Origin of the sequence: Dyadobacter luticola, from assembly GCF_005860805.1 — a bacterium.
GTDB lineage: Bacteria > Bacteroidota > Bacteroidia > Cytophagales > Spirosomataceae > Dyadobacter > Dyadobacter luticola.
Map to the genome: position 1 here is coordinate 173,015 of NZ_VCEJ01000008.1, position 57,671 is coordinate 230,685.

The following is a 57,671-nucleotide window of genomic DNA, read 5'->3' on the forward strand; positions in this document are numbered from 1 at the left end:
CAAATCCCCGCAGCCAGAAGCGGATGCCGACATTGACGTAGCTGCGTTTCGCGCGGAGTGGCTGGCATTGAAGGATACCCACGACTTTTTTACGTTGCTGCGCAAATACAAGCTCTCGCGCAAGCAGGCTTTGCGGTATGCGCCGGAAGGATTTGCGTACCAGATCACGCCGTCGAGCATGAAGCCGGTTTTTGACGCAGTTTCCGAGTCGGGATTGCCGATTATGGTTTTTGTTTCAAATCCGAACTGCATCCAAATCCATACCGGGCCGATCAATAAGATTTTTGTGATGGGACCCTGGCTCAACATTATGGACCCGGAATTCAACCTGCATTTGCGTGAAGACGCGATCGACGAAGCCTGGATCGTGCGCAAGCCGACCGAAGATGGTGTAGTGACCGGCATTGAGCTGATTGACAAGGACGGAGTCATGTTCAACCAGTTTTTTGGAAAGCGTAAACCGGGCATTCCTGAGCTGCCCGAGTGGCCTGCACTGCTGGAAAAATCGGTGGTGAGGCTTTAAAAAACTAGGCTATCCGCTTTTGTGATAAGACATTAAATCAATTTCGCCATAGTAATTAAGAAAAGACCGGTCTTCATTCAGGCCGGTTTTTTTTGTGTTTTAAATTTTCATGAAGAAATTTCCTGTTTTCTAAAATTTGTAAACTTTTGTAGATCCTGATATTTGTAACCATCTTATTTACAGTAATTTAACATAAAATATTTGTAAACATTTAATATATTCTACATTAACTAAACATTAAATTGTTTACATTTGAAGGTTGTCTCTACTCAAAAAATCTTCAAATCTGTACTCACCTATGGAAAAAGTAACCGCTACACAATCCCAGAAAACCTACACCCATGATGAGGCATACCAGGCCTCGCTGGAATATTTCAGGGGTGATGATCTTGCCGCCAGAGTTTGGGTTACCAAGTATGCTTTGAAGGATTCGTACGGTGCTATTTATGAGGCCACTCCGGATGATATGCACAAAAGGATCGCGAAGGAAATCGCGCGGATCGAGCAGCATTATCCAAACCCGATGAGTGAAAACGAGATTTTTGATCTCGTGAAGGATTTCAAATATATCATTCCTCAGGGCAGCCCGATGACCGGCATCGGCAACCCTTATCAGATCGCGTCTTTGTCCAACTGTTTCGTGATCGGCAATAATGGTGAGTCTGACTCGTACGGCGGCATCATGAAGATCGACCAGGAGCAGGTGCAGCTGATGAAACGTCGCGGTGGAGTCGGCCACGATTTGTCGCATATCCGCCCGAAAGGATCGCCGGTAAAAAATTCGGCACTGACTTCGACGGGCATCGTTCCCTTTATGGAGCGGTTTTCCAATTCCACACGCGAAGTGGCGCAGGATGGTCGCCGGGGCGCATTGATGCTTTCAGTAGCGATTAAACATCCTGATTCGGAGGATTTTATCGATGCGAAAATGGAGCAGGGCAAGGTGACCGGTGCCAATGTTTCGGTAAGGATCGACGACGATTTTATGAAGGCCGTGGAAGCCGGCAGTACCTATCGCCAGCAATATCCGATCAAAAGCGCCACGCCGACCCACATTAAAGATATTGACGCCACTGCGTTGTGGAAGAAAATCGTGCATAATGCCTGGCAGTCGGCCGAGCCCGGGATTTTGTTCTGGGATACTATTATCCGCGAGTCTGTACCCGATTGCTACGCCGACCTGGGTTACCAGACGGTTTCGACCAACCCCTGCGGCGAAATACCCTTGTGTCCCTACGATTCGTGCAGGCTGCTGGCGATCAATTTATTTTCGTATGTGGATCATGCATTTACTTCGAAAGCAGCATTTAACTGGACATTGTTCAAAAAACACGTTGCCGCAGCGCAGCGCATGATGGACGATATCATCGACCTGGAACTTGAAAAAATCAATGCAATTCTCGAAAAAATCGACGCGGACCCTGAGCTCGATGAAATAAAGCTGGTAGAACGTAATCTCTGGCTGAACATTCAGGTGAAAGCCCGGGAAGGCAGGAGAACCGGTATCGGTATCACGGCCGAGGGCGATATGCTGGCGGCTTTGGGCCTGCGTTACGGCAGCGACGAAGGCAATGCTTTTGCAGAAGAAATCCATAAAAATGTAGCGCTTGAAGCCTATCGCGGCTCGGTGCATACGGCAAAAGAAAGAGGCGCTTTTACGATTTTTGATTCGGAGAGAGAGAAGAATAACCCTTTCATTATCAGGCTGAAAGAAGCCGATGCGCAGCTTTATTACGAAATGCTGGAATACGGCAGAAGAAACATTGCGCTGCTGACGATTGCGCCGACGGGTACCACCAGCTTAATGTCGCAAACCACTTCCGGTATCGAGCCGGTTTTTCTTCCTGTTTATAAAAGAAGAAGAAAAGTGAACCCGAATGATAAAGATGCCCGGGTAGATTTCGTGGATGAAGTGGGCGATTCGTGGGAGGAATATGTGGTTTTCCACCATCGTTTCAAGGAGTGGATGGAGGTAAATGGTCATGATCTGACAAAAAATTACTCGCAGAAAGAGCTGGATGATCTGGTCAAAAAGTCGCCCTACTACAAGGCTACTTCCAATGATGTGGATTATCTGAAAAAGGTGAAAATGCAGGGCGCGATCCAAAAATGGGTAGACCACTCGATCAGCGTGACCATCAATATGCCGAATGATGTGACCGAAGAATTGGTAGGCGAATGTTACCTGGAAGCCTGGAAAGCGGGTTGCAAAGGGGTAACAGTTTACCGCGACGGTTCACGCTCAGGTGTTTTGATTGCAAATTCGGAGAAAAAAGAAGAAAAAGATTCAAACGGTCACACGCCATTCCCGACCGAGCGGCCGCAGACTTTGGAAGCGGATGTGGTTCGTTTTCAGAATAAAAAAGATAAGTGGATTGCTTTCATCGGGACGATCGACGGCAGGCCCTATGAAATCTTTACCGGTTTTGCGGATGACGAAGATGGAATTTTGATCCCGAGATGGGTTAATGAAGGGTTGATCATCAAGAACCGCGAAAGTGACGGCAGCTCGCGTTACGATTTCCAGTACAAAAATACCAGGGGGTACAAAACCACTATTGAGGGGCTTTCGTACAAATTCAACCCGGAATATTGGAACTACGCGAAGCTGATTTCCAGCACATTACGTCACGGAATGCCGATTGAAAAAGTGGTAGACCTGATCAGCTCGCTGCAACTGGACGAATCGATCAACACCTGGAAAAACGGGGTAGCCCGCGCTTTGAAACGCTACATTCCGGACGGTACCGAAGCGGTGAAACAAAAATGCCAAAACTGCGGCTCTACCAATCTGCTATACCAGGAAGGCTGCCTGACCTGCAAGGATTGCGGTTCGTCGAAATGCGGTTGATTTCCTCTTAAATAAAAAATGGACTTGTCAGGTTTCTGGCAAGTCCATTTTTTATTTATTCTGCTTGGTGATCAATGTCCGTCCTCAACAATTCCCAGATAGGTGAAAGGAGTGAGTGCGCGGAGTTCTTCACGTATTTTTTCGGACACATCCAAAGTTTCGATAAAACGCGAAATCGAGTCGTGGGTGATTTTTTCGTTGGTGCGGGTCAATTCTTTTAATGCTTCGTAAGGCTTCGGATAGCTTTCGCGGCGCAAAATAGTCTGGATTGCCTCGGATACCACGGCCCAGTTTTCTTCCAGTTCTGCTTTCAGTACCTCCCCATTTAATTCCACTTTTCCCAAACCTTTCAGCACGGAATTCAAGGCGATAGCCAAATGCGCCAGCGGGACGCCAATGTTTCTCAAAACCGTCGAATCCGTCAAATCACGTTGCAGACGGGATACAGGTAACTTTGCCGCAAAATGTTCAAACAATGCAGTCGCAAGCCCCAGGTTACCTTCCGAATTTTCAAAATCGATCGGATTCACTTTATGCGGCATAGCCGAAGAACCCACTTCGCCCGCTTTGATTTTTTGTTTGAAATAACCCATCGAAATGTAAGTCCACATATCCCGGTTTAAATCTGTCAGGATCGTGTTCAGACGTTTCAGACAATCGAAAGTCGCGGCAAGATTGTCGTAATGTTCAATCTGGGTCGTGTGGCGGCTTCTTTTCAGACCTAAACCTTCCACAAAATGATTCGCAAAAGCCATCCAGTCTTGTTTCGGATACGCGGCGTGGTGTGCATTAAAGTTACCGGTCGCACCACCAAATTTGGCTGAATGCGGAATTTTATCCAGCATTTCCAGCTGACGTTCAAGCCGTTCCACAAAAACCAGAAACTCTTTTCCAACACGGGTAGGCGACGCAGGCTGACCATGCGTAAATGCCAGCATCGGCACATTGCGCCACTCAATCGACATTCTTTTCAAAACAAAAAGTACCTGACGGAAAAGTGGCTTGATCTGACGTTCCAGCGCATCTTTAAGGGAAAGCGGGATGGCTGTGTTGTTAATGTCCTGAGAAGTAAGCCCGAAGTGGATAAATTCCTGACAGGATTCGATGCCAAGTTTCTCAAACTGCTCTTTGATAAAATATTCAACCGCCTTTACATCGTGGTTGGTAACCTTTTCGATGTCCTTGATATGCAATGCATCCTGCTCGCTGAAATCCTCATAAATCTTGCGCAGGGATGGATATTTTTTCTTGTCAAATTCGGCCAGCTGAGGGACGGGAAGCTCGCAAAGTGCTATAAAGTATTCTATTTCAACGTATACTCTGTAATAAATCAGGGCGTACTCCGAAAAATAAGCCGAAAGCTCTGATACTTGTTTGTAATAACGACCATCAACGGGAGAGATGGCCGTGAGTTGATTTAATGACATGATTTTCAATACTCAAAATTGATTATCAGGCAAAGTTAGTAGAATTCAGCGTCTTAAATCGGCAAAGAGAAGACGAAATATTCTTTTTGGCATTTGTGACAGAATTTATGAAACTATTCGCATATTCGCCGCATCAACCCAATTTTTCATCTTATGCAGCCCTCCCCTTTTCTTGGAGAACTAGTCGGAACTATGGTCCTTATTTTACTTGGTAACGGTGTCGTCGCCAATGTTGTACTCAAAAAAACGAAAGGTTCGCAGGGGGGCTGGATTGTGATTACGGCGGGTTGGGGATTTGCGGTGATGATCGGAATTTTCGTAGCGAATGCATTTGGCAGCGCTGCGGCACATTTGAATCCCGCTGTAACTGTGGGCTTTGCATTTCTGCGTCGTGATTTTAGTCAGATTGCCACTTACGTCCCGGCGCAGCTGATCGGTGCATTTCTGGGTGCTGTGCTGGTTTGGCTGCAATATTTACCGCACTGGAAAGAAACCGAAGATGCAGGTTCAAAGTTGGCCTGCTTTTCCACTGATCCTGCTGTGAGAAGTACCGGGGCTAACTTTATGAGTGAATTTATTGCAACGATTTTATTGATTGTGGGCGTAGTGGCGATCGGTTATGCCGGTACTTCCGATCCTGACAAAGGCGGAATTCCTTCCGGTGTGGCGCCTTATCTGGTGGGAATGCTGGTTTGGAGCATTGGATTGTCCCTAGGCGGAACTACGGGTTATGCCATCAATCCGGTCCGCGATCTTGGCCCCCGCATTGCCCATGCCATTTTACCAATCCCCAATAAAGGCGGCTCCGACTGGGGTTATGGTTGGATACCCGTCGTGGCCCCCATTGCAGGGGCCATCGTGGGCGGAATTATTTTGCGGTCTTTCAATTTCTAAAAACTACTCGACGGTCACTTTGCCGCCACCCGAGTAACTTCTGTATTCTCCCTGATACATCGCATCAGCCGCTGCCGGGCCGACAGTAAATGTGCCTTTTGAAACAATCCTGACCTGGTAATAAAACGACCGTGGGTGACTGTTCGCAGTGGTAAAGAAATGAATGCGGTCGTCGCGAATGTCGTAATAGTCAGGAACTGCGGCGTCTTTGATCCACGGCATGTCGCGTGGTTCGGTAATTCTCGGGTTTTCTATTTCAAAACCGGAAGGCAGCAAATCGGTCACGACAATGTCCTCGATAGGTAAACCATTGGTACTCGCCAAAGTGAGTTTAACTACGATAAGATCATTCTGATGGAATTTTTCGACAGGCGTACCATTTTTAGTCAAAAACTGCCTGCGTATCGAAACACCCTGATCCTCTTCTACATAGCTGCCCGTCGCCGACATTCCTTCCGACTGCGAGAACCAATATAGGTCACCTTTGCCTTTTGTTTTGACCAATAATTTCTGATTGACAATCCCTTTCGAGAGCTTCACTTCCTTGCCATCAAACTGAGAAACATTCTTGCCGTTTGCTGAAACCGTGGCAGTTACCGTCGAGCCGGACACTTTTTTTGCCAGTTTTCCCAGGCCAAGTACTGCAAACGTGGCTTCCTGGGTATTGAGATAAGAACTGGAAGCGATGGCTTTGGAAAGTTGCCGCGATAATGTCGGGATCTGAATGTTGTCCGGATCAGCGTCGATCAAAGTGTTCAGTACCAATGCTACATTGCGCAGAGGCGATGAATAACTGTTGTCATAATAAGTCCTGACGTTTTCAATGGTGTAAGATTTCGGCAGCAGTGCCACAAAAGACCTCGCATCGCCTGTAAACTGGAATGCGGCCGCCAGCATATAGCGTGAATCCGAAGTCAGCAGATCAGGATTTTGTTTGTAATAATTCATGGACGCGCGGTTGGGCCGGCCAGTCAATGCGAGTACATATAAGGAATAAATAGCCTCTCGCCGCGCGACTGTTTTGCGAACTTGCGTTCCCGAAGACGGCTGACCTTCATAGCCCAGGCCCGAATTTGTGCTGGCGAGCACTACTTCTCTGTTGGCAGTCGTGCCAGTTTGCGCAGTCAGGTAATCGATGGCTTTGCTAAGTGTTTTTGTATTCACTTCAAAACCTGCCCTGCGCGCTTCTTCCAGGAAATGAACGGCATACGCAGTAGCCCACCAGCTTTCTTCCGTACTTCCCGGCCACATCGTCATCCCACCATTAAAAAGCTGTTGCGACTCCACTTTTCGGATCGCCTGCTGCACGTTGGTCATCGGATTGAAATCACTTTCACCGGTTTTCACCGTATAAACCGGCGCTGCCATCGCTTTAACGAGATCGGAAAAATAGATCTGCGGGAATGCTTTTGAAATGGTTTGTTCAAGACAGCCATAAGGATAACCCAGCAATGTTGAAAGCGCTTTCCCGCCACCCTGCACCAGCGGCGAGCGACTCAAAACAACCTGACTGCGGCTGGTCGCTGGAATGAATGATGAAGTAAGATCGATCAATCCCTGTTTTTCACCTGCGATCATTCCCGAGTTGCTGGTTTTCAGCAGTGGGGAAGCAGGGCGGATAGTAAGCTCAGTTTGGTTGACAAATGTTTCCCCGAAGGCATTTACTTTAACCGTAATTTTTCCTAAGCCAATCGCCTGCAAGGCTTTAACTGAAAATATCGCGCGAGATTCTTTGCCCGCTGCGATGGTCACTTTCTGCTTAGCAGCAATGCTTCCTGCCGAAAGCGGCCCGGTCAGTTCCAGTGAAACCATCGCGTCCGCAGGTTTATTTTCGGTATTGCTAATGTTAACCGGCAAAATGAGCTCGTCGCCCGGACTCAAAAACCTCGGTAAACCAGCGCTGATCACGACCGGATCGGCCACTTTGATATTTTTGGTACCCGAGCCAAATGCATTGTCTTTGTAAGCCACCGCCATAATGCGCAGGTCGCCGCTGAACTGTGGAATGTTAACGTCGAATGTTGCCTCACCGCTTCCATTCGCCGTAAGTAGGCCGCTCCAAAACGAAACAAGCTCGGTACGACCATTACTCAGCGGGTTAATCCTGCGTTCCAAATCATATCCGTCACCACCAAAACTCGAAGATCCGCTGATTTTTAATTCAGGAAATAACTGTGCGTACAAATCATGGCTGGTAACTTCCAGTGCACGTTTTTGGTAAAAATGTCCGTGAATATCCGGCGTCTTGGTGTTCTTGATTTGCAAAATGCCTTCATCTACGACGGCGAGGGTTACCTGTGCATTTGGGCTGGTTTTGATTCTGATCTGCTGCCTGGTTTTGGATCTTGATTTTTCCACTGCGGTAATCGTGACAGGCAATTTTCGATCAGGATCTTCAACCAAAATCGGCGTAAACCCATGCGCGACCGTCAGCGGAATATCGGAGGCCTCCAAAGTCCGGATCAATGTTGCGGTGATGAAAACATTTGGTAAATGTTCGTCTTTAATGTCCAGTTTGAACTCGGCAGCCTTCTTCTCGGTGGTCAGAATGTGTTGCTCCAAAACATGATTACGCTCGACCGTCACCAGCAGCCTGCCGTCGAACGGTGTTTTAAATAAGATTTTTGCCGCGTCGCCGATCTTGTATTTGTCTTTGTCGGTTTCCATCAAAACTGTCCCCTCGTTGCTCACTTCAAAAGAAGAATATTGCGTGTAGCCGTATCCGTACGCGTAAAAATGGGCAAGCGAGTAATGCGTAGCGCCAGGTCTGCGGACACGCACTTCGTATTCGCCGGAAACTGTCGGAACATATTTGAATGCACCCTTTCCGGTTGACAAATTCAGGACATTGGAATAAACCACTTTTTCTTTCCTGCGGGAAGTATACTGCAGTCGATCGTATTTCTTTTCTACAACCGTTTGATATTCAATGCGCACCACCTCAACATTAGCTGCGGAGCCGCTTTTCAAAATTCCTTTACCCGTCACACCTATCACGTCAATCGGCACCGGTGCATTTACGCCAACATACGAATCCGGCAGGCGGATACCATAAAATACCGGCTGGGTGAAGACGTCGAAACGTTGGAGACGATTGACCGGGCGGCCATTTTCATCGAAAACCGTGACATATATCTTGCCTTCCAGCACGCCAATGTCTTTTAAATCAGCGGCCAGCGGGAATTTTTCGGTGGCTTGCCCCTGCTCATTGGTAACGCCCTGGCGACTGTCGCGCTCGAAAGTTGTTTCAGCGGGGATATCAAAAGTATAATCTGAAAATGCTTTGGCGTAAAACTCTTTGCGTTTCAGCTGCATTTCCATTTCGTAAGTGCGGTTGGTCGCGGGTGGCCCGAAGAGGTTTAATGCTGTGGCAGTCAGAGAAATATTGTTGCCGGAAACATACTCGGTAGCCGCGCCGCTCAGGTCGACCTTGATGCGGTCTGGCATGAATTCTTCCACGCTAACTGCCTGAGAGGCAAGCAAAAGATCATTGGCATTATAAACTTCCAGCACATAAGTCCCGGTGAGGACCGCCGCATCCATTGTAATGTCGGTTTCGACTGCGCCTTGTGCATTAGTCGTTTTTCGCCAGGTGCGGTATTCCCGGCCATTTGGCGTCACAAGCCGCAATTTGAGCGGTATCTCCTTGGCCGATTGCCAGTTTTGTGTCCGCAAAACCGTATTAAAATGCATGGTTTCTCCCGGCCGGTAAATGTCGCGCTGACCATAAATAAATGCCTGGAAGCCAGAAGCATTATCTCGCAAACCTTCGATTTCAAAACGCGAAGTTTCAATTTTGGAATCATCAAGGACGAGGTAGTTAAAATCCGCCTCGCTGCCCGCAGTTACCATCGCGATTTTAAATCCGGGCGCTTTTTCACTTAATTTCTCCACATACCCGACGCCATCTTTATCGGTTTTCAATGTGTGGACGGACTGATTATTAGAACTGATCAAGGTCAGTTCCAGGTCCGCCAGCGGCTCATTGGTTTTGATGGAATTGGCAAAAATCCAAAGATCGTCTTTTCCCTGTTTGACAATCAGCCCAATGTCTGAAATCGAAACCAGCTTGGTAGCGCCGAGGTAAGCTTCATCTTTTGAATTGACAGAAACCAGGTAAATCCCGCGACGCTGATTGTCGTCGGGTAAAGCTACGTTCAATGCCGAAATGCCTTTGCTTTTTGGCAAATCACTGGTTTCCATTGTTTTATCGACCAGCACGTCGCTGAAATAACTTTCGGCGTCGTCACTATATTGGTAGGCGCCGGTCGGTTTCCAATCTTCCCCGACGTAGGCGTAGTCGCTCCAACGGTTATTTCTGAGGAAGCCAAGAATGTTGTTTGCATAAATTTTAGAGATGCGGACCTGCACTTTCGGGACATTCACAATCTGAACGCCGATGTTTTTAGCGCCTTTTGTAGACATGTAAATGGCCTTTTTATTCGTAAATGAAATCGCAGCAGGCATTTTACCAAAAAACAAATCGCGGGAGGTTTCTTCTTCCAGATATGGCCCCAGAATGCCTTTTAGTTTCTGATTAATTAAAAGGGCATAAGTGTCGGTCTCATTAAATTCTCCGCGAATGATAAACCCATTTTCAGTCGGCTCGGTTTGAACCTGTACTTCGGGATTGATTGTGAAACCTGTTGCAATGCTCTCCTTATTAAGTTGTTGTGTCGTAATGATCCGTGCGTAGCCTGAATTATTTTCAAAACCGGTTTCAATGTCAACTACCTCCAAATGCAGCGGAGAAGGCAGGCTGGTAGCGCGGGAAAGTGCTTCCTGACTTGCGTAGGATGTGTTCAGGACTTTGACGCCTTTATCGACGGCAATGTTGACAGGAATCGGATTGTTATCGGCTTTGCCGGTATTTGAGACTGCGATTGTGATAGAATGTTCGTCCGTAGCAGGTAGTAGCCTGTAATCGAGCGATTTATCGGATAATGTAAGTTTCAGTTTTTCGGCCACATTCTGCGGCGCCACCGGATAGTTGAAAATAAGCCGCATCCGCGCTTCCTGCTTACCGGTTTCCTGTGAAAGTGTCCACCAGTTTTCAGTATCAGTGAGTTGCAAATAAGGGGTGTGGAAAATTACCGGATCTTTGGAAACTGCATATTTCTTGTCTTTTTCAACTTTTTCGGTCAACAGGGATGTCAACTCGGCTTTGTAAGAGGTGGCAGCATTGAAGCCGGAGACCGGTGAAAAAATGAGCTCATTCGGGGCGGTCCACTTGAATTTACCTTTGACCGCAGGCTCAAAACTGACATACTGCGTAGAGTCCCAGTTGTTTAAGTCGCTGCTGGAAACAAGGTCTTTATTGAAGGTAAAAATCAGGTTTTGCGACTGGCTGATTTCTTCACTGAAATTGGTTCCGGCGACGCGGATTTCGTTGAGAGAGGAGCAGCTATTTAAAAACCAGTAAGTAAAAAGGAGGCAAAAAATGAGTGTGGACGAGATCTTTTTCATAAGAAGAGTTATAAAAAAACGGATGATTTTTTGGATAAAAAACCATCCGTCTAATTTACTTCTTCTTAATCAAATCGCTGGAAATAATAATTTCAAATGATTGAAAGGCACATTACAGCATGTTATCGGTATTTCAGAATCAAAATGCCAGCATCACCTCTTCGATCGAGCGTGCGCCTTCAAAGAAAGAAACAAGACGCACTAAAATCGCTTCCACCACGGCATCCGGGCAGGATGCGCCGCAGGTGAGCATAATGCGGACGGGCGATTTTTCGGGCAGGTAATGTTCGGTAACCAGCTCTTCTTTTAAATGCAGATCGTAATGTCTGATCAAATCTTTATCCAGTATTTTGTTCACCGATTCAATAAAATATGTCGGCATTTTTTCTTCGCAAAGCTCCACTAAATGTGAGGTATTGGAACTGTTATATCCGCCCGCAACAATCACAAGATCAGCCTTATGCGTCAGCAGAGCGTAGGTTGCGTCCTGGTTATCATTCGTCGCGTAACATAGTGTGTCCCGGGTATTGGCAAAATGTTGCTCCACTTGCTCCGGCCGAAGCTGATAATGCCGGGTCATTACATTCTTTAAAAAGTCAGCAATGCCCTGGGTGTCAGACGCAAGCATGGTAGTTTGATTTACTACGCCTATGCGCTGCAAATCTTTTTCAGGGTTAAACCCAACGGAATATTGTCCTGCAAAATCCTGGAAAAACTTCTCCGCAGGTTCGAGGCCCATGATATACCTCGCAAGCTGCTCGGCCTGCTTTATATTTTCGACTACCACCGTCGGCGCATTTTCCTTGCTGTGCGAAAATGTTGCGCGGGTTTCTTCGTGGTTGGGTTTCCCGTGGACTACAATGGTATAGTCTTTCTCTCCGATCTGCGCCGCGCGGTTCCAGACTTTTTCCACGAAAGGGCAGGTCGTATCGTAAACCAGTGAGTCGATGCCCAGCTCGGTCAGTTTTTTCTGGTTTTCTATCGTAGTGCCAAATGCCGGGACGATGACAATATCATTTGTCGTCAATTCCTCCCAGCTGATGAGCTGGCCGCCTTTTGTATCCATAATAAACCGCACGCCGCGGTCTACCAGATCCCGGTTTACGTCGGGATTATGGATCATTTCACTGAGGAGAAAAATTCGTTTATCCGGGTTTTCAGCAATCGCTTTGTAGGCAATATCAATCGCATTTTCGACCCCGTAACAAAATCCAAAATGCCGCGCGATCAGAAATTGCACCGGCCCGAAATCCAACAATGTTGGTGCAAAATCACGTTTCAGGTTATCGTTTTTACGACGGAATTCCTTGATCGGCGTAATGATGCGGCTCCGGTAAAAATCAGGAATGTTGAACGTTTTCATTTACTAAATCGGTAGATTGCAATTAACAAAATAGGATATTTTAAACCCAATATTCAAAGAATCAGCGGGCTTTTTTAAGAACAACCGGCTGTAATGCTTTGTTCGCGAGACAATTTTTTTGGAAAAATATTCATACATGGTGCAACATGTATATTCAACCGCTGTCTTTACCACAGAACGTTCAAAATCTAAACCTTCTGCTTGAAAACACAAATTTATCCCGACCGGCACGTCGAACTGGTGGAGCGTTGTAAACTCGGTGAGCGTAAAGCCCAGTACGAGTTGTACAAACATTACTCAAAAGCCATGTTCAACATTTGCATGCGGATTTTGAACCATATGGGTGAGGCGGAAGATGCTTTGCAGGAGGCTTTTGTGGATGCTTTCACGAACCTGCATCAGTTCCGGCAGCAATCGACGTTTGGTGCCTGGCTGAAACAGATCGTGGTGAACAAAGCGATCAACCACATGCGGAGCAGAAAGGTGAAGTTTGTTGAGATTGAGGAGTTTGAAGAAACACTGGAACGCAGCGACCGGAATGAAGATTCTTTCGGGCTGGATGAAAGTGATACCACCCTCGAAGTGGAGCGGGTCAGGAACACAGTGCAAAAACTACCAGACGGTTACCGTGTAGTTTTAAGTCTATACCTTTTTGAAGGGTATGATCATGAAGAAATAGGAGAGGTGCTGGGGATCAGCGAAACTACGTCGAGGACGCAGTATATGCGGGCGAAGCGGAAACTGGCAGAAATGCTGGTACGATAATGTTAGGATTAAATAATTGATTTTGAATGTTTTACTTAAACTTTTACAGATTTGAAAGAATTATTTACACTTGATAAGTTAATGAATCTATGAAAAATTCTTCTGATAAAAAGGATCGACTGGAGAGGTTTGTGAGGGATAACAGGGATGGGTTTGATGCTTTCTTGCCGCAAGATTCTTTATGGAGCCAAATTGAGAGCCAACTGCATCAAGAAATCCCGGTAGTTCCTGAAAAATCGAAAAAAAAAATTAGGCGACTAAATAGCCCTTATTTTGACTGGCGCATTGCTGCCGGTGTTTTTCTGGCACTCGGAATCGGGTTTCTGGCTTATCTCAATCAGGAATACGGCATTACCCGTGACCCGCGCGTGGCATTGAAAGTCCCCACTTATGCCCGTGAATTCAACCAGTATAATGTTGCAATTGACCAAAAAAGAGAAGAGATCATTAAACTGGCCCGGAACAACCCGGAATTGTATAAAGATTTCGCTGCTGATTTGGAAAGTCTGGAAGTGAGTTACCGCAACTTGCGCTCCAACTTGTCGGATGCTCCTAATCAGGAAGCATTGCTGGAAGCCATGGTCCAGAACCTACAATGGCAGGTTGACTTGCTCAACCAACAGTTAGAGATTTTGCAACGCATTAACAAAGTAAAAAATGACAACGATAAGGAAAACAACAATTCACCTGTTATTTAGTCTGGCGGTGATCCTGCCACAGGTGGTATCCGCTATAAATAATGACCCTGACCAAAACGGACTGATTGAAAAGCGCCGGAACATTGTAAAGGTTTTTGATGTGAGAAGCAGCGATGTGCTCACCGTCGATAACCAGTTTGGGAAAGTATCGATCAACCTTTGGAATAAGAATGAAATCAAGGTTGAGATCGTTGTGACCGCGAATGCTGCTTCCGATGATCGTGCGTCTGACTACCTCGGTGCGGTGACCATCGATGAAAAACGGATGAAAGACCAGATCAACCTGATCACGAACATTGACCGGAGCCGCTTTGGAAATAACGGCTGGAATAATAAAAAAGGAGACAAAAATTTCATCCAGATCGACTACACGGTATATATGCCGAAGCAGAATGCGCTGATAGTCAGGAATAAATTTGGAAATACAGACATTGCCGAATTTCACGCGCCGCTGACAGTTGATGCCAAATATGGAAACTTCGTGGCGACTTTGCTGGACAATGTCAGCAATACGATCGACGTAAGTTACGGAAGTGCCAAAATCGGGAAAATGGACGGTGGAAAGCTGGAATGCAAATATTCCAATCTGACGCTGGATATGGCCAAAGACGTGCTGATCAATAACAAATTCGGTGACCTGAACATCGGGGATGTAAATAACCTGGATGCTGATATCGACTATTCCGGCGCGAAAATCGGGACGATGCGCGGCTCGGGAAAAATCAAGCTGAACTATTCGGGGAACTTCAAAATCAATGAGTTGACAAATTCTGCGCAGAATGTGGACATTCAGGCGTCATATTCATCAGTTATCCTGCCAGCCGAGGCTACGCAGTTTAATGTTACCGTGAGCTATGGAAATTTTACCTATCCGACAAGTAATGTAAATTTCTCGATGCAGCCGGATAAGGATGCCAAATCCTACAAAATGAAGCAGTACCAAGGTAAAATCGGCTCAGGTTCCGGAACCAAAATCACGGTAAATTCGAAATATGGCGACGTGAAGCTGAAAGACTAAAACGCTGTCTCAGCTTTCCAGAAGCACATTATACCTGAAATCCAGCGGATCAAAAGCTTCGATCAGCTTTTGGATAAAATCCGGATCATTGATGTAAAAACTCAGCAGATTATCATACCGTTCCTGGGCGACTCCGTTCGGGAACAGTTTGTTTTTAAGCCCCAGCAGCTGATCAATTTCCGACTCGTGATTGCGCTCTTCTGCTCTTGTGAGGCGTTTTTCCAGACTTTTAAGGGAATTTAAAAGGCGGGTATGTTCCGCTTTTACAGCGCCGTACATCGTCTGGTCAATGTCGACCGCTTTGGAAAGTATCTGGTCAAATACCTGGTTAAAGGCATTTTTCTGCTCTTCCAGGCTCAGGTTATGCTCCGAATTTCTGTCAATAAAAATCCGCCGCAATGCTACTTCATCCAGGAACAAATCTTTGAAATCTATTTTTAGTTTTTGCGCTTTACGACATTGATTTGCAGTAAGATACAGCGCAAAATTCCGTGGCATCAGCATCGGGAAAGGCACTTCGAAATGATCAAAAACACCTTTCAGCTGCATCCAGTAAGGCACCTCTGACGGTCCGCCTATATACGCAAGATTTGGCAAAATCATTTCTTCGTATAGTGGCCTCAGAACCACATTCGGGCTGAAATATTCCGGGTGAGCATCTGCCAAGTCGAGGATTTCAGATTCTGAAAAAGTGATTTCTGAATTGAGGACTTTATAAGTCTCCCCGTCCCTGACAATGCGTTCCCGCAATGTTCCTTCAAGATAAAAAAGATTGATTTCCCGGGCGTTGAGAGGCGTATGGTAACCCTGAGAATGCAGTTTCGAAGATGTTTTGGTAACCAGTTTTTCTGAAACCGATTCGGTCAATTCCTGTTTGATGACAGGTAAAAAGTGGCGTTTTAGATCCGCATGATCGGCGTCGATACTAATCAGGCCATGCTGCCCGAATAATTCGTGCATGTAACATCGCACCGCATCTGCCAATGTATCATTTTCCAGATAAGCTTTTGCAAAAATCAGCGGCTTGTCTGGCAAGCGCTTCAAAATCCTTTCCAGCTCTTTCGGGTTCAGCCGGCCTACTGCGCCTGAATGTTCCCCCGTCCATTTATGGGTTTGACCAAAAAGATGAAATGACGCGATTTCATCGAAATCATGGTCTTCCGTAGCCATCCAGTAAATCGGGACGAAATTATATTCAGGATAAGCTTTTTTTAATGCTTTGGCAAGATTGATGATTGTGACAATCTTGTAGATGATGTACAGCGGGCCAGTGAAAATGTTGAGCTGGTGGCCGGTAGTTACGGTAAATGTATTTTCTTCTAAAAGAACCGAAAAATCAGGTTGGTAAGGTAGGCCGTAGTACTGTTTTGTCAGCACATCGACAAGCGTCTTCCGTTTTTCCGGATCAAAACCACTTTTTTTTATAATCGCTTCCTTCGCGTTTTCAATGGTCGGGAAAGTGCTGTAAAATTCTTCCAGCGCGGGTTTTTGATCCAGATAATCCAATAATAACGCAGGAAACTGGCCGGTTTCACGCAGATCCACAGAATGCAAAGTCATGAAAGGTGGTTTTTCAGAAGCTAATAGAGAATCCAACGCAATGTTTCAAATTTATTCAATCAACCCTTTCCTAACGTGGAAACGCGGAAGTTTGGTTTCCCAAAATTGCGCAATTTGAGCTAGAATAAAAAAGGCTAAAAAGTATAGTCATTTTTTGAAATGAGCTCCTCCGCAATCCTCCGCCGGGCATCTTTGAGATTGACCGGATCGATCTTCGTAAATCTTTTCAGCCCCATCAACATGGCTCTCAGTTCATCGCTTTCAGCAAAGCTCGTAATCGCCGAGCGACCAGCCTGCCCTACCTTTTCTACGGCGCGGTTCAGGTATATTTGTGCGATGTCTGTCTGTAATGCATTCGCCTCTGTACCAAGGAGTTCAATGCGTTTTTCAACCCTCAGTAAAACGGATTCGGCGGCGTAAATTTCAATGACCATATCAGCAATGTTCATGATAATCTCCTGCTCTTCGGAAAGCTTCATCATGAATCTTTGTACCGCCGCCCCGGCCACCATCAAGGCGGCTTTTTTCAGGTTTTTGATCACCTTTTTCTCAGCCGCAAAAAGTGCATCGTCTTCCTCCATATTGAAATCCGGAATGCTCAGGATTTCTTTTCCGACCGCAGTAGCCGGCCCCATCAGGTCCAACTGACCCTTTAATGCTCTTTTCAAAAGCATATCCACTACCAGCAGCCGGTTGATTTCATTGGTACCTTCAAAAATCCGGTTGATACGGCTGTCGCGGTAGGCGCGGTCCATCGGCGCATCGGCGGAGTAGCCCATGCCGCCGTAAATCTGCACACCTTCATCGACCACAAAATCCAGTGTTTCAGAACCGTGCACTTTCATAATCGCACATTCAATCGCCAGCTCTTCCAAAGCTTTCAGCTTGGATTCCGCATCCGACATTCCTTTTGCCTGAAATGACTCGATCAAGTCATCGATATTTTGTCCAACCCGATAAGCCGCCGATTCCGTAACAAACATATTCACCGCCATTTCGGCCAGCTTATGCTTGATCGCACCGAAATTGGCGATCGCGGTTCCGAACTGCTTGCGTTCGTTTGCGTAATTAATTGCCTGCTTCGCCACTCTTTTCGCGCCGCCCAAAGCTGCTGCGGCCAGTTTGATCCGACCAATGTTGAGAATGTTGACTGCGATCTTAAACCCGTTTCCGCGCTCCGAAAGCATATTTTCAACCGGTACCAAGCAATCATTGAAAAACAACTGGCGCGTATCCGAGCCTTTGATGCCCATTTTGTGCTCAGGCTCGTTCATCGTAATGCCGCCAAAAGTCTTCTCAATAATGAAAGCAGACAAGTTTTTATCAGCCTGCCCGTTTTCTTCCACTTTGGCAAAAACAATAAGTACATCGGCAAAACCACCATTTGTGATCCACATTTTCTGACCGTTGATGACATAATGTTTACCGTCTTCGGTCAGTTTGGCTTTGGTTTTTCCGGAGTTTGCGTCGGAGCCGGAATCTGGCTCGGTAAGGCAGTAAGCAGCTTTCCACTCGCCGGTAGCGAGCTTAGGCAGGTATTTCGATTTTTGATTTTCATTACCATAATAAAGAATAGGCAATGTGCCAATGCCGGTATGCGCCGATAATGCTACCGAGAAAGAATTACCCGCGCCAGTAGCCTCGGCCACGAGCATGGAAGTATTGAAATTCATTCCAAAACCGCCGTATTCCTCCGGTACCGCGGTGCCCAGCAAGCCCAACTCACCCGCTTTGTCCATCAAACCGGCGATCAGGTCCGGGCTTTTTGCGTGGTCGATTTCGTCGAGTCTCGGCCAGATTTCCTTGCTCAGAAAATCACGGCAGGTATCCGCGATCATGCGCTGCTCTTCATTAAACTCCTCAGGGATAAATATTTGAGATGCGGCTGTTTCCTTAATAAGGAATTCTCCACCCTTGATCGTCTTCTTATTTGCTTCTGCAACGGCCATGTCACTCGGATTTTATGGAACGGTTTGTAAAAGGTATGCGTGCATACTAACGCCAGACAAATATAAATTATCGGCGTGTATGATGCACGCATGCCATACTTAAAATGTAGCTGGGTTGGCGTCTTACTTCTTGAAAATCTTGAATTGTTTCAAAAACTCACCATTGCTTTCGACACGGACAAAGTAAATGCCAGAAGGTAACCCAAGGCCCGTCAGATCAATGTTCGCCAGATTGTCCGACGCCACGACGTAGCTGGTAGCAAGTGGTATCCGCTTGCCCGATGCCGTGAAAATTTCATAGGATAAACTATCAGCGGGCTGGGATTCAGGGAGTTTGACATTCAAAATCTCTTCGACCGGATTAGGATAAAATGCCCAGTCCTGCATATCCTTGGTAATGTTGACAGAACCTTTGTAAGAAATGCTGAACTGGATAGAATTGGTCACAATCGCAGAATCTTCTTTTGAGGCAGTGACCGTCAAGGTGTAATTACCGACATAGGGCGCGAAGCCGCTTTCATTTTCGTAAAGCGCATAAGGGAATGCTTTCGTTGTCGACCTTTTACGGTATGGACCATTCAAATCGAAGGTAACATTATCATATTCAAAGTTTCCGTAGGCATAAATGTTTAGCAGCGAGGGCAGTGAATCGTAGGCCAGAATATCGTCACCGTCCAGTTTCCGGATCACGCTTTGATCCACTTTGCTGCCGCCTTTTACAAGTTCAAAACGCAGCTCGGGAATTTGCGCAAGAATGATAAAGGGAATTTCAACGTAAGCCCCGCCATTATCATAAGCCCTGATAATCAATCGGTATTCCCCCTCTTCGGTAGGCGTGCCTGAGAAGACATTAAGAGAAAAATCAAGCCAGGAAGGCCTGTTTACAACAGAAATCGACGAAATGTACCCATCGGTATCTCCAAAAATATTATTAGGCAGAATGTAGTTGAAAGGCATATTAATCTGCGCATATTTCACCGGCAAATTACTGCTCGCAAAAGGCGGCGCATTCAGGAATTGCGGCTCCACGACGCGGATCGTGAAATAAGTTTCTACGAATGCGTTCAGGTCGTCGTAGGCTTTCAGGATAATGCGGTATTCGCCCAACTGCGTCGGTGTGCCAGTCAGAGTTCCGTTTGTGAATTTGATCCAGGCAGGGAGCTCGGTAGCTTCGATTTTGGTGATCGAGCCATCGCTGTCTTTGAATGCGCCGGTGGGGATAGCAATGCTGAAAGGCTTGTTGATCGCCACCATCTGGTTGGAAAAATTACTATCGACGGTCGGCGGTTTGTTGGCATTCTCCCGCGTATCCACCCGGACCGTGAAAAATGCTTCTGCCGAGCCGCCCTCATCGTCAATGCCTCTCACCGTAATGCGGTAATCGCCCAGCGCATTGGGCCTTCCCCGCAAATTCACTCCATCCCACTGCAACCATGATGGCAGCGAGCCCACTTCCAATTTTACGATTGTACCGTCGACGTCGGAGAATGTATCGATCGGTAGTTTGTAGGTGAAATCCCTGTTGACCGCAATGATCTGCATCGGTACCGGCCGGAAAACGTAGGGAGAATAATTGGAGGCATCTTTCCAGTAATCGGGAGAAAGTAAATCTTCCTGCAAACGCACGGCTACGGGCTTCGGGCTTGCAGGATTTGCGTACGCACGCTTGGCCCATTCATCGTAAATAACGGCCAGCGCCCCCTTTTTTTCAACGGCCGCAGAAAGCCGGTAACTGATTGTATCTGAGTAAGTAATTGTCGGTATTGGCGAATTGAGCCAAGTTGATGCCGCAGGCCTTAGAAATATTTCCGCCCGTGTCATCTGATCAATCGTCGACACAACCGCAGCTATCACATTGGCACCGTTAGAAAAACAATCATTAATGTGTTTCGCATGTGCATTGTTGTCAATATAGGAGTTGACAAAAAGCTCATTGGCAGTGATAAATGACGCCGGCGCATCACTTTTGATCAGGTCCACCGACCACCGATGATCTGTTGAGAAATCATCATTTACTTTAATTCCATCTGCTTTTGCATTCAGATCTTTGTATCCCTGCGTACCTCTCACAACCGAGGCACCATCGAAAATAGACCCGTAATCCGCCACAAACTTGATCGACGGATCGACGGATTTCACGGCGGAGATCATTTGCTCCATGTATTTTTTGAAGACCTGATGCCGGTAAATGTACCAGTCCTTACCATATCGCTGGCGGAAAGATTCGGTTGGTTCCCAGCCAGTTGCAGGCGGCCCTGCTTCTTCAAAAGTCTTGAATGTTGTGCCCCAGAGATAATTCAGGCGCTGGATTTTGGTATAATGACTTTTCAAAAATGCCCGGAAGCCTGTCGTCATCGATTTGGAATAATCATAAACAGCCGCCGTTTCCCTGCCATTTACGATCAGCCCGCTGGGATATTCGCCCTCCTGGGTGGAAGTATTGGTAACTGAGACGTAGAGCAGCTTTTTGGCAGTGGACAAATACTTATAATGTTCGATGGTTTCCTTCACAAAAGCCGCTCCTTTATCTACAATCGGCTGATTGTCAAAACCAAAAAAAGTATCGAGGTATCCGCTGATGAGGGGCAGGTTGGAGTGGCTGAACTGGCTGTCGGAAACTTCCCAGAAGCCTTTGATCCGCGAAGTATGACGGCCCAAGTGAATCCGTAGCGCCACTTTCATGCCGAGGTCCGTCGCAATTTTGATCTGTTGATCGTACTTCGCCCACTGAGGGGTTTCGGAAGGTGAATTGAAATAAACCTTATCCCAGGGAATGGTAATGTAAACGGCATTCATGCCATAATTGGCGGCAGTTCTTATGAGGTCAGGTTCGGGGCCAATGTTGTCCGGATCAGTCAGGTTGAGGAGCATCAGCGCGAGATAGCGCTGCGAATCTACTTCTGTTGTTTTCTGTTCAGGCTGCGCCGAAAGGGGTAAAAAAGAGCAAATCCAGCAACCGGCAAGAAGTAAAATCCTGGTTAAAGAATTTAAAACATTTGTAGAATTATGCATGCTAACTGTTTTTGTCAATTAATTTAATCCACTCATTATAACCATTTTCCACGTTGAATTGACTTGCAATCTCAATACTTTTCGCGCTGTCCGTCGCAATCTCACCGCTCATAACCGACCGCATGGCCCGTACCATTTGTTTCACGCTCAGATCGTCGGTAACCACACCCATTCCTTCTTTTACAAATTCGGAAACTCCGCCAGACGGAAACGAAACAATGGGTTTTCCCAGCAACGCGGCTTCAATCATCACCAGCGGAAATGGGTCCTGGCGTGAGGTGAGCAAAAACCCGTTTCCCGTGTTAAGATAATTATAATAATCCTCTTTTTGTTTGCCCGCCAGGTGAATTTTGGTCGCTGAGCGGGAGTTCATGCAGCGCTGTTCAGTATAATAAACCATCCCGTCGTCGATTTTCGCGCCGACCCAGATCAGGTGCACATTCGGGTCATTCAGCTCTTCCGCAATGTCGGGCAGCATATCAAAACCTTTTCTTTCCGACATCATGCCGGACAAAACCCACACAAATGCTTTCTCCGGAATGCCCAGTTTTTGCTTCAATTCCAGCGTTCGTGCATTATGTGTTTTGACCGGCGCCGGATTGATAAAGGAATATAAAAGGCCTACATTCTTACCACCCGCGTCAGAAATCGCGTCGGTAGTGGCTTTGGAACAACCAATCAATAAATGTGAATAATCGACAATGCTTTTAAAATCAGGGCCGCTAAGGTAGGCGTAGGTTAAAGGCATTTCATGAAAATGCGTGATCACGGGGATCGAAAATTCCTTTGCCACGACGATCGTTTCAGGGATCATGGTGGTGTTGACGTACCAAAAATCGGCTTTGAATTCCCGCGCGAGCTTGCGCAGGTATTTCAATGTGGGGTTTACCCCGATATGAAAAGATATTTTTTGTAAAATCGTGAATTTCCGCGGGGCAATGAAAACCGGAATGTCGTCGGGGAAATCGGCCAGCAGCTCACCATTTGCAAAACTGACAATACCAATGTCGAAACGCGAGCGATCGATTTTCTGTAAAATGTACAGCAGCATCATTTCTGATCCTGTTCGGGTAGCATAGGGTGTGAAAAAGAGGATTTTCTTCTTGTTGTGATTCATGAAGAGGCAGTTAGCAAATCGATGTTTTCGTGTGGTTTGATCTTGTAGAGGCCTTTTTTAAGAAATAATGTGTCCCAGAAATATTTCAGCAGCACACCGGTTTTTCTCAGATAAATTTTCTGCGTGCGCAGCTGAGATAACGGTTTATCGCCATTTTTAATGTTAAAAGAAATCCGCCAGCCAAAAACGATGGGTATCATGAAAAGATAATGTGCGATCAGCAGGAGGTATTGAAAAGCGCCGTACTGTTTTCTGACCCACAAAAAATTAGAAACCTGCATCTGCGTGCTGAACCGGTTGATCCATGAAATATTGGTGCGCCGGAAAGGATTGTCATTTTCAAGATGGATGAATGTGCAGTCTTTGAATATACAAAGCTTGCCCAGTTTCCCCAGCCGCCCCGACCATTCCACGTCTTCTCCATACATAAAAAAGTCGCTGCTGAACCCGCCTGTTTTCTCGTAACCCTCGCGCCTGACAAAAATAAAAGCCCCCACTAACCAATCATACTGATCAGGGTCGGAATATTTGGGTTCGGGATAAAAGCGTTTCACAACGTTTTCGACAGTCGGGCCGGGAGGTAAAATGAAAAACGTTCTACGGAAATCGTTAAAACTCTGGTAAAAAGGCATCGGGGAGCCGTCGGCATAATATTGGAGCGCGCCGCAGGCGATAATGTCCTGGCGCTGGTTGAGGCGGTCGAAGCAGCGTCCGATCACATTGTCAGTTACTAATGTATCCGCATTTAAAAGGAGAAAGTACTTGCCTTTTGCGATCGCCATCCCGGCATTATTGGCAATGCCAAAGCCGGCATTCCAGTCCATATCTACCCAGCGAACCTCGGGATAAGCTTCCCGGACGGTCGCGCCGCCGCCGTTTTTAGGATCATTGTCAACAATTATCACTTCGAAAGTTACCCCGGACGTAAATTGGTAAACGGAACCTAAACAATTGATAATAAGCTGCGGGGACCTGTAATTGATAATGATGATGGATACATCCATGAAAAGGCGCGTGCACGTTGAATGGGCAAAAATAAAAAATCTCGCCGGAAGAAGGGCAACTCTTCCGGCGAGACAAAGAAATAAGTGATTTTATTACCTTACGGCCTTAATTAAGCCTTTCGAAGATGCCTGCAACACCCTGGCCGCCGCCCACGCAGGCTGTGACCATGCCATATTTCTGATTTCTGCGCTGCATTTCATTGATGAGCTGTACCGAAAGTCGGGCGCCGGTAGAGCCTAATGCATGTCCCAAAGCGATGGCACCGCCATTTGGGTTCACGATTTCCGGATCAATGCCCAGCTCCTGGATCACCGCCAGCGACTGGGCTGCAAAAGCCTCATTCAGCTCAATTTGCTCAATATCTTCTAGTTTTAAACCTGCCTGTTTCAATGCCAGCGGAATAGCCGCTACCGGCCCGATCCCCATAATTCTCGGATCAACACCTGCCGTCGCGTAAGATAACATTTGCGCGGTCGGTTTCAGATTCAGCTCATTCACAAGCCTTTCCGACATGACAACCACAAACGCAGCGCCGTCGGAAGTTTGGGAAGAATTTCCGGCTGTGACGCTGCCGCCCGCCGCGAAAACCGGTTTTAGTTTGTTCAATGCTTCTACGCTGGTATCCGCCCGCGGGCCTTCATCCTGCGAAATCACCGTTTCCTTGGTTTTTTTCTTGCCGGACGCAGCGTCAAAATAGGTTTCCTTTACAGTTACGGGAACAATGCCATCTGCAAACCAGCCTTCTTTTTGCGCCCGCAAAGCTTTTTGATGAGATTGATAGGAAAACTCGTCCTGCTTTTCTCTTGATATATTAAAATCCTTCGCTACCTGTTCGGCGGTAAGTCCCATGCTGAGGTAGTAGTCCGGATTGGTATGCGCGATTTCGTAGTTCAATGCTGTTTTCCAGCCCATGGTAGGCACCAGCGACATAGATTCTGTCCCGCCGGCAATGATGCAGTCGGCCATCCCGGCATGTATTTTCGCCGAAGCCATCGCGATCGCTTCTACACCGGAGCCGCAATATCGGTTAATGGTTATCCCGGAAACATTTTTAGGCAGCGCCAGCAAAGCTACATACCGGCCCATTTGCATTCCCTGCTCAGCTTCCGGCACCGCATTTCCGACGATCACATCATCGACACGCGCAGGATCGAGTGTTGGTAATTTTTCCAGCAAATGTTTGATAACCGCCGCGCCGAGGTCGTCGGGACGTGTAAAACGAAACCCGCCCCTGGTCGCTTTTCCGACAGCAGTACGGTATCCAGCAACGATATAAGCATTCATTTTTGATGAATTTAGTCAGATGAAAATGATTGGATAAGCGCTGATAGTATGCAAACATACTATTGGTAAAAGTAGCGAATATGCCTAAAACAACAAACCGCCGGAATTTGTTTTCCGGCGGTTTGTAACTACCAATTTGCTGATGGAATAATGAATTTTTTATGAAGGAATTTTACTTTCTTCCCATGTTTTAGGGCGTTTGGCGATGTCGGGCATCACAATCCATAAGATGATATACAACAAACCTACGTGGAAAGGGATTGGGATAAAAATGGCCATCACGAGTAAAACGCGGATGATCGAAACGTCGATCTGAAAGTGATCTGCAAGTCCTGAGGCAACGCCACCAATCATTTTGTTGCTTGTGTTTCTGAATAATCTATTGTGGTTCATGGCTATATCTGTTTTTGTTTCTCTTTTGATGAATCAAAGGTACTAGGCATTGCATAGTAGTGGCAACTTTTCTTTATAAGCGGTTGAATGCCGGTAGAACGGGTTAATTTTGCTTTTGGAAAATAGAAGTAAGGAGAATCCGCAATTAGAAGCGCATTAGGATTCTGAAAGATGTTGCGCAATACTATTCGCAATGAATTACCTTTGGCTACTGAAAATTACGGCTTTGCTGACAATCTGACATTTAGAGGGCGGCAGGCGTAATATTTTTTAAAGAAATTGATCGGTTAAAAACATACATTAAAATCATGTTTAAATTATTTTCAAAGCTGTTTGGCACAAAATCAGAGCGGGATTTAAAAGAACTCGTCCCGTATGTTGATAAAGTAAATGCCGAATACGCATTGCTGGCCTCCCTATCACACGACGAACTTCGCGCCCAAAGCGAAGATTTAAAACAACTGATCGTCAGCAGACTTCAATCCATCGACGACCAGATTGCAGGTCTGAGACAGCAAGCCGCCGATGAACCCAATGTTGATAATAAAGAAGCGATCTTTAAAAGAATAGATGTACTGGAACTGGACCGGAACAAGGAGCTTGAAAAAGTTCTGCTGGAAATTCTTCCAAAAGCATTCGCGATCGTAAAAGATACCGCCCGCCGATTCAAGGATAATGATCAGATCGAAGTAACCGCCAGCTATTTTGACCGGGAAATCGCTACAAAAAAATCGCACATTTCTATCAGCGGCGATAAAGCCATTTGGAATACAACCTGGGACGTAATTGGCCAGCCGATCAAATGGAGCATGCTGCATTACGATGTGCAGCTGATAGGCGGTGTTGTTTTGCACCAGGGTAAAATTTCCGAAATGGCAACGGGTGAAGGTAAAACGCTTGTGGCAACCCTGCCTGCCTTCCTTAATGCACTCGCAGGCCGCGGCGTACACATTGTAACCGTCAACGATTACCTCGCCAAACGGGATGCCGAGTGGAATGCGCCTCTTTTTGAATTCCACGGCATGAGCGTCGATTGTATCGACCGCCACCAGCCCAACACCATCGCCAGAAGAAATGCTTACAAAGCGGATCTGACGTATGGTACCAATAATGAATTTGGTTTTGATTACCTGCGTGACAATATGTCACGGACTACTGAGGAGCTGGTTCAGCGCAAGCACCATTTCGCGATGGTCGATGAGGTTGACTCCGTTTTGATCGATGATGCACGTACGCCTTTGATCATCAGCGGGCCGGTTCCACGCGGCGATGAGCAGGAATATCTGGAATTAAAACCCCGCGTTTCGAAAATCGTGGAAGCCCAGAAAAAACTGGCGATGGATTTTCTGAATGATGCCAAAAAGAAAATTACTTCCGGGGATAAAAAAGAAGGTGGATTGGCATTGTTCCGCGCACACCGCGGTATGCCGAAGTATAAGCCTTTGATCAAATACCTCAGCGAATCGGGTATCAAGGCTTTAATGCAGGAATCGGAATCGATCTATCTTGCTGAAAACCAGAAGCTGATGCCGGTTGCCGACGCGCCGCTTTACTTCACCATCGACGAGCGTCACAATAGCATTGAATTAACCGAAAAAGGGATCGATTTCCTGACCGGGGAATCGGAAGAAACCAATTTCTTTATCCTGCCTGATATCGCCGTCGATCTGGACGCAATTGAAAAGGATACTACATTGAATGAGCACGACCGCGTCATTAAAAAAGAAGCGCTGATCCGTGATTATTCTGTAAAAACAGCCCGTATCCACACGGTAAACCAGCTTTTGAAAGCATTTACGCTTTTTGAAAAAGACGTGGAATACGTGATCATGGACGGAAAGGTAAAGATCGTGGACGAGCAAACCGGCCGTATCATGGACGGTCGCCGTTACTCCGACGGGTTGCACCAGGCGATCGAAGCCAAGGAAAACGTACGCGTGGAAGACGCCACGCAAACTTACGCGACCATTACCCTGCAAAATTACTTCCGGATGTACCACAAGCTGGCCGGTATGACCGGTACGGCCGAAACGGAAGCAGGTGAATTCTGGGAAATCTACAAACTTGATGTTGTGTCGATCCCAACCAATGTTACCGCCGTCCGTAAAGACCAGGAAGATAAGGTATATCGCTCAGTTCGTGAGAAATACAATGCAGTAACCGACGAAATCGTCGAGCTGGTGGAAGCCGGAAGGCCGGTACTTGTGGGTACGACTTCGGTTGAAAACTCCGAGATTATTAGCCGGATGCTGACGCTTCGCAAGATTCAACACCAGGTTTTGAATGCCAAGCAGCACCAGCGCGAGGCGGAGGTGGTGGCCGAAGCCGGTAAGCCGGGTACTGTGACCATCGCTACCAACATGGCTGGTCGTGGTACCGACATTAAGCTGACGCCTGAATCCAAAAAAGCGGGTGGTTTGGCAATCATCGGTACCGAGCGTCACGAAAGCCGCCGCGTCGACAGACAGTTGCGCGGTCGTTCCGGACGTCAGGGTGACCCGGGTTCATCGCAATTTTTTGTTTCTCTGGAAGATAACCTCATGCGTCTGTTCGGTTCTGACCGGATGGCGAAGGTGATGGACCGGATGGGGCTGGAAGAAGGCGAGGTGATCCAGAGCAGCATGATCACAAAATCGATTGAACGCGCTCAGAAAAAAGTGGAGGAAAACAACTTTGGCATGCGTAAACGTCTTCTGGAATATGACGACGTGATGAACTACCAGCGGGATGCGATTTACACCCGCCGCCGTAATGCACTGTTCGGGGAACGTTTGGCAGTTGATATTGCCAACACATTATATGATGTGAGCGACGAGCTGGTGAACACCGCAGGCACCTATGCCGAGCTGGAACTGGCTGCGATCACCACATTGGGCATGGAGCTGCCTTTTAGTGAATCGGAGTATGGTTCGTTGAAACCTTCTGACCGCTCGCAGAAATTGTACGAAGCTGCCGAGAAGCAGTACCAGGAAAAAAATAATGCGATCGCTCAGAAAGCATTGCCAGTACTTCGTTCGATCCACTCGGAGCGTGGCGCGACGATTTCTGAAATTATGGTACCGTTTAGCGATGGTATCCGTCAGGCTGGCGTGGTTGTAAACCTTCAAAAGGTACTCGACAACGAAGGCAAGGAAATCACCCACGAAATGGAAAAAGCGATCGTGCTATCACTGATCGACCAGGAGTGGAAGGAACATTTGCGCGAAATGGACGATTTGAAACAGTCCGTGCAGAATGCGGTTTTCGAGCAGAAAGATCCTTTATTGATCTATAAATTCGAATCTGTTGAGCTTTTTAAACGGTTCCTGAGCAAGGTGAATTTTGATATGATCTCTTTCTTGATGAAAGCGGATATCCCTCAGGAAGAAGCGGTTCCGGCTACGGCAGTCCGCCAGACAGTACGTAAACCTGCACCAGCGCCAGAGCTGCATACCAACCGTGAAGAAGATTTCGATCTGGAACCAGACATGCCCGGCGACTACGCACGTCCTGAATCGACCACGAAGGCTCAGCCGGTTCGCCAAATCAAAATCGCTGACCGCAACCAAAAAGTCTCCGTCCAATACCGCGACGGCCGCATCCTACGCGACGTGAAATTCAAAAAAGTGGAGCAGGAAGTGAAGAATGGGGAATGTGTTGTGATTGAGTAACGTACGAAAAGTGATTTTTTTAATGGTCATTTGTGGTCATTGATAGTCATTTGTTGTTAGGAATAGTCAAGTGTGGTCAGGTGTTGTTTTTTTAAATTCAAAACAATACCTGACCACACCTGACAATAAATGACTACAATGACAAAAAATGACCCGACATCTAATTCCAAAGTACCCCAAAGCCCATGAAACTGCATAAAGAAGGATTTACGATTTTGGTAGTTACTGCTATTATTCTGATACTTATAAATTTAGGCATACATTATCTGCTTCCCGATGGTCACTGGATTCCCAGATTGGTCCTGATTGGCAGCATTATCATCTTTTTTCTTTTCGCGCAATTTTTCAGGGTTCCTGCCAGGAATGTGCATAAGAGCGACCGGCAGATCGTCGCACCCTGCGATGGGAGAGTGGTTGTAATCGAAGAGGTGGTTGAAAATGAATATTTTAAAGGGCCTCGCAGGCAGATCAGCATTTTCATGTCGCCGCTGAATGTGCACGTCAACTGGAACCCGGTAAGTGGGGTTATTCAGTATTTTAAATATCATGCAGGACTCTATCTGGTAGCCTGGCATCCAAAATCAAGTACTGATAATGAGCGTACTACGGTGGTAATTCGTACTGTGGAAGGTATTGATATTTTGTTTCGTCAAATTGCCGGAGCCGCTGCCCGCCGCATTCGCTGGTACATTAAGGAAGGCGATAAAGTGGAGCAAAGCACCGAAATGGGCTTTATCAAATTCGGCTCACGCGTAGATATTTTCGTTCCGCTCGATGCCGAAATCAAAGTTAATTTGCAGGATAAGACAGTCGGGAGTGTGACTGTGCTCGCGGAATTAAAATAGCCGCCAGGTTAAAATCTGTTCGAAAAACTGCGGCACGGATGATGGATAAACCAGCGCCATAAATACCAATCCGAAAATCGCCCCATACATGTGAGCGCTGTGGTTCACGTAGGTCATTCCGCGCCGGCCTTCCCAAAATGAGTAGGCAAGGTAGAGTAGGCCAAAGATGAACCCAGGCATACAGATGAAGAAATAAAGGCAGATACTCATCAGCGGAGCGTACAGGATCGCAGCGAAAAGTACCGAAGAAACGCCTCCGGAAGCGCCTAGCGAGTTGTATTTGGAGTTATTTTTATGTTTGAAGAATGTTGGTAAATCAGCCACGGCGATTCCCAGAATATATAGCACCAGATAATAAAAAGTCCCGCTGGCGCCGAACAACATTCCAAAAAGCCGCTCAATCCCTTCACCTACAAACCACAAGCTCAGCATATTAAAGATCAGGTGCCCGAAATCGGCATGGACAAAGCCTGAGGTGACAAAGCGGTAGTACTCGTTTTTCTTGGCAACACGGTACGGGTTAAAAATCATTTTATCCATGAACCCGTAGTTATTGAATGCGTAATAACTGATTCCCGAGGTGATAATGACCAGTATGAGGGTAATTGACATAAATTTTTAGCGATTTAAAGTTCTTATTTCTCCCGCTCCACAAGCTGCTGCACGAATGTGAGCAATGCTTCTTTACGGCTGTTCTCCACTTTCAAAGCATGCAGACTAGCCAGTCCGCGCGCAAAATATTCGTTGATCTTTTGTTCCGTAAACTCCTTGATACCAAGTGTTTCATAAATTTTTTTGACAGCCTCCACTTTCTCATCATTGTCAAAAGTTTCCAGCGCGATCCACTTTTCCAGTTCTGTTTTCAATGTTCCCTCTGCCTTAGTAAGCGCCTCGATCAGCAGGAAGGTTTTTTTATTGGCAATAATGTCGCCGCCTACCTGTTTTCCAAATTTGGAAGGATCACCAAAAACATCCAGCAAATCGTCTTTTAGCTGAAAGCCCAGACCCATATTTTCTCCCGCAGCATATAGTAGTCGAACGGATTCTTCATCTGCTCCACCCAAAATCCCACCTAATTCCAGCGCATATCCCAGCAAAACCGAGGTTTTCAGGCGGATCATGCCAATATACTCTTCTTCGGTAACATTGCTGCGGGTTTCAAAATTCATGTCCAGTTGCTGGCCTTCGCAGACCTCCGCCGCAGTCTGATTAAATCGATGCAAAATTTGCCGAAACTGGTCTTTCGGAATGTCCAGCAGCAGATCATAAGCGCGGATCAGCATGACGTCGCCGGATAAAATCGCGGTATTCGCATTCCACTTTTCATGCACGGTCGGCTTGCCGCGTCTCAGTGGCGCACGGTCCATAATGTCGTCGTGCATCAATGTAAAATTGTGAAAAACCTCCACCGACATCGCCGGTTTCAGCGCAAGCGACAAATCATAGGAGTAAATGGAGGCAGCCAGCAATGTCAGCAGCGGCCGGAAACGCTTGCCACCCAGCGACATAATGTACCGGATAGGCTCATACAACTCAGCAGGTTCCTCGCCATAAGAATGATTTTCAAACTCATTTTGAAGGATTTGAAGCAAATGTTCTGGTTTATTCATTCCTGGCTAATAGCAAAGGGACTTTTGAAAGAGGCCTAAAATTAACTGATATCTTCAATAACTTTGAGCGCAATCAAATTTTAGCTTAAAAACACACCGCAATGCCTTTCCACCAATATTTCAACGGAGAAATCCTCCCCATCGACCAAAGTATCTTTAAAACCAACGACCTCGGATTACTGCGGGGCTATGGTTTGTTCGATTATTTCAGGACTTATAATGGGTTGCCTTTTCGATGGGATGATTATTGGAAGCGGTTTGAGAACTCGGCACGGTTACTGAAATTGCCTTTGTCGGTTTCACAACAGGAGACGGAGAAAATTCTGGCGGATCTTTTTGCGATGAGTGGCGAGCAGGAAGTGGCATTCCGGTTCGTGCTGACGGGCGGCTATGCGCCGGATAGTGTTAATGTTGTGGAGCCTAATTTTTTGATCCGGACGGAAGCCTTGCCGCAAGATAACCCGGCCGGAAGATTAAAAGGCATCAAGGTGATTCCTTATGAATATGTCCGCGATCTGCCCGAAATCAAGACGACCAACTACGTCCACATGGTTTTGATGGCCGACGAAATGAAGCGCCAGCAAGCCGCCGACCTGCTTTTTCACAAAGACGGCGAAGTCAGTGAGCTTACGCGGAGCAACATTTTCATTTTCCAGGGAGATAAGCTGATTACCTCCGACCGCAACATTTTGAATGGCATTACCCGGCGCGTTGTGCTGGAACTGGCGCAGCCGCATTTCGAGATCGAAGTAAGGCCGGTGACTTACAAGGAGGTAGTCACTGCCGACGAAATTTTTACCACCAGCACGACCAAGTGGGTGATGCCCGTCGTGCAGATCGGCGATTTGCCAGTACAAGATGGATTAGCTGGAAAACGTACATTGTTTTTGCAAAAATTATTTGAAGAACTGGTGGCCGACTGGGGCAAATAAAAAAGTGATGACGCCCCACGCATCACCACTTTTAAACTCAATTGTAACAAGTCGGCTTATTTAGGCGCAAGTGGTGAATCTTTGTTGACGATCGGCCATACGCCCGGTTTTGGAACGCTCACTCCTTTTGTCATGCCCGGAGTCATCGCGTCTGGTCCAAAATAGTACAGCGGCCAGCCTTTGTAAGTCAATTGTTTTTTACCAAAAACCGTAATGCTGCCGAAATCCGCCTTGTTTAATGCTGAGGGAAGGTCAGAAATTTCCGCAGAATAAATCGGCCAGCTTGCATCGTGTGTCGCATCATTGGTTGTGAAATTGTTAATTCCTGACGAATCCCTCGCGAAAGCATACAATGTTCTGCCCAGGCTATCTACCAGGAATTGCGTTTCGCCGGTACCTTCTGTCAGGTCCGCTTTGTACGATTTTCCGTCCAAACCTACCAGCTGCGAATTTTCCAGCATGACGGTATATTTGGTTTTGGCCACATACCACCGCGTGCCTACGCCCTCACCTTTGGTATCCCCTGCCACAGCGTCATCTTTGTAGTAGTACAGCGGCCAGCCTTTGTAAGTAGTCTGGGTAGCGCCGTCTGCGCGGGTGATCGTTTTGAAATCCGCCGCATTCAAACCTGCATCAATTTTCGCGGTAGCGGGAGCAGAAAAGATCGGCCAGGTAGTGAGGCAGCCGCCTGTACATGCCGAAACCCCGCCCACGTCTTTGGTAAAGAAATACAATGTTTTTCCGTCTTTGTCAGTCAGGACTTTGCCCAGCGTCCCGGCATCTTTGAGCTGGACATCATTGGGCACAACAACGGGATCAGGAGTGGTGTTATCATCGTCATCGGAGCAGGCAATACTGACCGACATCAGGAATCCCATCGCCACCAGCATACGGGAAATTGAGAAAACTTTCATGGGATTTTTAAAATTATTGTTAGAGATGAATTGAACTGACCAGAATACGACCGAAGTTTTCGCAAGGTTGCGCGGCCAACAAAAAAGGCACGACCGCCGGGTCATGCCTCTCTGAAAATCGATCTGGAAAATGTCAGCTCCAACCCTGCGCCGTGATCGGTACGCGGCTATCGGCCTTGGTATGCAGCACAATTTCATCCCGCTTATCCGTCATATAGCCGATGAAAGTAATTTTCGGATTGTTCTTGATGAGCTCGTAGGACGCCTGGGAAACCGTAAAGAGCAATTCGTAATCCTCCCCACCATTCAGCGCAGCGGTCACTGGCCCGATGTTCAGCTCCGAAGCCGCCAGAAAAGTCTGCTCGTCAATCGGCAATCTTTCTTCAAAAACGACCGCACCAACGCCTGACTGGGCACATATATGCAGCAAATCCGAGGCAAGTCCGTCGGAAACGTCTATCATGGAAGTCGGGATGACACCTGCTTCCGCTAGTTCATAAATCACATCCATTCTGGCCTCGGGACGCAGCTGGCGCTGCACCACATAATCCTTGCCTTCGAGCTCGGGCTGCATTTGCGGATTGGCCAGAAATACCTGTTTTTCCCTTTCCAGGAGCTGCAAACCAAGATAAGCGCCGCCCAGATCGCCGGTTACGCAGAGCAGATCATTCGGTTTTGCGGTGCTGCGGTAGGTTACTTTCTCTTTTTTTACTTTTCCAAAAACACTTACCGAAATCATCAGTCCCGAGCGTGACGAGGAAGTATCGCCGCCGACCAGGTCCACATTAAAATCTTTGCAGGCAATGCGGATACCTTCATACAATTCGTCCACTGCCTCGACGGAAAACCGGTTGCTTAATGCCACATTCACAGTTACTTGCTTTGGGATACCGTTCATCGCGGCAATGTCTGACACATTCACGGCGATGGCTTTGTAACCCAAATGTTTGAGCGGGAAAAAGGTTAGGTCGAAGTGTACGCCTTCCAGCAGCATATCGGAAGTAAGCAGGCCGTATTCTTCGCCGGTATCGATCACCGCGGCATCGTCGCCGATCCCGGTTATCGTATCAGGTAGTGTTGTTTTTGTTGCTTTATTTATTCTTTGTATCAGCCCGAATTCTCCCAGGCTGCTTATTTCAGTTCTTGTTTCCATGGTGCAAAATTAGCCAAAAAAAGCGAAGCCACTTCCCGCAAGAAATGGCTTCGCTCTTGATATAAAAAAGATAAAAATCTATGGATTTGTCAATGTGTATTCGTTGATCGTACCGCCTGTTTTTGGGCTGGCAGTCAGACGTGTCAATACCACTTTGGCGTCTTCCAGGGAAGTGATCGTGTATTCAATTGTTCCTCCTGATCCGGTTGGCTGCGGGGTTAAGCCGCTCAGTACCAATTTGGTATCACCGTTCAAGTCCCACGTTCCTGTAAAAGTATTTCCGTCAAATTCTGTCAAAGAAACAGTTTTGGTACCGGAAGTATTGGTCAATGTTAACCTGAAATTGGAATAAGCAGGTGTTGTGTTGCTGGATCCGCCTCTTGTATAAACCACCGTGCTGCCATGCTTCACTGATTCTGCCGTCCAGGCTTTGGCGATACGTTCGGAAACCGGCTTTACTTTCGTTTTACAGCCTGCTACAAATAGTGTGAGTGCCAATAATGTACACCAAATCAGAGAGTAACTTTTTTTCATATTTCTTTTTCCATGAATTTCTTACAGAACGCCAAGTTCTTACTTTTTAGTCTTATTATCAAAATATTCGCCCAACATCGTTTTTAATTTCAGCCGTAAAAGGCCTTATCGCTAAATTGCCCGCAAAAAGCATCGGATGAAAGAATACACAAGGGCACAGCTGGCACTTCGGAACGGGCAGGACCGGGAGGAGATCTGGTGTGCCTATAAAGGCATCATTTACGACGTAAGCGCCTCACGCTTATGGCGCAACGGCCACCATTACGAACATTGGGCTGGCCAGGACCTGACCAAAGAGCTGGGCGACGCCCCGCATACGGACAAGGTTTTTGAGCGGTTCAATGTGATCGGAAAACTTTTGAAACCCGAAGGCAGATAGCGCATCATGACATTCAAATCGACATTAATCGCCGACAGCGGATCTACCAAAACCGACTGGGTATTACTCACGCCAAACGCTGAAATGCACCAGTTTTCTTCGGCGGGTATCAATCCTTTTTATCAGACGGCGGAGGAAATTATTCCTGTTTTGCAGGAACAAGTAGTACCTTACATTCAGGGGGATATCAGTGGAATTCACTTTTTTGGAGCGGGTTGCGCGGATGAAAAATCGAGCAGGCCGGTTTATGATGCTTTGCTGCATTGTGTTAAATCTGCCGGGTTCGTGGAAATAGCCTCGGATATGCTGGGTGCGGCGAAAGGTTTGTGCGGGCGTGAGGCTGGTCTGGCCTGCATTTTAGGGACCGGTGCTAATAATGCATTTTATGATGGTGAAAAAATCGTGAAGTCCATCGGCTCGCTTGGGTTTTGGCTGGGCGATGAAGGCAGCGGATCATATTTAGGAAAAACGCTGGTCGTGCAGTATTTGCAAAATGACCTGCCCACCGATCTGCATGAAAAATTCGCGGCGGCTTATCCGGAAATCAACCGGCTGACCGTTTTGGATCATGCTTATAAACAACCGTATCCAAACCGCTACTTTGCTGGATTTTCCAGATTTATAGCTGAAAACAGACAGCATGAGCACATTCAAAACCTAGTCAGCGATGCATTTGGGCTTTTTATCAAAAAATATGTGTTAAAGCATCAGGACGCGGAAAAGTACCCCGTGCATTTCACCGGCTCGATCGCTTATCATTATCAGGATACGTTGCGCACCGTGCTGAAAAATCAGGGTTTGACGGCTGGAAATATTTTAAAATCACCGCTGGAAGGCTTGGTACGGTATTATTCATGAATTGTTAAAAGTTTAAATGTCAAGACGTACCATTCAATCGCTGACTGTTTTCTCCGCGCTGCTCATTATCGGCGTGGTGATTACGCAGATTTTTTGGGTAAAACAGGCGCTGGATCTCCGACACAGGCAGTTTAATCAGAATGCCCACGTCGCATTGCAGGATGTGGCGGCCAAATTGGCGGCGGTAAATGGCGTAATGCAAACTACCAACCCGGTAGACCAGCTTTCTCCAGAGTATTTTCTGGTAAATACCAATGCGACCACGCAGCCGGAACTGCTTGAAATGTTTATCAAAGACAGTTTTCAGAAACATAACCTGATCACTGATTTTGAAATCGGTATCTATGACTGTACCACCAACCGGATGCGGTACGGGATGTCGCTGAGTACCAAAAACAGTGAAAAAATCCCGACGAAAACGTCTAATTGGGTCAAAACCGATAAGTATCCGTACTATTTCGGTGTGCGTTTTCCGGAGCAGGAAACGTATTTCGCGGGCAGCATTAATGGTGCTATCTGGTCATCGATCCTCGTATTGGTGGCGGTTTCCTTTTTTGCCTATGCGCTTTTTGTGATTTTAAGGCAAAAGCAACTTTCGGAAGTGCAGCGCGATTTTGTCAATAACATGACCCACGAGCTGCAAACGCCGATTTCGACGATCCGGATTGCGGCTGACGTACTGAATACGGAGCAAATTACCGCGCAACCGCAGCGTCATAAACGGTATGTTCAGATCGTGCAGGATGAAATTTCGAGGTTGCAGGGACAGGTTGAAATGGTGCTTTCGATGGCGAAGGCTGAGCGAAATGCGCTGCATTTACAAAAGGAAAATGTGGATGCAGACGAAATGATCCGATCGATCCTCTCGCCTTTTGAAGGAAAAATCAACTTCCGGAATAGTGCGGGCAATCATCTGATAGAAGCCGATCCTTTCCATTTCAGGTGCATGATTACCAACCTGATAGACAATGCGTTAAAGTATTCCGACGATACGCCCGACGTGTCGATTACACTTTATAATAAAGGCAAATGCTTGTTTATCGAAGTGCAGGACCAGGGCATCGGCATTGCGCCGGAATATCAGAAAAAGATTTTCAACCAGTTTTTCCGCATTCCATATGGCGATGTGCATAATGTGAAAGGTTTCGGGATCGGGCTGAGCTATGTCAAGCAAATCGTGCGGGCGCATCATTGGCGGCTCGACCTCCAAAGCACGCTCGGAAAAGGAAGTACATTCAAAATTTCGATACCCCAGAAACAAGCGGCATGAAAAAAAGAATTTTATATGTGGAAGACGATCCCAATCTCGCTTTTGCCACAAAAGATAACCTGGAACAATATGACTACGAGGTAGTTCACGCCAGCGACGGGGCTGAGGCGCTGGATTTTTTTGGAAAAGAACATTTCGATATCTGCGTGCTCGACATTATGCTTCCGAAAATGGACGGGTTCACCTTGGCCGAAAAAATCCGCAGTTCCGACAGTCAGGTACCAATTTTATTCCTGACAGCCAGGTCATTACAGGAAGACAAGATCAAAGGCTTGCGGCTGGGCGCGGATGATTATGTGACCAAACCTTTCAGCATTGAAGAATTGAAGCTCAGGATTGATGTTTTTCTGAGAAGAAGTAAGTCGGACCAGCCAGCTGCCACAAAGGCCGACGCCAGCAAAGTTGGCAAGTATATATTTGATTTTCAGAAGCTTACATTGGCTTTAAATGGTAATTCTCAAAACCTGACATTCCGGGAAGCGGAGGTATTGAAATACCTAGCCGAGCGTCCCGACCAGGTGATCCGCCGCGACGAATTATTGAAGGCGATCTGGGGTGACGACGATTATTTTATGGGTCGCAGCCTTGATGTTTTTATATCCAGATTGCGCAAATATTTGTCCGGCGATCCGGAAATCAAGATTGATAATGTGCACGGCGTAGGGTTCAGGATGCGGTGGTAATCAAGCTTTTTTGAAAATTTATTCCGTCGTTGTTTGCTCTAAAAAAATTAATTCAGCATATTTGCACCCTCATTTGGAAAAATTGCAAGTTTATGGCTAAGGTTTGTCAAATATCAGGTAAAAGAACACGCGTCGGAAATAACGTTTCACACGCTAACAATAAAACAAAACGTAAATTCTTCCCGAATTTGCAGAAGAAACGTTTCTTCCTTCCTTCAACAGGAGAGTGGGTAACTTTGAAAGTGGCAACTTCTGCGCTTCGTACCATCAATAAAAATGGTGTTGAGGCAACCATCCAAAAAGCATACGACAAAGGAACACTTACGTTCTAAAAAGTTTTACGAATAAATCGGAAAGGACTTCTCTACATCGGGGAGTCCTTTTTTTCGTGGATATCACTGATCAACTTCCGCAGCATGCCACTTCACGAAAATGTTTTCCTGCTTCTGGGTTCTAATCTCGGCGATCGTTTTGCGGTTTTGACATCGGCGAGACAAATGATCGAGGAAAAGGTAGGCCCGCTTGTTAAAGAATCGTCAGTCTACGAAACTGCTCCCTGGGGTATCACCGACCAGCCTGCATTCCTGAATCAGGTAATTGAAATTGAAACAGAACTGGCGCCGGAAGAAGTCTTAAGGAACATTCTCGACATCGAGCACGAGCTCGGACGTGTCCGCTACGAACGCTGGGGCGCCCGCGTGATCGACATTGATTTACTTTATTTTAATGATCTTATTCTTGATAGCGCCCGGCTCACATTACCGCATCCCCGCATTTCCGAGCGGCGTTTTACATTAATCCCACTTGCCGAAATCGCTCCCAATTTTATCAATCCCTTCCTGAAAAAAAATTCCTCCGAAATGCTCGCTGCCTGTGAGGACGAAAGTGAAGTTTCAAAAATATCCTAAAAAAATACCATTGGGCTGGTCGGTGATTGATTTTAAAGCGAAGGCCACTTATTCCCTTTTTTAACCAGTTCATCATTTTTTTCTGTTATATCCGGCTCATTAACACGTGCTTTGTCCGCCGTTAAATCAGTGAGGAAATATTTAATGGAAATTTTTTGAGGGGAAGCGTCAACTAAGTTGTCACTGCTAAAATGGAAAAAATTCAATTTTGTTCCAGCTAACTGAGTAAAAGCAGCGAATATCCGTCCACAAAACCAGCACATTTCAAGTAATCAAAAGTAAAGCCCATGAAAATAAAACTATTAAAGTACTCAGCGTTCTGTATGTTCCTCTTCCTGAGCCTGACTTCCCTGGCGCAGAGCCGACACACCGTCAGCGGGTTTGTGAAAGATGCTACCAATGGTGAAGGACTTATCGGCGTATCGGTATATGTCCGCGAAGCCGAGACCGGCGTGGTGACCAATCCGTATGGATTTTACTCGCTCACGCTGCCCGACGGAAATTACACGCTTGTTTTCAGCTATATAGGTTACCAAAAAACGACCAAGAATGTCGTTTTGGATGCCGACAAGACGGTGAGCCTCGAACTGGCGGACGAAAGTAATGAGTTGCAGGAAGTGACGATTTCGACCCAGAAAGAAGACGAGAATGTGCGCGGGATCGAAATGTCGGTCAATAAAGTGGAGATGAAAACGATCCGGAAAATGCCCGCGCTGCTCGGCGAGGTGGATTTGATCCGCAGTATCCAGCTTTTGCCCGGGGTAACTACCGTGGGTGAAGGTGCTTCGGGTTTTAATGTACGGGGTGGCGATATTTCACAAAACCTGGTGCTGCTCGACGAGGCGCCGGTTTACAATTCTTCCCACCTTTTCGGGTTTTTCTCGGTGTTCAATCCCGATGCGGTGAAAGATGTGAAGCTGATCAAAGGTGGTATCCCGGCGCAATATGGCGGACGGATTTCGTCGATCCTCGATGTGCGGATGAAGGAGGGTAACTCTAAAAAACGGGAGATCAATGGAGGTATCGGGTCGATTTTTTCAAGATTAACTTACGAGCAGCCTTTTGCGAAAGGAAAAGGATCATTTATCGTGGCGGGCCGGCGGTCATACATTGACATTCTTGCCAAGCCATTTTTAAACTCCGACCTGAAAGATTCGAAATTCTATTTCTATGACCTGACGGCCAAAGTGAACTATCAGCTGGGCAACAAGGATACATTCTACGCCTCGGGATATTTTGGTAAAGATGTTTTCGGCGGCGGCGATTTTGGTTTCGGCTGGGGGAATGCGACGGCTACGGCGCGCTGGAACCACATTTTTTCCAACAAGCTTTTTATGAACCTGACGGGTTATTACAGTAACTACGATTATTCCTTGGGCCAAAATCAAAACAAACCCGACGCAAAGGATAAGTTCGACTGGAAATCCAAGATCATCAGCAAGAGCATTAAGCCCGATTTTACGTTTTACATTACCCCCAAAAACCAGCTGACATTTGGCGGACAATACATTTATTATGATACCCGCCCTGGAAAAGCCATCGCTGTTTCGGAGGGTGAAAACACCGATATCAGCCTCGAACCGAGATATGCAGACGAGTCGGCCCTATACATTGGAAATGAGCAAAAACTCACCGACCGCATTTCCCTGCAATATGGTATCCGCTACTCCTATTTCAGAAGCTTGGGCCCGGGGACGGAATATCAGTATCAAGAAACCGTAAAAGGCCAGCGGAAAGATCCGGTTTTTCCAGGTACAGAATATAAAAAGGGCGATGTGATCAAAAGCTACGGAAACTGGGAGCCGCGCGCTTCGATTAATGTGGGTATCAGCTCAACCGCTTCTATTAAAGCAAGTTATAACCGCACGGCGCAATATCTGCACTTATTATCGAATACCGCAGCGAGCTCGCCGCTGGATGTCTGGACATTGAGCTCTCAAAACATTCAGCCCGAAAAGGCGGATCAGGTTGCGCTGGGCTGGTTTCAAAATTTCAAGGATAATACTTACGAGGCGTCGGTGGAAGTTTATTACAAAAAGCTTTATAACCAGATCGATTACGTGCCAGGCTCAGATCTGCTGCTGAACCAGTACGTCGCAGGAGATCTGCTTTTCGGTAAAGGCCGGGCTTACGGCGCAGAGTTTTATTTAAAGAAAAACAAAGGAAAACTGACCGGCTGGGTGAGTTACACTTTGTCCAGAACAGAACGGATGGTGGAGACGATCAATAACAGTAAATGGTATCCGGCCAGGTTCGATAAGCCGCACATTTTCACTTCTGTCGCGATTTATGATTTGACAAAACGACTTTCGCTGTCGGCGAACTTCACAATTACCTCGGGTACGCCAGCTACATTCCCGACCAACCGCTACGAGTGGGGTGGCTGGCCGATCGGCAACAATTATGACGGCGCAAGAAATAACAACCGCATCCCGGCCTATCACCGCCTCGACCTTGCTGCGACATTAAAAACGAAGAGAAAGCTTTTCAAAGTAGGGGAAAGCGAGTGGGTATTTTCGGTATATAATGTATACAACCGGCGCAATCCGTTCTCGGTGTATACCCGCGCCAATGAGGATACACCGCTTAAAACAGAGGCAGTTCGTTATGCGGTGATTGGAAATTTCATCCCCGCAGTCACCTATAACTTCAAATTTTAGCTATTAGCCATGATCAAAAATTTCAAAAAATTCATCTACCCTATCATTGCATTGACCGGCTTCGCACTTGTGAGTTGCGAAGATGTAATCGACCTGGATACCGCCACCGGCCCCACGCAGCTGGTAGTCGAAGGCTGGATTACCGACCAGCCCGGCACGCAGACGATTAAGCTCAGCTGGTCTTCGGCCTATTTTGACAATACCACGCCGAAACCGGTGCTGGGAGCCACTGTAACCGTGACCGATAACCTGGGGAAAGTGTACCAGTTTGAAGATCTTGCCGGAAATGGCAACTATACCTGGGGCAAAACCAATGCCGACACGATGGGAAAAGTAGGCCGCACCTACGCGCTGAAAATTACCAGCGAAGCCGACATTTATACCGCAACCACCGAATTGAAGCGTGTGCCAAAAGTGGATTCAGTGGTTTATACCAATGAAAAATTGCCTTTTGAACCAGATAAAGGCCCCCGGCAAGGCTACATCGCCGAATTTTATGCCCGCGATTTTGTCGGTGCAGGAGATACTTACTGGATCAAACCGGTGATTAATGGTAAGCCTGTGGTGGACAAAGCGACGAACATTTCCATCGCATACGATGCTGCATTCAGCGCAGGCGCACCGTCGGACGGGTTGATTTTTATCCTGCCAATCCGGCAATCAATCACGACGGATAGTTTGTACTCGGCCGGGGCGAATGTAGGCGTGGAGCTGCACAGCATTACCCATGAAACATTCGATTATTTGAGCCAGATCCAGGAGCAGGCGCAAAATGGCGGGTTGTTTGCGACGCCGATTTCCAATGTTAAATCCAATGTTGTCAATACCAATCCAAATGGCAAAGCCGCGCTCGGATTCTTCGGGGCATCGGCTGTAAGTCGGATGACGACTATCATTGATCCGGAAAAAGCGCGCCCTGACGACAATTAATCCCGATTTCTGACGTAACTGATCCACTGGTAAACCCTGATTTGCCAGTGGATTTTTTGTTATATTTCAATTTGAAAACCAAGAAGAAAAAGCCATGAAAAAGATAATGCTCCTCCTCGCCTGTCTGCCCTTATTTGTACATGCCCAGAAACGTCCGCGGGAAATGGGTATCAAGATCGGCGTGCTGCCTACCGGCGAGATGAATGCGATTACGGATGTGGCGGGTGTGAAAGTGGGGCAGGTAACACTTATTGAAGGCGCAGATGTGCGTACAGGTGTCACTGCGATCCTGCCGCACGATGGCAATCTTTTTCAGCAAAAGGTTTTGGCGGCGATGTACATTGGAAACGGTTTTGGAAAGCTGGCAGGCTACTCGCAGGTGGAGGAGCTGGGCACGATGGAGTCGCCGATTGTTTTGACCAATACATTAAATGTCCCCACCGCTGCCGACGCGATCATCGACTGGACGCTCGCGCAAAAAGGAAATGAGAATGTGCGTTCCGTCAATCCCGTCGTGGGCGAAACCAATGATGGGTTTTTGAATGACATTCGCGGCAGACATGTGCGGAAAGAGCACGTTTTGAATGCGCTGGCGCAAGCCGAAAATGGCATGGTCGCCGAAGGAAATGTGGGCGCTGGCACAGGTACGGTTTGTTTCGGCTGGAAAGGGGGAATTGGGACTTCTTCCAGAAAGCTGCCTGAAAAGCTGGGCGGTTATACCGTTGGTGTGCTGGTGCAAACCAATTTTGGGGGTGTTTTAAAAGTAAATGGCGTCCCGGTCGGTGAGGAACTGGGCAGCTATGCCTTCAAAGAGTCACTGGATAAATCTTCTGATGGTTCCTGCATGATCGTCGTGGCCACCAATGCGCCCCTCGACGCTCGTAACCTGAAACGTCTTGCCAAAAGAGCTGTGATGGGTCTGGCCCAAACCGGCGGCATTGCTTCCAACAGCAGCGGCGATTATGTTATCGCATTTTCTACGGTCAACCGTGTCATGCACGAAGCGCCGGAACCCACATTTGCCTCCAATTTTCTCCACAACAATTTCGTCTCCCCGCTCTTCCTGGCCACCATCGAGGCCACCGAAGAAGCCATCATCAACTCCCTCTTCATGGCCAAAACCACCGAAGGCACCCAGGGACACAAGGTAGAAGAGCTGCCGAAGGATAAGGTAATGGAAATGATGAAGAAGTATGGGAGGGTGAAGTAATAGTGGTCATTGGGTCATTTGTTGTCAGGTGTTGTCAGGTTTTGTTTTGGAGTAGAACAATACCTGACTAGACTTGACTATACTTGACAACAAATGACTTTTGTAACCAATGTTACCAAATTGTTAAAACGTATACACACCTTAGTCAGTGTTAGCCCCTAAGTGTTTACCTTATAGTTGAATTCCCTGAGCGAAATGTTTTCAGGAATGAGGATAATTTGCTTAATTATCAGGCTTTTAACTAAATCAAGTAATCTTACTTGGCCTTTCCTGTACTTTCACGTATTGACGCCGGGTATGTGCAAGGGCTATCTTTGAACTCCTAAATCCACACTCAACCCCGAACCTGATGGAGCAGTCAATTACTCACGCGTGCCTCGTTCATCCCCACCCGCTTGAATGCGAAGCGGTAGCGGAATGGCTCAGAAGAAGATCCCACATAGAACTGGTAGGTAAGTGCAATAACCTTGAACAAATTACACAGCTGCCTTACTTAAAAGAAGTTGACATTGTAGTTGTTTTCGCGCACCACGCCGAGCGCACTGCCGATCAGATATTGAAAATCAGAAAGTTATATCCCCGGTTAAAGTTTTTATTACTTGCACCCACACCTTCGGCCGAGTCTGTGCGGGAAGTGGTCCGCTCCGGCGTGAGCGGTTATATCGTATTTGAAGCCGAGCTCGACGAGTGGGAGCGTGCTATCCGAGCGGTCTCCGAAGGCAAGGTTTATTACGGTCAGGAAATCATGATGAAGCTGGCGGAATCTTCTCTTGACAACTTTATGCAGGAACCGGCTCCTACCACACGCGATTTTTTGAGTAAAAGAGAAGTAGAAATCCTCCGGCTCGTAGCCAGTGAATACTCTACAAACCGCATTGCAAACGAACTTTGCATCAGCGATAAAACGGTTGAGACGCATCGCAGAAATCTTTTTCACAAGCTCGGCGTCAAAAATTCGGTTGGACTTACGAAGATCGCCGTCCGCATGGGCGTAGTTTGATTTGCCTGAACGCTTCATGGGAAACCATTAGAAGAACCCTTAAAACGGAAAAGTAAAATCAGGGTTTTTCTTTAAAAAAATCAGGGTTTCCGTCGATTGAATCAGCAGCGGCCATCAGGCAATTTTGTCAGCGAATTTTTAACAATGGAACTGACCCAGCGCGAGAAAGAAATTCTGGACCTCATTATGGACGAGCTAAGTTCCAAGGAGATCGCAGAGAAACTGAAAGTAAGCGTTTCGACGGTAGAGGCTTATCGCAGGAGCCTGTTCAGAAAGTTCGGTGTACGTTCGGTGATTGGCCTGGTAAAGGCAGCGATGAAAATGTAGCACTCACGAAATTTAGCATGTAGTATGGCAGATGTCCGCCACCTGGCAGTGAATTGGGTCGATGGGATGAAGATCTCGAAACAACATTTTGTTGACACGGATCATTATCACTCCGACCAGTTAAGACGTGGACAAGCTGCCTCTCAAACTCCGCTCAGTTATGGTTTGCTGATTCCTGCTGACGGTGACGAGTCGATTGAAATGCAGATTTTGGGCGATGCAAGCCAGCAGATCAGGATACGCATTGATCAGTGTCAGGCAGTGGCGCCGGATGGAAGCCATTTCGACGTGGTTGCTTCGGATGAACTGAAACTGGATACCTCGCTCAATCAGGTGATCGAGCAGTATCATTTACCCCCTGGAAAGAATATTACGCTTTATTTGGTACTGAGTGTCAGTTTGTTTGAAAGAAAACAAGTAGGTAACCCGCTGGAAAGTGAGATTCCGGTGAGGCATCCCAACACATTGCCTGCTTACCGCATTAACCTGGTGCCTGCCGAAATGATCGATACCGGGCAGTGGGGCGGACCGGCTTTAATTATCGGAAAGCTGGATTACAGCAATGCAGAGCTCAAAGTTGCACGCGATTTTATCCCCGCCTCGAAAGCGGTAAAAAGCCATAAAGGCCTGAGAGAGTGGTACAACCGGTTTGGAGGATATCTTAATGACATTGAAACATACTCCTTCCGTATCATTCAAAAAATTAAGACAAAAAGCCAGAAAAGTACCTTGTCCGACAGTGTACAGCTGATGGTCGAAAGGCTGGTGAATGTGTTCTCTATGGTGAATGTATCGTATCAGCGGACAGTACCTTTTGAGCCGCCGGTACAAATGGTCGTGAGCATGGTGCAGGCCGTACAAAGTATCCGCACGTCGCTGGAATGTTTGACGGACCGGGAAAAAGAGGAGCTGCTGGGTTACCTGGGCGAGTGGGCCGATGACTCACCGGGCAGTCTGGAAAAGCAGATCATGGCGGTCATTCAGGTAACATATAACCACAATGATATCCTGCCCTGCCTGAAAACCATCGATACGTTTTACAGCATGTGGAGCGCATTGTTCCTGAAATTGAGTCAGTTGGAATTTATAGGAAAACGAAAAGGTCAGCAGGTGTTCATCATCGAAAGCCCGGTACACGAGCCGCCGGTGCAGCCGGAAAAGCCGAAATCACGGTGGAGTCCGCTGTAAATAGCAACGCGTCTGGGGATACGGAATCCCTGATGCCGCCCCGCCTCCCGTCGGTTGAAACCGACGGAAAATGATAAAATAATTTGTTGACCGTTGGCTTCAGCCGACGGAAGTAGCACTAGGAAAACATGGAGCCAACCAACAAAAATCAGCGCAAAACTGCTATCGGCAAATTCGTCGGGATGTACCTGCTGTCGCTGACATTCCCGATCCTGGGGGTGTACCTGCTGCTGCGCGTGCCGGGCTCGGTGGGTGAGTCGGAGACGAAGCGGTATAAGGAAATTGTCGATGAGCAAACCCCGATGCTGACCGATGCGGATACATTGAGCAACATTTCAAAAAAGGTAATCCAGCTCGACGGCGCATATAGCAGCGCTACCGACGAAATGTCAAAAGCCACGGCACGGACGCAGCTGGTGGACATAGAAAGCCGGATCAACAGCATTATGAGCCATTTTAATGCATTGTCTACATCTGCTGCGCATGAACAAAACAAGCGGCTTTCGACTGGGATAGCAAAGCTGACAGAGGCATTGGTCACCTACCGGCAAACGATTTCAGAATTGCGCCGAACATTGGATAGTAAAGGGATCGACGTGCAAATGGTGAATGATCTGCGGAATCAGATCAATATGAAAGACCTGGAAATCAAGAGTATGGAAAGACAGCTGCTGGCTGGTGCCGCAGCGGCAGGCGGTGGAGGCGGTGGCGGCGGGGCCGATAAAGAATTGCAGGCCAAACTTGCCAAAGCCGAAAAAGAACTGGACAGCTATAAATCCGGGAAATCGGGTGGTGGCGGTGGGGCGAGTGGCGACATTACGGCCATTCAAAAGCAGCTAGACGAATGTTTGTCAGCGAAAAACGGCACGGCGGTAACTTACCGGGAGTGGTTAAAATACTCGGAAGCAGAGGGTTATTATCAATTAATGACCCAAGGGAACCTCCGGAAAAACGACAGGAGGGTATATTACGACCAGGCGAAACAGATCTACGACGGACTTCAACTCTCCACGGCCAACAAGGAGATGAAGGCAAAAGCAACAGAAAGGCTTATCAGTTTACAGAAAAATCAGCCGTAGCGGCACACCAACTTTCTTTCATTTTATTCAAATGCAAACCGAAGGACTCAGGTACGCGATCACCGTCGCGCAATCATTGGCGCGCGAATACCGGCAGGAACGTTTTGGCCCGCCGCATCTGCTGATGGGCTTGCTGCACAATGATGTAGGCCTCGCTTCCGAGCTCGTGATGGCTGGGAAAGACGCCTCCTACCTGCGCGATTGGGCGGAAGTAAGACTGGAAGAAAGCCCGAAATCGGTGAAGGTACCTGAAAATCCGCAGGCCGATGAAGCTGCAAAAGCGTGTCTGGAACTGGCGGAGCTGATTTCGCTACAACTGAATTCGGATACCGACCCGCTCTGCGGACTTGCGGCTGTTTTGAAGCCGGGGGTAGGATTTTCGGCGGAGCAGCTGAAATCTTTACCTATCACACAAAAAGAAGTACTGGCGCTGAGCAGCCAAACAGGAAATAAGCAGTCTGAAAACCATGTTGCCGAGGACCATGCTGCCCCGAAAAGCGCAGGTAACCCTAAAACCGCAACTACAAATCTTGAAAAATTCACCACCGACAAAACCCAGCGTGCAGCTGAGGGAAAAACGGACTCTGTCATCGGTCGCGACCGGGAGATTCGCCAAATGGCGGAGATATTGGGAAGAAGAAGCAAGCCGAATGTGATTTTGATCGGTGAGCCGGGTGTGGGTAAGTCTGCACTGGTGGAGGGTTTTTCCAAATTGATTGTAGAGAAAAAAGTGCCTCAGCTGCTTCAAAATGCACGATTGCTGGAAATTGATCTGGGTGCATTGGTGGCAGGGGCATCCTACAAAGGAGAGGTTGAAGAAAGACTGAAAGGAATTTTGAATGAAATAAAAGCTTTTGATAAAGTCATTTTATTCATCGACGAGATACACATGCTGCTCGACCCAAAAGGTTCGATCGGTACCGGCGTTTCGCAATTATTAAAACCGGAACTGGCACGTGGGGAAATTACCGTCATCGGCGCCACGACGCCCGAGGAATATCGCAAATACATTGAAAAAGACGAAGCATTTTCCCGCCGGTTTGAAATATTGAATGTAGATGAACCCGACGAGGCGACTGCGACGCGGATGATCGAACATATCCTGCCGGTTTACGAAGCGCACCACGGCCTGAAAGTGGCGGCGGGCACTGCGGCGGAGGCAGTGAAATTGTCGAAAAGATATGTGAAAGAACGCCGGCTGCCGGATGTAGCATTGGATTTGCTCGACCGGACGATGGCCGCCATGCGGTTGATGGATGAAGTTTCGGAAGCCGAACTGGTAACATTACAATCCGACCTGGATGCCTTACTCGCTGTGGATGAGGCAGAAAGGGTTCACGAGCTAAAATGGTTCGCCCGCCAGCTGCCCAATCGCCTGAGTCCGCTGCTGGTTGGAAAACTGGATGAAGCCACGGAGGAAGAACTGGAAACGGCCGAAGGTATCCACGAACATTTGACCACCAAACTTGCTGCTTTGCAGGAACTGGCTACGCAGCGCTCTGGCAGCGTCGGGAAAAGCGAGATAGCTGCCGTGATTTCCCATAAAACCGGCATTCCGCTGGGTAAGCTGCAAAGTTCGGAGCGGGACAAACTGCTGGGAATTGACGAAGTTTTGAAAAAACGGGTGGTGGGACAGGATCAGGCGGTGAAAGCATTGAGCGAGGCAATCCTGGAATCAAGATCGGGGTTGATCAAGGCTGGACAGCCAATCGGATCATTCTTTCTGCTAGGCCCGACGGGTACTGGGAAAACAGAAATCGCGAAGGCGCTGGCTGATTTTCTTTTTAATGATGAATCTTTTTTGATCCGGTTTGATATGTCGGAATTCAAGGAAGAACATTCAGCAGCATTGCTTTACGGCGCGCCTCCGGGATATGTGGGTTATGAAGAAGGAGGTTTATTGGTCAATAAAATCCGTCAAAAACCGTATTCCGTGGTTTTGTTTGATGAAATAGAAAAAGCGCATCCCTCTGTTTTTGACCTTTTTTTACAAATACTCGATGAAGGAAAGCTGCATGACAGGCTCGGTAAGGAGGGTGATTTTTCAAATGCAGTAATCCTTTTTACCTCGAACATTGGGCAGGAACACATTGTGGCCGATTTCAATAAAGGCGTCGTGCCGAAGTCCAATGACCTCATGGAAATCATGGCGAAACATTTCCGCCCGGAATTCCTGGCGAGGCTGACCGAAATTGTTCCTTTCGCGCCGATTTCGGAGGATAATGTGGTGAAGATATTCAGCATTCACCTGCGCGGTTTGACTGATTTACTTGAAAAACAAGGTATTATCCTGGAACTGACCCCGGAAGCCAGAAAGCATATTGCGATGCAGGGCTTCACGCCGAGATATGGCGTGCGGCCACTGAAAGGTGTGATCCGGAACATGCTGCGGCGACCGATCAGCCGGATGATCATTTCAGGCGAGGTCGAAAAAGGATCGGTGATTCGGCTAAGTCTGGGCGAAAACGATGAAGTCGTTTGGGATACACAAACAGAAAAGCAGGAAGCGGCTGTTTCCTGACCTTCGGAAATCTTAAAAGTCAATGTTATGCAACTCCATTTTTTCAGAAGCGCAAAGCGCTGGGATTCTGCGCTTTTGCCAATTGATGATAACACATTCGGGCTGATCCTGCAATTCAGGGTAAGGCTGGTGCGGGTGGAGCCGACGACCCGGTTTTTTATGTCGGACACTTATGCCACCGGAAACGGCCGTCTGCACGATACTTACGGGACTTTTCACCTGGATGCGTGGACGAATCAGGAATGGGAATCCTACAAAACGAACTTTGTAAATGTGGTGCAGCGGCATTGGAGTGATAAATTTGTGCTTGACCCCGACCGCGCCTGGTACCGTCCGAGAATGGGCGCCAACCTTACTTCCGCAATCATTCAATGTGGCTTGTCGATCGAGCTGGTGGAAACTTCCGCGCAGGCGCACCAGACTTTCAGGATCATTCACCCGCGGGAGAACAATTTCAGGTCTTATGTGGAAATGTATAACCGCACAGGGCTTTTTACCCATCTGGACCTGGAACCGCAATGGGGTGGCGGGCGCCTGACACGCGTAGGAAATGCCAGACACAGCATTGATTTTCTGCAAACAACGATCAACCACGAGTTTGGACATACGCTGGGACTGAACCACGTGAACGGCGTAGGTAATAGCGATAATAACTACGGAATTACCCTGGAACAGCGTGAAAACCAGATGGGTTTAGGTGGAAGGCTCACTACAAGGCATGGCCGCCCCTGGCTCAATAGTCTGGTGGACCGGCATCACATCATTCCGGAGCGCAGACATTTACCCGAAGACCGGGTGAAGTTTACCGCCAGGGTAGATAGTCCGCAGCTGATAGAATATTGGGACGATGACTGGCAGCCGACTGCTGCTGCCACACACTAGTTTCTTCGCATTGTTAGTGATTTGAAAAAAAATACATCAAATGAAAAGGTTTACCATTTACCTGATCGCGTGCCTTGCATTCATGCTGGATGCCTGTAATTTGTTTGCGCCGGTGGACCCGCTCACACCGCAGGTTTCGGAAGTGACGATTCTGGCGGTTACCAATACTTCTGTGAAGGTAAGTGCGTCGGTTTCCGACCCAGACGCAAAAAACAGCCGACAGGAGAAAAAGAGCGGCAAAATCCAGGACTACGGCTTTGTTTACGGCATACTCGACGACCCGACCATAGAAAACGGATATGTAGAGCAAGGCGGACAGACCATTGCCGCATCGCCTACTAACTGGGAAGACCAGATCACGCGCCTTTCATCCCAGGAGAAATACTACATCCGGGTTTATGCCAAAAATGAAGGCGGCGGCATTATCTACGGTCCGACGGCCACTTTTACAACCGGTAATTTTGTACTGCCAATACTCGCGATTGTAAATGTTTCAAATATTCAGCAAACCTCAGCGGTCATAAACTATTCAATATCAACTGCTAATAGTAATGCAACCATTACTAATTACGGCATTTGCTATTCTGCCACAAACCAAATGCCGACCGTCGGTGACACGAAGGTGCAAAATGCCGGCGCGCCGAATACAGGCGCATTGGCGGCGCCTATCGACAAGCTCTCGGCGGGGACAACTTACTATGTAAGAGCTTTTGCTACCACCAATGCGGGTGTAGCTTACAGCCGCACAGCCGCTTCATTTACAGCCGGGCAGCCTGCGGTTTTGAAAGACACCACATTTGTAATGAATTATTCAAATACCTACGATCTCGAAACCGGCGATTTGCAGTCGCGGAACGGGATGGAAGATTTGTACTGGTATCCTTACGGCCAGCCTGCGGGTATTTATCCTAAAAACGCCGCCAAGTTTTTTGTAATGCCAACCGGTACCGATTACAAGGCGCTCAAATATTCTGATCTGCTGCCGTTGAATTATTCAACAGATTTCATCGATGGCAGTTACACTACCAAAAACAACAAGCTCTTCAACGGAACAGTGGTGGCCTACGTGACGAATGTGGGGCACTATGGAAAAATGCGGATCAATTCAAAAGGTACAGACCGGACAGATACCGATGTGTACTCGGGAAATATGGAAGTGTCGATCACAACTTACAACAACGATTAGTAAAACGTATAAACTGTATCGTTAAAAAACTTAGGGGTAAACCCTGATATAAATGAAAAAGATTCCTGTTTGAGGCACGGCGCTGCAAATTGATGCCACCGTCGGGGCTATCATGAAAAATAATTAAAAATGATCAGATACATCTATACATGCTTACTGGTTTTGATCACATTCTGCACGATGGCGCAGGACCGGATCTGGCTGGATAATGGTAATCCGGTGCAGGCGAAACTGAGCCGGGCGATGGATAACAAGCTCGAATGGGTAGCCTCCGACGGTATCCCGCGGATTTACAACCGCAAGCGTTTTTTGGTGGTTTTCGCGGCCAGCGGGCAGTTTATGGTGATTTCGGAGCTGAATGAAAATACCAATAAAGCACAAACGCAGATCGAGGCATTTTACAAATCGCCGCCGCGGAATGTGACGCAGGATATCATTGTAAAAAGTGTCCCGCTGACGGTCATCGCCGGTTCGATTTCCTATGAAAGCGATGAAGTCATCAACTATCTGACCACGGATAATAACCCGGCGTCGATCAACAAGGAGGAAGTAGCCGCGGTCATTTACCGCGATGGCCGGCATGAAATCCTGCGCGATGTGGTGGATGTGGCGCCGCTGCTGGCTTTGGCTCACAAGGATATTGAGAAAAAAGAGCGTGAGATTGTTAGAAAAGAGCAGGAGAAACCAAAGCCGCAGCAAGAGCCGGTAGCAGTAAAACAGGAAAAACCTGCTCCGCCGAAAGAACCGGCCAAACCATTTTTGTCGGACCAGGAATACAAGGAGTACAGCGCAAAGGGCATCCGGCGGGTGGATGAGTTTACTTCTTACCTGCGCATTATAGGGGATAAAAGTTTAAAGTCGGAGGAAAAGAACAAAGCTGTCGCACAGGCACTTAGTCTCTTTGAGCCGCAGGCGACGGTGGCTGTAAGCTCGGCCAAGGGTGTGAAAAAGTATCCGGTGAAAGAGTACCTGAACCGGCTGAAATTGCTGCCTTACTCCAAAATCAACATTACCTGGAATGAGGTGAAATATGTGAGCGAGCTGAAACAGGAAGCGGACGGAAATTATTACGGTACGATTGCGGCGCAGCAGGTTTTTGAAGGATTTGCGGCCAACGGGAAAGTGGCCTACGGCGATATCACGAAGAAAAACATTCGTGTGAAACTGGAATCGTATCAGAAAACGGTCGACGGGAAGGATACCGTAAACTGGCAGGTTTTGCTTGGAAATATTGGCGTCGAAACCACGGAAGGACAATGAGATACAATCGGTTTTTATGGGTTGTTTTGTTGACATTGGGCTGGACTTCGCTCTACGCACAATGTGGCTTCCTGGCCGGAAAAGTGACGGAAATCTCCGGAGCTTCACCGCTGGTAGCAACGATTTCGGCCAAAACAGACCAGGGAAAAGTTCGGCTGGGCAAAACCGATTCGCTTGGAACCTTCAATGTGGAAATGCCCTGCAATGTTTCGATGATCAACATTGAAGCGCCCAAACACCAGTCGATGCAGATTCCGCTGAATGCTGATTCCAAGCTGGAAGGGACGTATTTCGTGCATTTTTCGCTGATGCCGCTGGGCAGGCAAACCAGCGACGAACCTTATGCGCAATCCGAGCAGACGCATTTTGAATTGAAGGATACCACGAAGGCGCAGACGTCGATTATCAGAAGGTTTGAGGTAAAGGATGCGCTGACAAACCAGTCGCTGCCGGCAGAAATCTGTCTGTATTTTACGCAAAAACAAAAGAAAGACTGCTTCAATGTGATGGTGTCGAAACCTTCGGCGGAGATTGTTTTTACAGAGAAAGACATTGTAGCGATGGAGGTAAAAGCAGCTGGTTACCAGGCATATAATGGTAATCTGATCCTGGATAAAACCGACGAGGAGCCGCGTACCTACATTATAAAACTCAACAGGGTGCACACGATTTTATCCGTCAACATTATCAATGCGCGGACGGGCATGCAGGCGCAGCTGATGGAAGAAAGCAAGTCGGTAATTCCCTGGAACCGGATCAATGACGGACATTATTACGCCGAAGTTTCGCCTGGAAAATCGTACCGGCTGGGCGTGAGTGGCGCAAACCAGAGCGATTTCAGTACGGCCGTGGCATCATTGAAAGAGGGTTTAACATTAAAATCAATACGAATTCCTGAGCGGGAACCTGCGGCGGCGGCAAAAGCAGTCAGCGAATCCTCTGAAGCTTCTGCGCCAGCCACAGCACCGGCCGTAAGAACATCGGGCACTGGTGGAGCCTCGGCGGCAGGAGCACCGGCGACAAAACCAAAAACCGGGATCATAGCCAGCGACAGAACGCTTTATTTTCCAAGAAGTGATTACAAGCTGCCTGTACAATCGAGGACTTACCTGGATTCTTTGGCCAGCTATGTCACTGAAAATAAAGGGAAAGGGCTGCGGATCACCGGACATACAGACAATGTGGGCAACCCCAATTTGAATGTCACATTATCGGAATACCGGGTGCGGGTGATTACGCGGTACCTGGTAAATAAGGGCGTACCAGAAAACATGATTGTCGCGTCGGGCGAGGGCAGCAAGCATCCGGTGGTGCCCAACGATACCGAGGAAAACAGGCGCAAGAACCGGCGGGTGGAGGTACAAATAGTTGATTTACAGGAAACAAGAAATTGAAATCATGATCCATGCAATGAAAAATTCTACAAACCTGAAATGGAAGCTGCTGATCGTAGCGGGGCTGCTCTCTGTTTGCCAGGGATTTGCGCAAACATTGAGCCGGAAAGACGCCGATGAGATCCGGGTTTTGGCGCGGGAAAGAGTGAAGGGCTTGAACGACCTTTTGAATGCGATCGCGAATGAGGACCTGAGCAACTACGAGCGCCGCTACCTCATGATGAATAGCTATATGCCTAGTAATGACCAGATTTTCATCAACGATGGCGTGATCGTAGAAGACGATACCGATCCGAAAGTGAAGGCGACGGCACCTGGGTTGGACACACCGATCGAGAAGTACCTGAGCAATTTCGACCTGTTTTATACCAAAACCGAGACAAACACGATCGAGTTTTCCAACATTGTGGTAGGCGATGTGAAAATGGACAAGTATCCGTATGTGAAAGTGTTTTATACCCAGCAGTTTAAGGGAAAAAGCAATCGCGACAACACGCCTTACCCACCGGTTTCAAGAGTGGCCGAGCTGCGGGCTGATAAGTCCGGGAACGACTGGATTGTTTTCCTGACAAGCCTCGCATTCAACTCCACAGAAAATGCCAAAGCTGCACCGGTAACTCCCAAAGCATCAGCAGCTTTTGATTCTTTACAAAAGAAAAAAGAACCGCTGGTAGCCCAGCCAACCGACAAAAAACCGGTAGCATCGCCGGAAGCTACGCGGCAGACTGAGCAGATCTCAAAACAAGTTTCACAGGTCAACCAGGCGCAGATCCAGCAAGCCAGAAAATGGGGCGCGATCAAGCTGGGTGCGGGTGTAGCGGCGATTGCATTTGGAGCGGTGACTTACAGTATGCTCAACAAGGATTATAAGGATTACAAAAATAAAATCGCTGACGCAGAAGGTTTTACGAGCTATGCAAAGCCGGGTGTTTTTATTTCAATCGGCGTAGCAGCAGTCGGGGTAGGTGTGTCGCTGAGCTCGATTTTCGATTTCAAGACAGCGAGAGGGAAGTAAGCTTAAACCCACAAACCAATGTCACAGCCAGCAGCAAGAGTAGGAGATATGCATGTGTGCCCGATGGTGACACCCGGTGTGCCGCCGATCCCGCATGTAGGCGGGCCGGTGCTTCCGCCCGGAGGCCCGACGGTGCTGATTGGGGGAATGCCAGCCGCCTGTGTCGGTGATATGTGCGTGTGCGTCGGTCCGCCGGATGTGATTGCGATGGGTTCGACGACAGTATTGATCGGCGGAAAACCGGCCGCCCGCATGGGAGATACCACGGCACATGGCGGTACCATAGTAGCAGGCTGCCCGACGGTTCTGATAGGTTGAAAAGTATTTAACCCGTTAACAACTAGCCTTTTAAAACATTAACCTTCACCCATTTATAAACTTAACCATTAACCATACAACATTATGTTCAACTACGGAATAGGTGGAAATGAGCGCAAGATCGACCAGTCGAGCGAGGGTATTGCGGACATTCCCCAAAACAGGACCCTTTTTGCCACGCAGCTTACCGGCGATCCCTCGCCCCGGCCCGAAATGGTGTACGATTTGAAAACCACGGAAGAGGTTTTTGCACATTACCAGCCCGAAGCCGAAGTAGAATTTATCACGCAGGACGGCAGCTTCATCAATGAGAATTTTCGGTTCAAAAATCTGGGTGACTTTGGTAAAAAAGGCATCATCGCGCAGAGCGCATTTTTGCAGGACCTCGACGCCAGAAACGAAGCTTACCAGCAGGTTGTCAGACATTTAAAAGTGAACAAAATCCTGAAAGCCGCCCTGGAAAAACCGGAGGCGAAGGCGGCGCTGCTGGGTGTTTTTCAAACATTGATCAACGAATTGGAGGAAGCGGATAAATAGTAATTGGTCGCAACTCATTAACAACATTCATCTGAAATCGACATGGCAAACGAATCAAAAATAAATGAAGCTGCGTCTGGGGGCGCTTTGAAAGAACGTGTAGCGGTTCCGCTGGAAGCTGGGCTGCCGCAACTGGCGAAATACGGCGGATACGATCTGGTGGAAACCATCATTGAAGGTGCTGCCAACATTAACCCGGAGAAAAAAGCGCGTAAGAAAATATTTCTTACGGAAGCTGATAAAAAGAAAGAACGTCAGCAGCTGAAAAAGCGGCTCGAACTCTGGTCGGAGCTGCTGAGTAGTGCGGAGTCGGTGCCTGAAATGATTGAAGTCGGACAGAAACAGGCGGATACGGCTTTTGAATTACTGAAAGAAAACCTCGGTAAGGCGGTGGAAACATTGCGGCCGCTGGAACAGTCGTACCGCTCGGTGGCGATGTTTTTCAAGAATACCGACCAGGATAAAGTCAAAAATGTGACATTCCTGAATGCCGATCCGGAACAGTTGCAGGACCTGGACGTGACGACATTTATCGACGCGGTAGGTGAGGAACTGGCTGCCAAATTCGACCGTCTCGATTTGCGTGAAAACTATTCGATCCTGAATGTGCCGGGTTACCTGGGGTCGGGAAAAGTGGTGGATAAGTGGGCTAAAATGGCGCACCAGAACAAGGTAATGCTGGTGACAGATTTTATGCACCTGGATGCACCAGAAGATGTGATGGAGCTTTTCGAATCTGCTAACCTCACCGGCGGCGCGGCACATTTGTCCAATGTGATGATGACCTGCAACTGGCTGGTAGGCAGGGCGAAACATGCAGATCTGGGTGAGGAAGATGACCTTTTTATCCCACCTTCGACAGCATTGGCGGGTAATCTTTACAAAACACTAATGTCGCAGGTGGCGGCTGGTAAAAAGCACGGAACATTGAGCGAGGTGGATGGTGTGCGTTTCCCGCTGAAAAAATCGGAGATCGCTGATCTGGAAAAAATGGGGTTGATCCCGATGGTCAATGAGTATAGCAAAGTGATGGCATTCTCGGCCAAAACCTTGTTCAATGGCGATAATGTGGGTTTACAGACTTACTCGGTGGTGCGCGTCTT

The 57,671-nt window shown here is 47.5% G+C and carries 46 protein-coding genes (2 of these 46 running past the window's edge); 31 read left to right on the forward strand and 15 right to left on the reverse strand.

Annotated features, from left to right (window positions below; genetic code table 11):
- Window positions 1-523: the 3' portion of a hemin-degrading factor gene (locus tag FEN17_RS24555; protein WP_138368063.1), read on the forward strand. It extends 524 nt beyond the left edge of the window; only the last 523 of its 1,047 coding nucleotides appear in the window; the start codon falls outside the window, past its left edge; it ends in the stop codon at window positions 521-523.
- Window positions 524-821: 298 nt separating this feature from the next.
- On the forward strand, window positions 822-3,374 hold the full coding sequence (locus tag FEN17_RS24560; protein WP_138368064.1) for an adenosylcobalamin-dependent ribonucleoside-diphosphate reductase: 2,553 nt from the start codon (window positions 822-824) through the stop codon (window positions 3,372-3,374).
- Window positions 3,375-3,445: 71 nt separating this feature from the next.
- On the opposite strand, the gene purB is transcribed toward FEN17_RS24560, so the two are convergent.
- Window positions 3,446-4,801 carry an adenylosuccinate lyase gene (purB, locus tag FEN17_RS24565; RefSeq protein WP_138368065.1) on the reverse strand — a complete coding sequence of 452 codons (1,356 nt, stop codon included), beginning with the start codon at window positions 4,799-4,801 and terminating at the stop codon, window positions 3,446-3,448.
- A 153-nt stretch (window positions 4,802-4,954) separates the two neighbouring features.
- Here purB and FEN17_RS24570 point away from each other — a divergent pair, with 153 nt between their 5' ends.
- Entirely contained in the window at window positions 4,955-5,695 is a 741-nt protein-coding gene (locus FEN17_RS24570) for an MIP/aquaporin family protein (RefSeq protein ID WP_138368066.1), read from the forward strand.
- A 3-nt stretch (window positions 5,696-5,698) separates the two neighbouring features.
- On the opposite strand, the gene FEN17_RS24575 is transcribed toward FEN17_RS24570, so the two are convergent.
- Both FEN17_RS24575 and FEN17_RS24580 read right to left on the reverse strand, forming a co-directional pair.
- Window positions 5,699-11,161, reverse strand: a complete 5,463-nt coding sequence (locus tag FEN17_RS24575; RefSeq protein ID WP_138368067.1) for an alpha-2-macroglobulin family protein — start codon at window positions 11,159-11,161, stop codon at window positions 5,699-5,701.
- A gap of 139 nt (window positions 11,162-11,300) precedes the next feature.
- Entirely contained in the window at window positions 11,301-12,524 is a 1,224-nt protein-coding gene (locus FEN17_RS24580; RefSeq protein ID WP_138368068.1) for a 4-hydroxy-3-methylbut-2-enyl diphosphate reductase, read from the reverse strand.
- A gap of 201 nt (window positions 12,525-12,725) precedes the next feature.
- Between FEN17_RS24580 and FEN17_RS24585 the strand changes: the two genes are divergently transcribed.
- From FEN17_RS24585 to FEN17_RS24595, 3 genes are all read left to right on the forward strand, one after another.
- Window positions 12,726-13,289, forward strand: coding sequence for an RNA polymerase sigma factor (locus FEN17_RS24585; RefSeq protein ID WP_138368069.1), 564 nt, complete (start codon window positions 12,726-12,728; stop codon window positions 13,287-13,289).
- 89 nt (window positions 13,290-13,378) lie between these two features.
- The gene (locus FEN17_RS24590; RefSeq protein WP_138368070.1) at window positions 13,379-13,987 is read left to right on the forward strand and encodes a hypothetical protein; all 609 of its coding nucleotides are present in this window, start codon (window positions 13,379-13,381) and stop codon (window positions 13,985-13,987) included.
- Window positions 13,947-15,005 carry a hypothetical protein gene (locus FEN17_RS24595; RefSeq protein WP_171037999.1) on the forward strand — a complete coding sequence of 353 codons (1,059 nt, stop codon included), beginning with the start codon at window positions 13,947-13,949 and terminating at the stop codon, window positions 15,003-15,005. Before FEN17_RS24590 ends, FEN17_RS24595 begins: the two co-directional genes overlap by 41 nt.
- 9 nt (window positions 15,006-15,014) lie before the next feature.
- Here the strand turns inward: FEN17_RS24595 and bshC are convergent, their stop codons facing one another.
- From bshC to FEN17_RS24630, 7 genes are all read right to left on the reverse strand, one after another.
- Window positions 15,015-16,565 carry a bacillithiol biosynthesis cysteine-adding enzyme BshC gene (gene bshC, locus FEN17_RS24600; RefSeq protein WP_138368071.1) on the reverse strand — a complete coding sequence of 517 codons (1,551 nt, stop codon included), beginning with the start codon at window positions 16,563-16,565 and terminating at the stop codon, window positions 15,015-15,017.
- A 134-nt stretch (window positions 16,566-16,699) separates the two neighbouring features.
- Window positions 16,700-18,514, reverse strand: a complete 1,815-nt coding sequence (locus FEN17_RS24605; protein WP_138368072.1) for an acyl-CoA dehydrogenase FadE — start codon at window positions 18,512-18,514, stop codon at window positions 16,700-16,702.
- 123 nt (window positions 18,515-18,637) lie between these two features.
- A complete protein-coding gene (locus tag FEN17_RS24610) occupies window positions 18,638-21,526 on the reverse strand; it encodes a putative Ig domain-containing protein (RefSeq protein WP_138368073.1) in 2,889 nt (962 codons plus the stop codon).
- 1 nt (window position 21,527) lies between these two features.
- Entirely contained in the window at window positions 21,528-22,643 is a 1,116-nt protein-coding gene (locus FEN17_RS24615; protein WP_138368074.1) for a glycosyltransferase, read from the reverse strand.
- Window positions 22,640-23,647 carry a glycosyltransferase family 2 protein gene (locus tag FEN17_RS24620; RefSeq protein WP_138368075.1) on the reverse strand — a complete coding sequence of 336 codons (1,008 nt, stop codon included), beginning with the start codon at window positions 23,645-23,647 and terminating at the stop codon, window positions 22,640-22,642. The genes FEN17_RS24615 and FEN17_RS24620 overlap by 4 nt, the downstream gene beginning before the upstream one ends.
- Window positions 23,648-23,753: 106 nt before the next feature.
- Complete coding sequence (locus FEN17_RS24625; protein WP_138368076.1) at window positions 23,754-24,932, reverse strand: acetyl-CoA C-acyltransferase; 1,179 nt, start codon at window positions 24,930-24,932, stop codon at window positions 23,754-23,756.
- A 159-nt stretch (window positions 24,933-25,091) separates the two neighbouring features.
- Entirely contained in the window at window positions 25,092-25,325 is a 234-nt protein-coding gene (locus FEN17_RS24630) for a PspC domain-containing protein (RefSeq protein ID WP_138368077.1), read from the reverse strand.
- 308 nt (window positions 25,326-25,633) lie between these two features.
- Here FEN17_RS24630 and secA point away from each other — a divergent pair, with 308 nt between their 5' ends.
- On the forward strand, window positions 25,634-28,975 hold the full coding sequence (gene secA, locus FEN17_RS24635) for a preprotein translocase subunit SecA (protein WP_138368078.1): 3,342 nt from the start codon (window positions 25,634-25,636) through the stop codon (window positions 28,973-28,975).
- A gap of 185 nt (window positions 28,976-29,160) precedes the next feature.
- Window positions 29,161-29,820 carry a phosphatidylserine decarboxylase family protein gene (locus FEN17_RS24640; RefSeq protein WP_138368079.1) on the forward strand — a complete coding sequence of 220 codons (660 nt, stop codon included), beginning with the start codon at window positions 29,161-29,163 and terminating at the stop codon, window positions 29,818-29,820.
- On the opposite strand, the gene FEN17_RS24645 is transcribed toward FEN17_RS24640, so the two are convergent.
- Both FEN17_RS24645 and FEN17_RS24650 read right to left on the reverse strand, forming a co-directional pair.
- Complete coding sequence (locus FEN17_RS24645) at window positions 29,812-30,432, reverse strand: rhomboid family intramembrane serine protease (RefSeq protein WP_138368080.1); 621 nt, start codon at window positions 30,430-30,432, stop codon at window positions 29,812-29,814. The genes FEN17_RS24640 and FEN17_RS24645 overlap by 9 nt on opposite strands.
- A 23-nt stretch (window positions 30,433-30,455) precedes the next feature.
- Window positions 30,456-31,430: a polyprenyl synthetase family protein gene (locus tag FEN17_RS24650; RefSeq protein WP_138368081.1), complete on the reverse strand. Its 975-nt coding sequence runs from the start codon at window positions 31,428-31,430 to the stop codon at window positions 30,456-30,458.
- A 101-nt stretch (window positions 31,431-31,531) separates the two neighbouring features.
- On the opposite strand from FEN17_RS24650, the gene FEN17_RS24655 reads away from it, so the two are divergent.
- Window positions 31,532-32,362, forward strand: coding sequence for an aminotransferase class IV (locus FEN17_RS24655; RefSeq protein ID WP_138368082.1), 831 nt, complete (start codon window positions 31,532-31,534; stop codon window positions 32,360-32,362).
- 56 nt (window positions 32,363-32,418) lie between these two features.
- On the opposite strand, the gene FEN17_RS24660 is transcribed toward FEN17_RS24655, so the two are convergent.
- The 3 genes from FEN17_RS24660 to FEN17_RS24670 form a co-directional block, all read right to left on the reverse strand.
- Complete coding sequence (locus FEN17_RS24660; RefSeq protein ID WP_229208981.1) at window positions 32,419-33,276, reverse strand: hypothetical protein; 858 nt, start codon at window positions 33,274-33,276, stop codon at window positions 32,419-32,421.
- A 133-nt stretch (window positions 33,277-33,409) separates the two neighbouring features.
- A complete protein-coding gene (gene thiL, locus FEN17_RS24665) occupies window positions 33,410-34,429 on the reverse strand; it encodes a thiamine-phosphate kinase (RefSeq protein ID WP_138368083.1) in 1,020 nt (339 codons plus the stop codon).
- Between the two features lie 78 nt (window positions 34,430-34,507).
- Window positions 34,508-34,963: a hypothetical protein gene (locus FEN17_RS24670; RefSeq protein WP_138368084.1), complete on the reverse strand. Its 456-nt coding sequence runs from the start codon at window positions 34,961-34,963 to the stop codon at window positions 34,508-34,510.
- Between the two features lie 136 nt (window positions 34,964-35,099).
- On the opposite strand from FEN17_RS24670, the gene FEN17_RS24675 reads away from it, so the two are divergent.
- The 22 genes from FEN17_RS24675 to FEN17_RS24780 form a co-directional block, all read left to right on the forward strand.
- Window positions 35,100-35,342, forward strand: a complete 243-nt coding sequence (locus FEN17_RS24675; protein WP_138368085.1) for a cytochrome b5 domain-containing protein — start codon at window positions 35,100-35,102, stop codon at window positions 35,340-35,342.
- 6 nt (window positions 35,343-35,348) lie between these two features.
- Window positions 35,349-36,200 (forward strand): N-acetylglucosamine kinase, encoded by an 852-nt coding sequence (locus FEN17_RS24680; protein ID WP_138368086.1) that lies wholly within the window; start codon window positions 35,349-35,351, stop codon window positions 36,198-36,200.
- 16 nt (window positions 36,201-36,216) lie between these two features.
- The gene (locus FEN17_RS24685; RefSeq protein WP_138368087.1) at window positions 36,217-37,470 is read left to right on the forward strand and encodes a sensor histidine kinase; all 1,254 of its coding nucleotides are present in this window, start codon (window positions 36,217-36,219) and stop codon (window positions 37,468-37,470) included.
- Window positions 37,467-38,153 carry a response regulator transcription factor gene (locus FEN17_RS24690; RefSeq protein WP_138368088.1) on the forward strand — a complete coding sequence of 229 codons (687 nt, stop codon included), beginning with the start codon at window positions 37,467-37,469 and terminating at the stop codon, window positions 38,151-38,153. The genes FEN17_RS24685 and FEN17_RS24690 overlap by 4 nt, the downstream gene beginning before the upstream one ends.
- 92 nt (window positions 38,154-38,245) lie before the next feature.
- Entirely contained in the window at window positions 38,246-38,485 is a 240-nt protein-coding gene (rpmB, locus tag FEN17_RS24695) for a 50S ribosomal protein L28 (protein ID WP_138368089.1), read from the forward strand.
- Window positions 38,486-38,569: 84 nt separating this feature from the next.
- Window positions 38,570-39,061, forward strand: a complete 492-nt coding sequence (gene folK, locus FEN17_RS24700) for a 2-amino-4-hydroxy-6-hydroxymethyldihydropteridine diphosphokinase (protein WP_138368090.1) — start codon at window positions 38,570-38,572, stop codon at window positions 39,059-39,061.
- A 287-nt stretch (window positions 39,062-39,348) separates the two neighbouring features.
- A complete protein-coding gene (locus FEN17_RS24705) occupies window positions 39,349-41,721 on the forward strand; it encodes a TonB-dependent receptor (RefSeq protein ID WP_138368091.1) in 2,373 nt (790 codons plus the stop codon).
- 9 nt (window positions 41,722-41,730) lie between these two features.
- Window positions 41,731-42,651: a DUF4249 domain-containing protein gene (locus FEN17_RS24710; RefSeq protein ID WP_138368092.1), complete on the forward strand. Its 921-nt coding sequence runs from the start codon at window positions 41,731-41,733 to the stop codon at window positions 42,649-42,651.
- Between the two features lie 94 nt (window positions 42,652-42,745).
- Complete coding sequence (locus FEN17_RS24715; protein WP_138368093.1) at window positions 42,746-43,861, forward strand: DmpA family aminopeptidase; 1,116 nt, start codon at window positions 42,746-42,748, stop codon at window positions 43,859-43,861.
- 349 nt (window positions 43,862-44,210) lie between these two features.
- Entirely contained in the window at window positions 44,211-44,861 is a 651-nt protein-coding gene (locus FEN17_RS24720) for a response regulator transcription factor (RefSeq protein ID WP_138368094.1), read from the forward strand.
- A 144-nt stretch (window positions 44,862-45,005) separates the two neighbouring features.
- Complete coding sequence (locus FEN17_RS24725; RefSeq protein ID WP_138368095.1) at window positions 45,006-45,188, forward strand: response regulator transcription factor; 183 nt, start codon at window positions 45,006-45,008, stop codon at window positions 45,186-45,188.
- A 24-nt stretch (window positions 45,189-45,212) separates the two neighbouring features.
- Window positions 45,213-46,376: a hypothetical protein gene (locus FEN17_RS24730; protein ID WP_138368096.1), complete on the forward strand. Its 1,164-nt coding sequence runs from the start codon at window positions 45,213-45,215 to the stop codon at window positions 46,374-46,376.
- Window positions 46,377-46,504: 128 nt separating this feature from the next.
- Entirely contained in the window at window positions 46,505-47,455 is a 951-nt protein-coding gene (locus tag FEN17_RS24735; RefSeq protein WP_138368097.1) for a hypothetical protein, read from the forward strand.
- Between the two features lie 31 nt (window positions 47,456-47,486).
- Window positions 47,487-49,976, forward strand: coding sequence for an ATP-dependent Clp protease ATP-binding subunit (locus FEN17_RS24740; RefSeq protein WP_138368098.1), 2,490 nt, complete (start codon window positions 47,487-47,489; stop codon window positions 49,974-49,976).
- A 27-nt stretch (window positions 49,977-50,003) separates the two neighbouring features.
- A complete protein-coding gene (locus FEN17_RS24745) occupies window positions 50,004-50,858 on the forward strand; it encodes a zinc metalloprotease (protein WP_138368099.1) in 855 nt (284 codons plus the stop codon).
- A 40-nt stretch (window positions 50,859-50,898) separates the two neighbouring features.
- Window positions 50,899-52,044, forward strand: coding sequence for a fibronectin type III domain-containing protein (locus tag FEN17_RS24750; RefSeq protein ID WP_138368100.1), 1,146 nt, complete (start codon window positions 50,899-50,901; stop codon window positions 52,042-52,044).
- 129 nt (window positions 52,045-52,173) lie between these two features.
- Entirely contained in the window at window positions 52,174-53,304 is a 1,131-nt protein-coding gene (locus tag FEN17_RS24755; protein WP_138368101.1) for a hypothetical protein, read from the forward strand.
- Entirely contained in the window at window positions 53,301-54,698 is a 1,398-nt protein-coding gene (locus FEN17_RS27740; protein ID WP_229208982.1) for an OmpA family protein, read from the forward strand. The genes FEN17_RS24755 and FEN17_RS27740 overlap by 4 nt, the downstream gene beginning before the upstream one ends.
- Before the next feature lie 16 nt (window positions 54,699-54,714).
- Entirely contained in the window at window positions 54,715-55,713 is a 999-nt protein-coding gene (locus tag FEN17_RS24765) for a hypothetical protein (protein ID WP_229208983.1), read from the forward strand.
- Window positions 55,714-55,731: 18 nt separating this feature from the next.
- The gene (locus FEN17_RS24770) at window positions 55,732-56,031 is read left to right on the forward strand and encodes a PAAR domain-containing contractile injection system baseplate protein (RefSeq protein WP_138368103.1); all 300 of its coding nucleotides are present in this window, start codon (window positions 55,732-55,734) and stop codon (window positions 56,029-56,031) included.
- Between the two features lie 84 nt (window positions 56,032-56,115).
- Window positions 56,116-56,568, forward strand: a complete 453-nt coding sequence (locus FEN17_RS24775; protein ID WP_138368104.1) for a hypothetical protein — start codon at window positions 56,116-56,118, stop codon at window positions 56,566-56,568.
- Between the two features lie 42 nt (window positions 56,569-56,610).
- On the forward strand, window positions 56,611-57,671 hold the 5' portion of the coding sequence (locus FEN17_RS24780; RefSeq protein WP_138368105.1) for a DUF5458 family protein. 310 nt of this gene lie beyond the right edge of the window; 1,061 of the gene's 1,371 nt are visible here — the first part of the coding sequence; its start codon is at window positions 56,611-56,613; its stop codon lies beyond the right edge, outside the window.

Coding starts and splice junctions, on each gene's coding strand:
- FEN17_RS24560 (WP_138368064.1), top strand. CDS start 822: ATGGAAAAAGTAACCGCTACACAATCCCAGAAAACCTACACCCATGAT.
- purB (WP_138368065.1), bottom strand. CDS start 4,801: ATGTCATTAAATCAACTCACGGCCATCTCTCCCGTTGATGGTCGTTAT.
- FEN17_RS24570 (WP_138368066.1), top strand. CDS start 4,955: ATGCAGCCCTCCCCTTTTCTTGGAGAACTAGTCGGAACTATGGTCCTT.
- FEN17_RS24575 (WP_138368067.1), bottom strand. CDS start 11,161: ATGAAAAAGATCTCGTCCACACTCATTTTTTGCCTCCTTTTTACTTAC.
- FEN17_RS24580 (WP_138368068.1), bottom strand. CDS start 12,524: ATGAAAACGTTCAACATTCCTGATTTTTACCGGAGCCGCATCATTACG.
- FEN17_RS24590 (WP_138368070.1), top strand. CDS start 13,379: ATGAAAAATTCTTCTGATAAAAAGGATCGACTGGAGAGGTTTGTGAGG.
- FEN17_RS24595 (WP_171037999.1), top strand. CDS start 13,947: ATGACAACGATAAGGAAAACAACAATTCACCTGTTATTTAGTCTGGCG.
- bshC (WP_138368071.1), bottom strand. CDS start 16,565: ATGACTTTGCATTCTGTGGATCTGCGTGAAACCGGCCAGTTTCCTGCG.
- FEN17_RS24605 (WP_138368072.1), bottom strand. CDS start 18,514: ATGGCCGTTGCAGAAGCAAATAAGAAGACGATCAAGGGTGGAGAATTC.
- FEN17_RS24610 (WP_138368073.1), bottom strand. CDS start 21,526: ATGCATAATTCTACAAATGTTTTAAATTCTTTAACCAGGATTTTACTT.
- FEN17_RS24615 (WP_138368074.1), bottom strand. CDS start 22,643: ATGAATCACAACAAGAAGAAAATCCTCTTTTTCACACCCTATGCTACC.
- FEN17_RS24620 (WP_138368075.1), bottom strand. CDS start 23,647: ATGGATGTATCCATCATCATTATCAATTACAGGTCCCCGCAGCTTATT.
- FEN17_RS24625 (WP_138368076.1), bottom strand. CDS start 24,932: ATGAATGCTTATATCGTTGCTGGATACCGTACTGCTGTCGGAAAAGCG.
- FEN17_RS24630 (WP_138368077.1), bottom strand. CDS start 25,325: ATGAACCACAATAGATTATTCAGAAACACAAGCAACAAAATGATTGGT.
- secA (WP_138368078.1), top strand. CDS start 25,634: ATGTTTAAATTATTTTCAAAGCTGTTTGGCACAAAATCAGAGCGGGAT.
- FEN17_RS24640 (WP_138368079.1), top strand. CDS start 29,161: ATGAAACTGCATAAAGAAGGATTTACGATTTTGGTAGTTACTGCTATT.
- FEN17_RS24645 (WP_138368080.1), bottom strand. CDS start 30,432: ATGTCAATTACCCTCATACTGGTCATTATCACCTCGGGAATCAGTTAT.
- FEN17_RS24650 (WP_138368081.1), bottom strand. CDS start 31,430: ATGAATAAACCAGAACATTTGCTTCAAATCCTTCAAAATGAGTTTGAA.
- FEN17_RS24655 (WP_138368082.1), top strand. CDS start 31,532: ATGCCTTTCCACCAATATTTCAACGGAGAAATCCTCCCCATCGACCAA.
- FEN17_RS24660 (WP_229208981.1), bottom strand. CDS start 33,276: ATGAAAGTTTTCTCAATTTCCCGTATGCTGGTGGCGATGGGATTCCTG.
- thiL (WP_138368083.1), bottom strand. CDS start 34,429: ATGGAAACAAGAACTGAAATAAGCAGCCTGGGAGAATTCGGGCTGATA.
- FEN17_RS24670 (WP_138368084.1), bottom strand. CDS start 34,963: ATGAAAAAAAGTTACTCTCTGATTTGGTGTACATTATTGGCACTCACA.
- FEN17_RS24675 (WP_138368085.1), top strand. CDS start 35,100: ATGAAAGAATACACAAGGGCACAGCTGGCACTTCGGAACGGGCAGGAC.
- FEN17_RS24680 (WP_138368086.1), top strand. CDS start 35,349: ATGACATTCAAATCGACATTAATCGCCGACAGCGGATCTACCAAAACC.
- FEN17_RS24685 (WP_138368087.1), top strand. CDS start 36,217: ATGTCAAGACGTACCATTCAATCGCTGACTGTTTTCTCCGCGCTGCTC.
- FEN17_RS24690 (WP_138368088.1), top strand. CDS start 37,467: ATGAAAAAAAGAATTTTATATGTGGAAGACGATCCCAATCTCGCTTTT.
- rpmB (WP_138368089.1), top strand. CDS start 38,246: ATGGCTAAGGTTTGTCAAATATCAGGTAAAAGAACACGCGTCGGAAAT.
- folK (WP_138368090.1), top strand. CDS start 38,570: ATGCCACTTCACGAAAATGTTTTCCTGCTTCTGGGTTCTAATCTCGGC.
- FEN17_RS24705 (WP_138368091.1), top strand. CDS start 39,349: ATGAAAATAAAACTATTAAAGTACTCAGCGTTCTGTATGTTCCTCTTC.
- FEN17_RS24710 (WP_138368092.1), top strand. CDS start 41,731: ATGATCAAAAATTTCAAAAAATTCATCTACCCTATCATTGCATTGACC.
- FEN17_RS24715 (WP_138368093.1), top strand. CDS start 42,746: ATGAAAAAGATAATGCTCCTCCTCGCCTGTCTGCCCTTATTTGTACAT.
- FEN17_RS24720 (WP_138368094.1), top strand. CDS start 44,211: ATGGAGCAGTCAATTACTCACGCGTGCCTCGTTCATCCCCACCCGCTT.
- FEN17_RS24725 (WP_138368095.1), top strand. CDS start 45,006: ATGGAACTGACCCAGCGCGAGAAAGAAATTCTGGACCTCATTATGGAC.
- FEN17_RS24730 (WP_138368096.1), top strand. CDS start 45,213: ATGGCAGATGTCCGCCACCTGGCAGTGAATTGGGTCGATGGGATGAAG.
- FEN17_RS24735 (WP_138368097.1), top strand. CDS start 46,505: ATGGAGCCAACCAACAAAAATCAGCGCAAAACTGCTATCGGCAAATTC.
- FEN17_RS24740 (WP_138368098.1), top strand. CDS start 47,487: ATGCAAACCGAAGGACTCAGGTACGCGATCACCGTCGCGCAATCATTG.
- FEN17_RS24745 (WP_138368099.1), top strand. CDS start 50,004: ATGCAACTCCATTTTTTCAGAAGCGCAAAGCGCTGGGATTCTGCGCTT.
- FEN17_RS24750 (WP_138368100.1), top strand. CDS start 50,899: ATGAAAAGGTTTACCATTTACCTGATCGCGTGCCTTGCATTCATGCTG.
- FEN17_RS24755 (WP_138368101.1), top strand. CDS start 52,174: ATGATCAGATACATCTATACATGCTTACTGGTTTTGATCACATTCTGC.
- FEN17_RS27740 (WP_229208982.1), top strand. CDS start 53,301: ATGAGATACAATCGGTTTTTATGGGTTGTTTTGTTGACATTGGGCTGG.
- FEN17_RS24765 (WP_229208983.1), top strand. CDS start 54,715: ATGAAAAATTCTACAAACCTGAAATGGAAGCTGCTGATCGTAGCGGGG.
- FEN17_RS24770 (WP_138368103.1), top strand. CDS start 55,732: ATGTCACAGCCAGCAGCAAGAGTAGGAGATATGCATGTGTGCCCGATG.
- FEN17_RS24775 (WP_138368104.1), top strand. CDS start 56,116: ATGTTCAACTACGGAATAGGTGGAAATGAGCGCAAGATCGACCAGTCG.